This is a genomic window from Streptomyces sp. NPDC050619 (assembly GCF_040654815.1).
GTDB lineage: Bacteria > Actinomycetota > Actinomycetes > Streptomycetales > Streptomycetaceae > Streptomyces.
In genome coordinates, this window is sequence record NZ_JBFAIR010000001.1 from 459,632 (window position 1) to 517,039 (window position 57,408).

Consider the following 57,408-nt stretch of genomic DNA (forward strand, 5'->3'; position numbering starts at 1 on the left):
GCGATCTCCGCGTTGGACAGGCCCCGGCCCAGCAACAGCAGCACCTCGCGTTCGCGGTCGGTCAGGCGGGACAGGCGGTGGACGACATCGGGCGGGGGCGCAGCCGGTGTGGCGCGGGCGAACTCCGCGAGCAGGCGGCGGGTGACCGAGGGGCCGAGCAGGGCCTCGCCCGCGGCGAGCGTGCGGATGCCCTCGAGCAGGGTCTCGGGCGGGCTGCGCTTGAGCAGGAATCCGCCGGCGCCCGCGCGGACCGCCGCGAAGACGTACTCGTCCAGCTCGAAGGTGGTCAGGACCAGGACCTTGGGGCCGCCGTTCACCCGGTCGTCAACGGCGGCCGGGCCGGCGATGGCGCGGGTCGCGGCGACCCCGTCCAGGACCGGCATCCGGATGTCCATGAGGACGACATCGGGTGTGGCCGCTGCCGCTAGCCGCACCGCCTCCCGGCCGTCGGCCGCCTCGCCGACCACGGTGATGTCCGGCTGGGTGTCCAGCATCATCCGCAGCCCGGCACGCATGAGGTCCTCGTCGTCGGCCAGCAACACCCGGATCACGGCAGCTCCTTCAGCTCCTTCAGCTCCTTCAGACCCTTCAGAGGGATCAGTGCGGTCACGCGCCAGCCGCCGTCCTCGGCGACGCCCGCTTCGAACGTGCCGCCCAGGCGCGCGACGCGCTCACGCATCCCGGTCAGGCCGCGACCACCGGGGGATGGGCTGGGGCGGGTGGCCCTGCCATCATCCGTGACCGTCACGCGTACGTCACCGGCGCCGACGTCGACGCGTACGACGGCATGGGCCGGTCGCGCATGCCGTACGACGTTGGTCAGCGACTTCTGGACCACGCGGCGCACCGTCTCCGCGACGGCGGGAGCCAGCTCGCGCAGCCGGGCCGGGTCCGGTGGCAGCCGCAGATCGGCTGTGACGCCGGGCGGCAACCGGTCGACCAGGGCGCGGAGCGTCGCTTCGCAGTCGTCGGGGTCTTGGGGGTGTTCGGATGCGTACGGCTCGGTGAGCAGCCCCAGCACGCGGTCGAGGTCCGTCATCGCGCTGCGGCCCACCTCCTCGATACGGGACAGCGCCTCCCGTACCGGCGACCGTTCCTCGCCCAGAGTGAGGCGGGCCGCGCCCGCGTGCGTCACCATCACGGTCACCGCGTGTCCGACCGCGTCGTGCAACTCCCTTGCCATCCAGGTCCGTTCGGCGGTCACGGCTCGTTCGCGGTCGCGGGCCCGCAGCGCCTGCACGGTCTCCCAGCGCGACCGTCCGGCACGCCCGACCAGCCAGGCCACCGTGTGCACGGCGACGGCCGGGACGAAGGCGTCCGAGTCGCCGGCGAGGACGGCCAGCGCGGCGACGACCGGCAACACCGCGAGTTCCAGGGCGCGTTGGATCGGACGGCCCTGCACGACCAGGGTCAGGGCCAGCGCTGTGGCCAGCGAGACATTGGTGACGGGCGCCCCGGATGCCGACGCCGCCACGGTGGCCGATGCCGCGGCCCACAGCGCGCATCCGGGCGCGTACCGACGGCCCGCTATCGCCGCGAACCACACCACCGCGCAGGCCCGTTCGACCACCGGGCCGCTCAGGACCGACGCGGTGTGGTCGGACGGCCCGACCGCGATGACCGCCGAGAGGTACGCGGTGATCAGGTCGAGCAGCACCCACAACGGGCCGCGGTCGACGTCATGGTCCGGCCGCCATCGCGTACGTATCTCCCCCACGGGGGCCACGCTACGGACCCCGGCGGGCGCGGCCGTCCCCCTCGCGGTGGACATCGCGTCCACCCGGACGGGGACCGGCCCGCCCGGACCGGCTGACGCGCCCTGCCGTGCGCCGAGCCGAGCATCGCCGTATGACGACAACCCAACTTCCGTACCAGGCCGTATCGGTGAAGCCCAGGCGACGACGCCGCGTACTGCTGGCCGCTGTCCTGATCCCGCTCGGCGTAGTGCTGGGACCGCTCGCCGGGGCCGCCGCCTTTCTGGTCACCGCCACGGCGACACCCCGTATCCCGCTCCTCGTCGCCGCGGCGCTGGCAGCGCTGATCCTGGCCTGTGCGCTGCCCGTATACGGGGCCCTGCGCCGACGAGGCGTGACCGCCGCAGTCACCGCGGCCGTGGCACTGATCACCTCGCTCGCCGCGTTCCTGACGGTCTTCCATCCCCTCGACGTGGCCGCGCCGCGCCCCCGGTCCGAGCCGACCGGCTACTGGAACCTGCCGACCGGCTCACGGCTCGCCTACACCCTCCAGCGCGCCCAGGGCACCCCGCGCCCCACTCCGGTGATCGTCCTGCACGGCGGCCCGGGCACCCCCGGCGACGGCCCCGATCCGGTGGAGCGCGCCCTCGCCGCACGCGGCTACGACGTCTACGCCTACGACCAGCTCGGTTCCGGCCGCTCGGACCGGCTGGCCGACCCGACCGGCTATACGGTCGCCCGTCAGGTCGCCGATCTGGAGGCCGTACGGGTGCGGATCGGCGCCGACCGTGTCGTCCTGCTCGGCGCCTCCTGGGGTACGACGCTCGCCGCCGAATACCTGGCCGCGCACCCCGGCCGCGTGTCCCGGATGGTGCTCACCTCCCCGGGCGTCCTGTGGGCACCGGCGTGGCAGGGACGCGACGAGGGCGACATCTGGGACCGGCTCACGCCCGCGCAGGAACGCGGGATCGACGCCCTGGAGGCCAGTTCCCGCCTGGCGGCCTGGTCGCTGCTCATGGCCGCCAGTCCGCGCGCCGCCCACGCGCTGGTCCCCGACGCCGAACTCGACCCCGTCTTCGCCAAGCTGCTCACCATCGCCGCCCCGGCGGCCACCTGCCATCCCGACCGACCGCTCAAGAACCTGCCGGGCTCGCTCCCCGGCTTCTACTCCAACCAGCTCACCACGGAGGACCAGCTCACCGTCCCCGACCCGCGCCCCGCGCTGCGCCGCGTGCGCGTCCCGGTACTGGTCCTGCGCGGCGCCTGCGACTACAAGAACCCCGCCATCGCCCGCGAGTACAGCGAGATCCTCCCGAACGCCACGCTCCGGACCATCCCGGACGCGGGCCACATCATCGACGCCGAACAGCCTCAGGCGTACCGAGGGGCGGTCACTGGATTCCTCACCGGCCGCCCCTGAGGCACCTGATCTGTGCTTGGGGCGCTTGGGGCGCTTGGGACAGGAGCCGCCAGTCGGTGGCGTGGCCGTTGGGGCCACTCGCTTCTTGGCCAGTGTCGTGCTTCCACGACCCGAGTAAAGGGCGCTCCGCGTCGCCTTCGGCGATGACCCTTCGGGTCACCCTTGACTCGGCTCGCTCCAGCACGGGGAAGAAGCGAGCGAGCGGCCCGGAGAGAAACGGGTGTCCTGACCGGGGTCTGCGGTGAGGCCAGCTGCCATCCGACCGGCGTTCACGGACGCGGACCCGCCTCGCCAGCACGCCGGGCCGGTTCAGCGACGAACGGCGAGTGGGGGATGCGGGCGCGCGCCGAGCTGGTGGAGGCACGCCGTGATGGTGTGGCGGCTTGCGGTCCACGGTCGCCTGGGCGCGGCTGCGGCTGCGGCTGGGGGGTTGGGTGGCGGTCGGATCGGGTTCCGGCTCTCGTGATGGGTAATTGGCGGATTTGTTCCAGCCCAGGCGAGTGCCACCAGGTGTTTCGGGTCGGCGGGTTGGAACAAATCCGCCAATTACAGGGCGGGAGCAGGCCGTGAGGGGGATGGTCGGCGGGTTCTCGAGTGGCTGAGGCGCGCCCCGGCCACTCACCGGGCGCCGCCGCCGGGCGGGGTGCCGCTCCTGCGTGCCGCCACCCCGCCGACGCACGCCCTGCCCCCACCGAGCCCGATGCGCCCCGTACCCCCACTCGCCGATGGCCGCCAAACCGACCGGGCGTGCCCCGCCAAGCCTGGCGCGCTCCCGCACCCCCACTCGCCGATGGCCGCCAAACCGACCGGGCGTGCCCCGCCAAGCCTGGCGCGCTCCCGCACCCCCAATCGCCGATCGCCGCTAAACCGGCCCGGCGTGCCCCGCCAAGCCCGGCGCGCACCCCAAACCACCCACTCGCCGATCGCCGCTGAACCCGCCCGGCGTGCTGGCGAGGCGGGTCCGCGTCCGTGAACGCCGGTCGGATGGCAGTCGGCCTCACCGCAGACCCCGGTCAGGACACCCGTTTCTCTCCGGGCCGCTCGCTCGCTTCTTCCCCGTGCTGGAGCGAGCCGAGTCAAGGGTGACCCGAAGGGTCATCGCCGAAGGCGACGCGGAGCGCCCTTTACTCGGGTCGTGGAAGCACGACACTGGCCAAGAAGCGAGTGGCCCCCACAGTGCCGATGAACTCCGTCCAGGCACCCGGCCCGATCAACAGCACCGCCCCACCGGGCACCTTGCTGTCACGGACCGGGATGACGTCGGGGAAGTCGTACGCGACCTCGACACAGTCGCCGCCGTTGCCGTCGCTGTAGGTGCTCTTGCGCCAGTTCGCGTTGCTCAGGTCGTACTCGCGCATCGTCTGAAGTCCTCCGCCGCCGATTCGATCAAGTCCAGGGACACCCCCGGCGACAGCGCGGCGGCCCTGAGTAGATCGTATGCCGACTGTGCCCGCTTCACCACGGCCGGATCGTCCAGCAGAGTCCCCGAATACACGGCTTCTGTATAGGCCGTTGGCGGTGCGTCCTCGAACTCCATGAGCTTCAGTGACCCGGTCATGGCGGCGTACGCCCCAGCCGCGTACGGCACCACCTGCACCAGCACCGTCCGCTCGCGTGCCAGCGCGGCGACGTGCTCCAGTTGCTCCGCCATGACCGCCGGTCCGCCGACCGGGATACGCAGCACGTTCTCATGCAGGATCACCCAATACACGGGCCCTGTAGCGCCGTTGAGGATCCGCGCCCGTTCCATGCGGCCGGACACCTTTTCCTCGATGTACTCGTCCGGCGCGAACGGGTTCATCGCGAGCGTGACCGCTCGCGCATACTCCCCCGTCTGCAACAACCCCGGCACCAGTGCCGGCGCGAACTCGCAGATCTTCGTCGCGAGTGCCTCCAGCTCCGCCGCCTTCGCGAAGTAATCCGCGTACCGCGGGTCGTCAATGAGCTTCTGGCACAGCCGCTCGAAAATACCGTCGGTTTGCAGCACCCCGTCAATCCGCTGCGCCACATCCAATTGCGGTTTCCGAATCGCCTGTTCGAACTGTCCGATGTACCCACCGGACACGAAAACCCGCAACCCCAGCTCCACCTGCGTGATCCCCGCATCCTCCCGCCGTCGCTTCAGCTCCGCCCCGAAGAACTCCCACACCGCCTGCCGTGAACCGTTGGCCATGGCCAACCTCCTTTCACTGCCTCTCACTTGTAAGGCCAAGACCCCTCCCGAGTGTAGGCACAGAGCGGCACCATAGGGATACGAAGAGTGAAACCCGAAAGGAAAGGGGAGCACGGTGGGGTCGATGGAGTCACGGCACTCGGCGGTCTGCGTCGAAGAAGCGGAGGAAACGTTGAAAGAATTGCGCGCGGCACTCCTTATGGCGGGAATTACACTGCCGTCACTCGGGCTCGATCCGGTGAGCCTTGCACGAGAAACACCCTGCCCGCTCGTGGAATTGGGGCGGTGTTCCGTGGAGACCGCGCGGCGACTCGCGGCGGCGCTGCGGTGAAGCCGCCGGTGGGGGCGTACGTCGTGGACACCCGTACCGGGCGGGTGGGGATCGTCATGGGGCACGAGGGGCCCTACGTCCAGCTGAGGCCGCACGGTGGTGGCAAGGAGTGGGACGCCGAGCCGGACGCGGTCCGCAGGGCCACCCCGGCCGAGCGGATCGGCGCGGCGACGGCGTACGCCAACGCTCGCAGCCGCGGTGAGGTGCCTTGAAGCACAGAACGCGGGTGAAGCACCGGGCGCGGCCGCCGTAGGCGAGAATGGCCCCATGAGTCTGTTCCGCGACGACGGCATCGTGCTGCGCACCCAGAAGCTGGGTGAGGCGGACCGGATCATCACGCTGCTCACGCGTGGTCACGGGCGGGTGCGGGCCGTGGCCCGCGGCGTGCGCCGGACCAAGTCCAAGTTCGGGGCCCGCCTCGAACCCTTCTCCCACGTCGACGTGCAGTTCTTCGCGCGGGGGAGCGAGCTGATCGGGCGCGGCCTGCCGCTGTGCACGCAGAGCGAGACCATCGCGCCGTACGGCGGCGGGATCGTCAGCGACTACGGCCGCTACACCGCCGGGACCGCCATGCTGGAGACCGCCGAGCGGTTCACCGACCACGAAGGGGAGCCGGCGGTGCAGCAGTACCTGCTGCTCGTCGGTGCCCTGCGGACGCTCGCCCGGGGCGAGCACGCCCCGCACCTCGTCCTCGACGCCTTTCTGCTGCGCTCCCTCGCCGTGAACGGGTACGCGCCCAGTTTCGGCGACTGCGCCAAGTGCGGCATGGCCGGGCCCAACCGGTTCTTCTCCGTGGCCTCCGGCGGCTCCGTCTGCGTCGACTGCCGGGTCGCCGGCAGTGTCGTACCGTCGCCGCAGTCCCTGGAACTCCTCGGCGCGCTGCTTACGGGAGACTGGGAGACCGCGGACGCGTGCGAGCCGCGGTACGTCCGGGAGGGGAGCGGGCTGGTCTCCGCCTACCTGCACTGGCACCTGGAGCGCGGGCTGCGCTCACTCCGTTTCGTAGAGAAGTAGCGACACCACACGAGCGACCCACACAAGCAACCCACACAAGCAAGCCAGAGGAGACGAGAAGCACATGGCCGTACGCGGGATCATGGGGCGCCAGCGGCGCGAGTACAAGACGCCGGAGCCGCACCCGTCCGGCGCCCGTCCGCCGAAGCTCCCCGGCGAGCTGATCCCCAAGCATGTGGCGATCGTCATGGACGGGAACGGCCGCTGGGCCAAGGAGCGCGGGCTGCCGCGCACCGAGGGGCACAAGGTCGGTGCCGAGCGGGTGCTGGACGTGTTGCAGGGCGGAGTCGAGATGGGCGTCGGCGCGATCTCGCTGTACGCCTTCTCCACCGAGAACTGGAAGCGTTCGCCGGACGAGGTGCGCTTCCTGATGAACTTCAACCGGGACTTCATCCGCAAGACCCGCGACCAGCTCGACGAGCTCGGGATCCGGGTGCGCTGGGTGGGCCGGATGCCCCGGATGTGGAAGTCCGTCGCCAAGGAGCTCCAGGTCGCCCAGGAGCAGACCAAGGACAACGACAAGCTGACGCTGTACTTCTGCATGAACTACGGCGGCCGGGCCGAGCTCGCGGACGCGATGCAGGCCATGGCGGAGGACGTGAAGGCGGGACGGCTCGCTCCGTCGAAGGTCAACGAGAAGACCATCCAGAAGTACCTGTACTACCCGGACATGCCGGATGTGGATCTGTTCCTCCGCCCCAGCGGTGAACAGCGCACCTCCAACTACCTGCTCTGGCAGAGCGCTTACGCCGAGATGGTCTTCCAGAACGTGCTGTGGCCGGACTTCGACCGCCGCGACCTGTGGCGCGCCTGCGTGGAGTTCGCGTCCCGTGACCGGCGCTTCGGCGGGGCGATCCCGAACGAGGAGCTGCTGGCCATGGAGGGCGGCGGGGAAGAGTAGAAGAGCAGGCGGCCGGGTCGGCCGCCGGCCGGGGTGGGCGCGGCTAGGCCGGCTTCGCCGCGCACTCCGCACACGTCCCGAAGATCTCCACCGTGTGCGCCACGTTCACGTACCCGTGTTCCGCCGCGACGGCCTCCGCCCACTTCTCCACGGCCGGGCCCTCGACCTCGACGGCCTTGCCGCAGATGCGGCAGACGAGGTGGTGGTGGTGATCGCCGGTGGAGCAGCGGCGGTAGACGGACTCGCCGTCGGAGGTGCGCAGGACGTCGACCTCGCCGGCGTCGGCCAGGTTCTGGAGCGTGCGGTAGACCGTGGTCAGTCCGACGGCGTCGCCCTTGTGCTTGAGCATGTCGTGCAGTTCCTGCGCGCTGCGGAACTCGGCGACCTCGTCGAGCGCCGCCGCCACAGCGGCACGCTGCCGAGTGGCGCGGCCCTTCACGGGCGGTCCAGCGGTCGTCACCGATTTGCCTCCTTACGTCTGTGCCTGCCGGGCCATTGTGCCAGCCCGGTCTGTCAGCGGTCAGACGCCGATCTTGCCCGCTGCCTCCCGGCCGGCCGGAATCGCGCACTCCGCCGGATCCCCGGCGGGCTGTTCGGCGGCCCGGGCCCGCGCGCGCCGCCGGGCCAGCGGGGTCGCCAGCGCGGTCAGCACGATGAACGTCGCGATGGTCAGCAGCACGATCGTCGCGCCGGGCGGGACGTCCTGGTAGTACGACGTCACGGTGCCGCCGGTGGTCACCGAGACCCCGATCGCCACGGCGATGGCGAACGTCGCGGCGAAGCTGCGGGTCAGCTGCTGTGCCGCCGCCACCGGGACCACCATCAGGGCCGACACCAGCAGCAGGCCCACCACGCGCATCGCGACGGTCACCGTGACCGCCGCCGTGATCGCCGTCAGCAGGTTCAGCGCGCGCACCGGCAGGCCCGTGACCCGGGCGAACTCCTCGTCCTGGCTGACCGCGAACAGCTGGCGGCGCAGGCCCACGGTGACCAGGACCACGAAGGCGGCCAGGACGCAGATCGCCGTGACGTCCGACTCGCTCACCGTCGACAACGAACCGAAGAGGTACGACGTCAGGTTGGCGTTCGAGCCCGTCGGCGCGAGGTTGATGAACATCACGCCGCCGGCCATACCGCCGTAGAAGAGCATCGCGAGGGCGATGTCGCCGCGGGTCTTGCCGTACCAGCGGATCAGCTCCATCATCACGGCGCCGAGGATCGACACGAGGGTCGCCATCCACACCGGCGACCAGGACAGCAGGAAGCCGAGGCCGACGCCGGTCATCGCGACGTGGCCGATTCCGTCGCCCATGAGGGCCTGGCGGCGCTGGACGAGGTAGATGCCGACGGCGGGAGCGGTGATGCCGACCAGGACGGCGGCGAGCAGGGCCCGCTGCATGAAGTCGTAGTTCAGGAAGTCCATCAGCTCAGCAGCCCCGTCCGGATCGGTTCGGCGTCGTGAGCCCCGTGCGGGTGCACGTGGTCGTGGCCGGGCAGCGCGTGCTGGCCGAGCGCCCGCGGCGGCGGGCCGTCGTGCGTCACGCAGCCGTCGCGCAGGACGACCGCCCGGTCGATCAGGGGCTCCAGGGGGCCCAGTTCGTGCAGGACGAGCAGGACCGTCGTACCGGAGGCCACCTGGTCCCTGAGCGTACGCGCCAGGACCTCCTGGCTGGCCAGGTCCACGCCCGCCATCGGCTCGTCCATGATCAGCAGTTCGGGTTCGGCGGCGAGGGAGCGGGCGATCAGGACGCGCTGGTGCTGGCCGCCGGACAGGGCGTTGACGGAGTCCTTCGCGCGGTCGGCCATGCCGACGAGGTCCAGGGCGCGGCGTACGGCCTCGTGGTCGGCCTTGCGCAGCATGCCGAAGCGGGCGCGGGAGAGGCGGCCGGAGGAGACGATCTCGGTGACCGTCGCGGGGACGCCGCCGGCGGCGGTCGTGCGCTGCGGTACGTAGCCCACGCGCGCCCAGTCGCGGAAGCGGCGGCGCGGGGTGCCGAAGAGCTTGATCTCGCCCGCGCTCACCGGTACCTGGCCGATGACGGTGCGGATCGCGGTCGACTTGCCGGAGCCGTTGGCGCCGAGCAGCGCGACGACCTCACCGCGGTCCACGGTGAGGTCGATGCCGCGCAGGACGGGCCGCGAGCCCAGCTCGGCGCGTACGCCGCGCAGGGATATGACGGGCTCGCTCACGAGGTCCTCCGTAACTCTGGTTGCTCGGCGCTTACTTGGCGCCGAGGGCGGTTTGCAGCGCCTTCAGGTTGGACGTCATGACCTGGAAGTAGTCGTCGCCCTTGGACTTGTCGGTGATGCCCTCGAGCGGGTCGAGGACGTCCGTCTTGAGGCCCGCGTCCTGGGCGAGGGTCTTCGCGGTCTTGTCGGACACCAGTGTCTCGTAGAAGACGGTGGTGACGCCGTCGGCCTTGGCCTCGGTCTGGAGTTCCTTGATCCGGGCCGGGCTGGGCTCGCTCTCCGGGTCGAGGCCGGAGATGGCCTCCTGGGTCAGGCCGTAGCGCTCGGCGAGGTAGCTGAAGGCGGCGTGGTTGGTGAAGAAGACCTTGCTGTCGGTGTTCTTCAGGCCGGTCGCGAACGAGGTGTTGAGCTCGCCGAGCTTCTTGACCAGCGCGGCGGCGTTCTTCTTGTAGTCCGCCGCGTTGTCCGGGTCGGCCTTCTCGAAGGACTTGGCGACGCCCTGGGCGACCTCGGAGTACTTCACCGGGTCGAGCCAGATGTGCGGGTCGAGGGCGTGCTCCTCCTCCTCGGAGGGGGCTTCCTCGGACGGCTTCTCCTCGCCTTCGTGGCTGTGCTCGGTGGAGCCGTGGTCCTCCAGCGTGGTCAGGGTGGCCGCGTCGATCTTGTTCTTGACGTCGGCCTGCGCGACCGCTTCGTCGACGGCGGGCTGGAGATCCTTGAGGTAGAGCACCGCGTCGGTCTCCTGGAGCTGCGCGGTCTGCTGGGCGCTGATCTCCAGGTCGTGCGGCTCCTGGCCGGGCTTGGTGAGGCTGGTGACGTTCACATGGTCTCCGCCGATCTGCTCGGCGAGGAAGGCCATCGGGTAGAACGAGGCGACGACGTCGAACTTGTCCGTGTTGGCAGCCGCCTCACTGTCGCTGGAGCAGGCGGAGAGGGTGGCGATGCCGAGGGCGGTGGCCGCCGCGACCGCCATGCCGGATATGTGGTGTCGTCGTACGTTCATGACAGTCATTTTCAACAAATATGGAAACCGTTGTCAACAAACGTGGTGAGAGGCCTGATACAGGTACCGATTTGATTGGAGGGGAGTCCCCGCCGGTAACCTGAAGCATTCGCTCTGAAGCATCTCGCTTCGTCGCCCGTCGTCGTAATGAAGAGAGCACCGTGGCCGCCGACAAGATCGACACCATCGTCAGCCTGAGCAAGCGCCGTGGCTTCGTATTCCCCTGCAGTGAGATCTACGGCGGTCAGCGCGCCGCCTGGGACTACGGGCCGCTGGGTGTCGAGCTCAAGGAGAACCTCAAGCGCCAGTGGTGGCGCTACATGGTGACGTCGCGCGAGGACGTGGTCGGCATCGACTCGTCCGTGATCCTGGCCCCCGAGGTCTGGGTCGCCTCCGGCCATGTCGCCACCTTCACGGACCCGCTCACCGAGTGCACCTCCTGTCACAAGCGCTTCCGCGCGGACCACCTGGAAGAGGCCTACGAGGCCAAGCACAAGCGCCTCCCGGAGAACGGCCTGGCGGACGTGAACTGCCCCAACTGCGGCAACAAGGGCCAGTTCACCGAGCCCAAGCAGTTCTCGGGTCTGCTCTCCACCCACCTCGGCCCCACCCAGGACTCCGGCTCGATCGCGTACCTGCGCCCCGAGACCGCGCAGGGCATCTTCACCAACTTCGCCCAGGTGCAGACCACTTCGCGCCGCAAGCCGCCGTTCGGCATCGCCCAGATGGGCAAGTCCTTCCGCAACGAGATCACGCCCGGCAACTTCATCTTCCGCACCCGCGAGTTCGAGCAGATGGAGATGGAGTTCTTCGTCAAGCCGGGCGAGGATGAGAAGTGGCAGGAGTACTGGATGGAGCAGCGCTGGAACTGGTACACCGGCCTGGGCCTGCGTGAGGAGAACATGCGCTGGTACGACCACCCGGCCGAGAAGCTCTCCCACTACTCCAAGCGCACCGCCGACATCGAGTACCGCTTCCAGTTCGGCGGCAACGAGTGGGGCGAGCTGGAGGGTGTCGCCAACCGCACCGACTACGACCTCGGCGCCCACTCCAAGGCCTCCGGCCAGGACCTCTCCTACTTCGACCAGGAGGCCGGCGAGCGCTGGACGCCGTACGTCATCGAGCCCGCGGCCGGTGTCGGCCGCGCGATGCTGGCCTTCCTGCTGGACGCCTACGTCGAGGACGAGGCGCCCAACGCCAAGGGCAAGCTGGAGAAGCGCACGGTGCTGCGCCTCGACCACCGCCTCGCCCCGGTGAAGGTCGCGGTGCTGCCGCTGTCGAGGAACCCGGAGCTCTCGCCCAAGGCCAAGGGCCTCGCCCAGGCGCTGCGGCAGAACTGGAACATCGACTTCGACGACGCCGGCGCGATCGGCCGCCGCTACCGCCGCCAGGACGAGATCGGTACGCCGTACTGCGTGACGGTCGACTTCGACACGCTGGACGACAACGCGGTGACGGTGCGCGAGCGCGACTCCATGAAGCAGGAGCGGGTGTCGCTGGACCAGATCGAGGGGTACCTGGCGGGGCGTCTGATCGGCTGCTAGGAGCGTAGTTCGCTCATTGGCCCTTGATACGAGTGCCGTTGTGGACCTGTATCAAGGGCCGACGCATGTCCAGGGTGGCCGTATGAGCATCGCGTTTCTCCTGACCACCCTTGTTGTCTGTGTGACCCCCGGTACCGGTGTCGTCTACACCCTCGCCATCGGGCTCTCCCGCGGCCGTCGCGCCGGTGTCGCCGCGGCCGTCGGCTGCACGTTCGCGGTCGCCCCGCATGTGCTGGCCACCGTGACCGGCGTCGCCGCGCTGCTGCACGCGAGCGCGACGGCGTTCCAGATCCTCAAGTACGCCGGTGTCGTCTACCTCCTCTACATGGCGTGGGCCATGGTGCGGGACAAGGGCGCGATCGACGTCGACCAGAGCCCCGCGCCCGCCTCCGCACGGCAGTTGATCGTCCGGGCCGTGCTGATCAACGTCCTCAATCCGAAGGTGACGATCTTCTTCCTGGCCTTCCTGCCCCAGTTCGTGAGCCCCGACGAACCGCACTCGGCGCTGCGGATGCTGGCGCTCGGCAGCGTGTTCATGCTGGTGACGTTCCTCGTCTTCGTCGCGTACGGCGTCCTCGCGGCGTCGGTACGCAGCCATGTCGTGTCACGGCCCCGGGTGATGACGTGGCTGCGGCGGAGTTTCGCGGGGTCGTTCCTGGTACTCGGGGTGAGGTTGGCCTATGGCGGCTGACAGATGAACGGATGACAGCTGACAGATATTGAAATCTGTCAGCTGTCATGTCAGGGTGGAGTGCATGACGACGCAAACCCGAACCCTCGGATCCACCGGCCCCCAGGTCTCCGCCCTCGGCCTCGGCTGCATGGGCATGTCCGCGCTGTACGGCGACGCCGACCGGGCCGAGTCCATCGCCACCATCCACGCCGCCCTGGAGGCGGGCATCACGCTGGTGGACACCGGCGACTTCTACGGGATGGGCCACAACGAACTGCTGATCGGCGAGGCCCTGCGCACCGCGCCCGCCGCCCGGCGCGAACAGGCCCTGGTCAGCGTGAAGTTCGGCGCGCTGCGCGACCCGGACGGCGGCTGGTCCGGCTACGACGGCCGCCCGGCCGCGGTGAAGACCTTCGCCGCGTACTCGCTCCAGCGCCTCGGCGTCGACCACCTCGACGTCTACCGGATCGCCCGGCTCGACCCTGCCGTACCGATCGAGGAGACGGTCGGCGCGATCGCGGAACTGGTCGAGAAGGGGTACGTCCGGCACGTGGGCCTGAGCGAGGTCGGCGCCGAGACCATCCGCCGGGCCGCCGCCACCGCGCCCATCTGCGACCTCCAGATCGAGTACTCGCTCATCTCGCGCGGCATCGAGACCGAGATCCTGCCGACCACCCGTGAGCTGGGCATCTCCGTCACGGCGTACGGCGTCCTGTCGCGCGGTCTGATCTCCGGGCACTTCAGCAGCGACCGGCAGCTCGCCGCGAACGACTTCCGCGCGCACTCGCCCCGCTTCCAGGGGGAGAACCTCCAGCACAACCTGAACCTCGTCGAGGCGCTGCGCAAGATCGCCGAGCAGAAGGGGGTCTCCGTCGCCCAGATCGCCATCGCCTGGGTGCTGTCGCGGGGCGACGACATCGTGCCGCTGGTCGGCGCGCGGACCCGGGAGCGGCTGGCGGAGTCGCTCGGCGCGCTGGACGTGACGCTGGAGGCGGCCGATCTCGCCGCGATCGAGGAGGCCGTACCGGCCGATGCCGCCGCCGGCGGCCGCTACCCGGCGGCGCAGATGGCGCACATCGAGAGCTGACCCGGCCACCAGGTACGTTTCCCTCATGGCACCGACCAGACCGACCGGCGAGGCACTGACCGCCGAGCGCATCCTCGAAGCCACCGAGGACGTGCTGCGCCGCCACGGCCCGGCCAAGGCCACCGTGGTGGACGTGGCCCGCGCGCTCGGCGTCAGCCACGGCAGCGTCTACCGGCACTTCCGGACGAAGGTGGCGCTGCGCGAGGCGGTGACGAAGCGGTGGCTGGACCGCACCTCCATGGCGCTCTCCGGGATCACCGCCGACGAGGAGCGTGACCCCGGGCAGCGGCTGCGCGACTGGCTCGCGACCCTCTTCGAGGCCAAGCGCCGCAAGGCGGCCGACGATCCCGAGCTGTTCGCCACGTACAGCGTGCTGACCGGCGAGTACGGCTCGGTGGTCGGCGAGCACATCGCCGACCTGACCGCCCAGCTGACCCGGATCGTCCAGGCGGGCGTCGACACCGGCACCTTCACGGTCCCCGACCCGGCCACCGCCGCCCGCGCCCTCTTCCAGGCCACCGACCTCTTCCACCACCCCTGCCATGCGGCGAAGTGGGAACAGCCGGGCGTGGAGGAGGACTTCGAGGCGGTCGTGGATCTGGTGATGCGGGGGCTGGAGGCCACCTAGTGCCGGGGTACTAGGCCGTGCACTGCCAGAAATCCCGCATCACCTTCGGCGGCGTCGGGCTCTGCATCGCCACCTGGGTCAGGAGGATGGTGACCGTGTTCGTGGTCGGGACGACATACGCCGTCGTGCCGGTGCCGCCGACCCAGCCATAGCGGCCGGGGACGTTCCAGGGATCGATCGGGGTGACGTCGACCTGGCCGCCGTAGCCCCAGCCCTGGCCTTCCAGGAAGAGGAAGTTCAGCTCGCGCTGGCAGGCGGTGAGGTGGTTGCTGGTCATGCGGCTCACGGAGGTCGGGGTCAGCAGGCGGTGGCCGTTCGCCGTGCCGCCCGCCAGCAGCATGCGGGCGAAGGACAGCCAGTCGTCGGCCGTGGAGACCAGGCCGCCCCCGCCCGAGGGAAAGGCCGGGAGGCCGGCCCATTCGCCGTTCGGAGGGTCCGCCAGTTCCAGGGCGCCCAGGTCGGCCACGCGGTAGTGGCTCGTGAAGCGGTCGCGTTTGGCCGGCGGGACCTCGAACGCCGTGTCCGTCATGCCCAGCGGCTCGAAGATCCGCTCCGCCAGGAACTGGGGGAACGTCCGGCCCGAGGCCCGGGCGACCAGGATGCCCTGGAGGTCGGAGCACGTCTGGTACAGCCAGGCCTCGCCCGGCTGGTTCAGCAGCGGGATCCGGGCGAGGGCGGCCAGCCAGGTGTCCGGATCCGGGTACGCCTGCGGGGCGCGGCCGTCCTTCTGGACCTCGAACAGCGCCCGCACCGCGGGGAGCGAGAAGTCCGACGGGAAGCCCCAGCCGGCCCGGGAGCTGAGCAGGTCCTCGACCGTGATCGGGCGGTTCGCCGGGACCATGTCGTCCACGGGAGCGGCCGGGGTGCGCACCACCATCGGCTTCGACAGCTCCGGCAGCCACTCGTCCACCGGGTCGTCCAGCCCTATCCGCCCGTCCTCCACCAGCATCAGCACCGCCGCCGCCGTGATCGGCTTGGTGATCGAGGCGATCCGGAAGATCGAGTCCCGGGCCATCGGGGTGGTGCCGTCGGCGTCCTGGAAGCCGGCCGTCACCACCTCGACGTCGTCACCGCGGGCCACGAGTCCGACGGCCCCCGGGACCGTCCCGTCGTCGATGTGCCGTCGCAGGGTGTCGTGCAGTGCGCTCATGGGCGGGCCTTCCGATGCGTCGCGGTCCAGGAGTCGTGGTCGTGGTCGTAGCGGTTCGTACGACTCCTGCCGTGGCGGAAAGTCATCGGTCCTGAAGTCACCGGACCGACGGGCCGCCGAGTCACCGGACCGACGGGCCGCTCACGACGCCGTCGGATCCACTGTCGCCTGGTGTTCCTCCGCCAGGTGTTCCTCCGCCTTCAGCCAGGGCAGGAACTGCGCCGCCTTGCGCCAGCCGCAGGTGTCGCAGCTGATCGTGCGCTGCGCTCCCGAGCGCTGCACACGGACGACGTGTTCGCGTCCGTGCTGGTCCCAGCGGCTCACCTTGCTCGTGTTGATCTCCAGCATGCTGCTGCCTCCAGAGGCCGCGCCCTGTCGGTCGGTTGACGCAGCAAGGAGTGTGCAGCAAGACCAACATCAACAGGGGATCTTTCACAGGGTCAGTCGATCGTCCTCGGCAGCCGCAGACTCGCCACCACGGTCAGCGCGACGCCCGCCGGCTGGACCAGGGGGGCGTGACCAGGGCGTTTCGCTGTCTCGCGGATGACTCTGGGAAGTGCGGGAACTCGGGCGACCGGAAGGTGTGGACACCACCCGAGGGGAGTCGAGGAGCCATGGCCGAACAGAAGGCCGAGCAGAAGTCGACACAGGATCTCCCGCAACCGCTGCGGGCGGCCGCCTCGGCGATCAGCAAGGTGCCCGGCGCCACGATGGTGGGCCGGGCGGCCGAAGGCGCACTGGACAAGGTCGGAGCGGTGTCGCCGCGCGGTCGGCGGATCGCCGTGTACACCGGCGCCGGAGTGCTCGGCGTCGCGGGACTCGTGGAGTGGCCCGTCGCCGTCACCGGAGCGGCGGTGGCGTGGCTGACCCAGCCGCGGGGGCAGGAGGAGACGGAGGAGAACGCCGAGACCGCCAAGGCCATCGGCAGTACCGGACAGAGCGGCGCGGCACGGGGCGCCGGCAGCTCCCGGACGTCCTCCGGGAGCAAGACGTCAGGCAACGCGAGCAAGGCGTCCGGCAACGCGAGCAAGGCGTCCGGCAAGACGCCCACACCGAAGGCCGTGGCGGCGGCCACCAAGTCGCCCGCCCGGGCGTCGCGCGCCACGCCCTCCGACAAGTTGCCCGCGCACGACCCCGAACACGACACGGCATCGCCGGCCACGCCCCGCGGCGGGCCGGGCGGCTCGACGACGACCCGACACGCCCCTACCAGCAGCTGAGGGAGAGTGATGAGCACAGGAAGTCTCCTCCGGCCGACGGCAACCGCCGCCGGCCTCGTCCTGGCCGGCCCCCGTCTGCTGGCCCGGGGTGCGGCGCCGGCGGTGGGTGTGGCTGCGGGGGCGGTGGCGGGTTCGGCGCGGGCGGGTGTGCGGGGGGTGGATGTCATCCGGGCGCCCGGGGCGGCTGCGGGGCTCGTGCTGGGCGGTCCCCGGTTGCTGGCCCGGGGTGCGGCGCCGGCGGTGGGGGTGGCCGTGGGAGCGGTGGCGGGTACGGCGCGGGCCGGCGTCCGGGGGGCGGACTTCGCACTCCGGATGACGCATGCCGCCCGCGCGGCCCGGCCGGCTCCCACCCGCCACTGGCGCTCCGGTACGAGGACCCACCTGGCCCTGCGGCCGGCGGATGCGGATATCGCCGAGCGGCTTGACCGGCCGCGGCACACCGAGCACCTGGCCCGGCGCGTGGCCGTCGCCCTCGCCGAGCATCCCGACGTGGCGTTCGCCTACTGGGACCGGGGGCTCGCGCGGCTCGTCGTGGTGGCGAGCGAAGAGGCCGCCGGTGACCGGGTGGTCGAGCGGGCGGTCGAACTCGCCGAGCGGCACGGGCTCGTGCCGCTCGGCGCCACCGTGGACGCGGCGGACGCGGTGGAGGAAATCGCGCACCCCGGCGACCCGCGCACCGTGCGGACCGCCGCCCTCGCGCTGGGCGCCGACGCGCTGGGCGTGGTGACCGCCGTGGCCGGCTCCGCGCTGCGGCTGCCGGCCTCGCCGCGCCTGGTGACGGCCGTGGTCACGCTGCTGCGGGAGAACCCCCGGTTCCGCTCCTGGCTGCGGGCACGGCTCGGCGGCCCCCGCATGGACGTGGTGCTGGCCGCCGCCAACGCCGCCGCCCACGGCGCCGGTCACACCCCGACCTCGCCGCTGCTCGACGGCGCGCTGCGCACCTGCCAGCTCACCGAGGCGCTGGCGCGGACGGCCGGCTTCGAGGCCCTCCACGACCAGCTGTGCGCGCCGGGGCGGGACAGCGTCCCCGGCGATCCCGCACTGCGTCCGCCGCTGCGGACCTCCCCCGCCCAGGCGTACGCCACCCATGCCTCCGCCGGCAGTGTCGTGGGCGCGGCGGCCACCCTGCTGGTCAAGCACAACGTCGCCGAGGCGGCGGAGGCGGTGCTCGCCGGCTCGCCCAAGGCCGCCCGGTACGGCCCCGCCGCCTTCCACGCTGTACTGAGCGGCGCCCTGTCCCGGGCCGGTGTGCTGGTGCGCGATCCCGACCGGCTGCGGCAGCTGGAGATGGCCGGCACCGTCGTCCTGCACCCCAGCGCGCTGCGGACGCCCGGCGCGGGCGCCGACGCGTGGGCCGAACCCGTGCTGGACGCGGCACGGCGCGCCGGGCTGCGGGTCGTGGTCGTGGACGATCCCGCGCTCGCCGACTTCACCGGCCTCGCCGATCAAGTCGTCGGCGCGGAGCGGCCGTTGAGTGAGGTGGTGGACGAACTGCGTGACGACGGCGGGGTCGTCACCGTCGCCCGGCCCCGCCCCGGCGAGGACGCGGACGTGACCCGCGGCCTTCTCCACGGTGACGTGGCCGTCGCCCTCACCGACCAGGACGGCCAGGTGGTGTGGGGCGCGGACCTCCTCGCGCCGCACGGCCTGCCCGACGTATGGCGGCTGCTGACCGCCGTACCGGTGGCCCGCAAGGTCGGCCACCGGTCCCAGACCCTCGCCCGGTCCGGCGCCGCGCTGTCCGGACTGCTCGTGGCCGTCGGAGAGTCGCGGCGCGGCACTCCTACGCCGCTGCCCGGGCTGCGGCACGCACCCGTCGACCTGAGCGCGGCGGCGGCCCTGTTCACCGGGGTGCGCGCGGCGCTCGGCGTGGCGGCGGCACGCGCCCCGCACCCCCGGCCCCGGGTGGCCTGGCACGAACTGGACCCGGAGGACGTCCAGGACCGGCTGGAGCACGAGACGCCCCCGCAGCCGCCCGTCGTCGAACAGACGACCTCCCGCGTGCGCAAGGCCGCCGCCACCGTCGTACGACAGCCCGCGCTGGCCCCCGCGCGCTGGTCACTGCAACTGGGCCGGGCCGTACGCGGCGAACTGGACGACCCCCTCACCCCGGTCCTCGCGGTCGGCTCGGCCGCGTCGGCGATCCTCGGCTCGGCCATGGACGCCCTGCTCGTCCTCGGCGCCCTCGACCTGAACGCACTGGTCGGCGGCATCCAGCGGCTGCGCGCCGAGCGGGCGCTGGCCGGGCTGTTCGCGCAGCAGAAACAGAAGGCGCGGATCGCCGACAGCGCCGACGACGAAGCCGCGGCCCACCTCGTCGACGCCGCCAGACTCAGCCCCGGCGACGTCCTCGACCTCAAGGCCGACGACGTCGTACCCGCCGATGCCCGCCTGCTGTGGGAGGACGGCCTGGAGGTCGACGAGTCCGCGCTGACCGGCGAGTCCCTGCCGGCGGACAAGGGGACGGAACCGACTCCGCACGTCCCCGTCGCCGAACGCGACTGCATGGTCTTCGAAGGCACGACCGTGGTGGCCGGACGCGCCCGCGCCGTCGTCGTGGACACCGGCGACCGTACCGAGGCCGCCCGGGCCGTCGCCCTCGCCGCCCGCGTCCCGCCCGCCGCCGGAGTCCAGGCCAGACTCCAGGAACTCACCCGCAAGGCCATGCCGTTGACCATGGCCGGCGGGGCCGCGGTGACCGGCCTGTCGCTGCTGCGCGGCACACCGATCCGGCAGGCGGTGAGCGGCGGAGTCGCGGTCGCGGTGGCCGCCGTACCCGAAGGGCTGCCGCTGGTCGCCACGGTGGCGCAACTGGCCGCCGCCCGCCGGCTCAGCGGCCGGGGCGTCCTGGTCCGCGCCCCGCGCACGCTGGAGGCGCTGGGCCGCATGGACACCATCTGCTTCGACAAGACCGGCACCCTCACCGAGAACCGGCTGCGCCTGGTCCGGGTCGCCGACGCCGACGGCACGGTCCACACCCTCGACGAGCCCGAGGCGGCCGGCCCGCTGCGGGTCGCGGCCCGCGCCTGCCCCACCCTGAACGGCGACGGCGACTCCGCCCGCCCGGCCCACGCCACCGACGAGGCCGTCCTGGACGCCGCCGGCCCCGACCCCGAGTGGACCCAGATCGAGGGCCTGCCCTTCGAGGCCGCCCGCGGCTACGCCGCCGCCGTCGGCCGCACCGGGGACGGCACACCCGTGCTGGTGGTCAAGGGCGCCCCCGAGACCGTCCTGCCCGCCTGCCCCGACCCGCCTGCCCACACCTTTGACGCCTCCCAGACGCTGGCCCGGGACGGACTGCGCGTCCTCGCGGTCGCCGAACGCCCGCTGGAGGAAGGGGAGACGGGGACGGACGTACTCGAAGAGCCGTTGCGGGACCTTGAGTTCACCGGACTCCTCGCCCTCGCCGACGTACCGCGCGAGACGTCCACCGCGCTGGTCCGCGGGCTGCGCGAGGCAGGCGTACGGCCGGTCGTGCTGACCGGCGACCATCCGCAGACCGCCCGTGCCATCGCCGCCGACCTGGGCTGGCCGGACGACGCGAGCGTGGTCACCGGCGACGAACTGGCCGCCGCCGACCGCTCCGTCCGCGCCCGGATGCTGCGGGACACCGACGTCGTCGCCCGGGTCGCCCCCGAGCAGAAACTCCAGGTCGTCGAGGCCCTCCGGGACGCCGGCCGGGTGGTCGGCATGGTCGGCGACGGCGCCAACGACGCCGCCGCCATCCGCGCCGCCGACATCGGCGTCGGCATCAGCGCCCGCGGTTCGGCCGCCGCCCGCAACGCCGCCGACCTCGTCGTCACCCGCGACGACCTGACGGTGCTCATCGAGGCGGTCCACGAAGGCCGCGCCCTGTGGCACAGCGTCGCCGACGCCATCGCCATCCTGATCGGCGGCAACGCGGGCGAGGTCGGCTTCGGCATCGTCGGCACCCTCCTGTCGGGCTCCGCGCCCCTGTCCACCCGCCAGATGCTGCTGGTGAACCTGTTCACGGACCTGTTCCCGGCGATGGCGGTGGCGGTGACACCGACGGAGCGGACAGAGGAGGGGACGGCAGCGGAAGGCGCGACAGAGGGGGCGACGGCAGCGGAAGGCGCGACAGAGGAAGGGGCGCCGGGGCCGGAATCCGACGGCCCCCTCGCCACCACCGTCCTCGGCACCCCGCTCCTCCGCCAGATCCGCCATCGCGCCCTCACCACCTGCCTGGGCGCCACCGCCGCCTGGCTCTTCGGCCGCTTCACCCCCGGCACGCCCCGCCGCTCGACGACGATGGCCCTGTGCGCGGTGGTCGGCACCCAGCTGGCCCAGACCCTGGCGGACCGCCGCGACAGCCCGCTGGTCCGCGTCACGTCGCTGGGGTCCGCCGTCGTCCTGGTGGCGCTGGTGGAGACCCCTGGCGTCAGCCAGCTGTTCGGCTGCACACCCCTGGGGCCGGTGGCCTGGGCAGGAGTGGCGGCGGCGATCGCGCTGGCGCTGGTGGGGCAGCGGGCGGTGCCGTATGTGGAGGAGGCCGTCATGAAGCGGTGGCCGGCCGGCGGCCCGACCGCCCGCGGCAGCGTATGACCAGATGCTGACGGGAGGCCAGACCACACTGGCACGGCAGTTGTGAGCCCGGACAGAGCGTCAGGCGCTCAGGTCCGCCGCCTGCCGCAACTCGGGCGACTCCAGCCGCTCGGCCGTCCGCACCGCGGTCCCCCGCGCCCAGGCCCCACTCGTCAGTGCACCGAGCACCAGCACCAGGAGGCCGCACCCCGCGATGACCCACCAACCGGGGCTCGCGGCGGAGACGAACACCGCCCGGTACGACGACTCGCCCACGCCCGCCGCCAGCACCGCCCCGATGACCGCGACGCCCAGGGTCATCCCCAGCTGCCGGCTCGTGGAGGCGACCGCAGCGGCCACCCCGGCCTGACTGCGCGGCATGCCGGACACCGCCGTGTTGGTGATCGGCGCGTTGACGAAGCCGAAGCCGATGCCGAACAGGACGTATCCGAGCAACAGCGTGTTGTTCGAGGTCTCGGCCTCGAACGCGGCGAACAGAACGGCGCTCGTGGTCATCGCGACCCCCGCGATCAGCAGCGGCACCCGCGGACCGAAGCTGCCCACCAGCCGGCCGGACACCGGCGCGAGCAGAAACATCGGCACGGCCATCGGCAGCATCCACAGCCCCGCGTGCAGGGCGTCCAGCCCCCGCACGTTCTGGAGGTACAGCGTCGACAGGAACAGGAACCCGCCCAGCGAAGCGAACGCGCTCATCGCGATCACCGTGGCCCCGCTGAACGGCACCGACCCGAAGAACCGCAGGTCGATGAGGGGTTCGTCACGCCGGGGCTCGTACCAGAGCAGCCCGGCCAGTGCGGCCAGCGCGACCCCGGCGAACGGCAGCACCGCGGCGAACCCCGCGTTCGGCGCCTCGATGATCGCGTACGTCAGGGAGCCGAACAGCGCGATCACCAGGACCTGGCCGACCGGGTCGGGGCGGCGGGCCTTGGGAGCGCGGGACTCGGGGATGTAGCGCAGGGTGAGCAGGAGGGCGGCCAGGCCCACCGGCAGGTTGACCCAGAAGATCGAGCGCCAGCCGACCGAGTCCACGAGCAGCCCGCCGACCAGCGGTCCGGCGGCCATGGAGAGGCCGACCACGGCACCCCACACGCCGATGGCCCGGGCCCGTTCGCGCGGGTCCGTGAAGGTGTTGGTGATGATCGACATGGCGACCGGGTTGAGCATCGACCCGCCCACCGCCTGCACCATGCGGAAGGCGACCAGCGCCTCCAGGTTCGGGGCGACGGAGCACAGGGCGGAACCGACGGTGAAGACGATCAGGCCCGCGATGAAGACCCGCTTGCGGCCGATCCGGTCGCCGGTGGAACCGGCCAGCATCAGCAGTGAGGCGAGGACCAGTGTGTAGGCGTCGATCGTCCACTGAAGGCCGGACGTGCTCGTGTGCAACTGCCGCTGCATGGAAGGCAGGGCGACGTTCAGGGCGGTGGTGTCCAAGCTCACGATCAGCAGGCTCATACAGCAGATCGCGAGCACCAGCATGCGTCGACGGTGACTTGGCTCTGGCATGCGCTCCATCGTACGCGAAATTCGATAGTGCGGCTAACTAATGACCGTTGCACGATCTTTGCCCGGCGTGAGGGACAATGGGCTCTCGCCCCTCTGCCGTACGTCCGTCCCGGAGCTCCTGATGACCCACCCGCTCTCCATCGGCCCGCACACCGTCGCGCCCCCCGTGGTGCTGGCGCCGATGGCCGGGATCACCAACGCGCCCTTCCGCACCCTGTGCAGAGAGTTCAGCGGCGGCAAGGGCCTGTTCGTCAGCGAGATGATCACGACCCGGGCGCTGGTCGAGCGCAACGAGAAGACCATGCAGCTGATCCGCTTCGACGCGACCGAGAAGCCGCGCTCGATCCAGCTCTACGGCGTCGACCCGGCCACCGTCGGCAAGGCCGTCCGCATGATCGCGGAAGAGGACCTCGCCGACCACATCGACCTGAACTTCGGCTGCCCGGTCCCGAAGGTCACCCGCAAGGGCGGCGGTTCCGCCCTGCCGTACAAGCGGAACCTGCTGCGGGCGATCCTGCGCGAGGCGGTCAGCGGGGCCGGGGACCTCCCCGTGACCATGAAGATGCGCAAGGGCATCGACGACGACCACATCACCTACCTCGACGCCGGCCGGATCGCCGTCGAGGAGGGCGTCACCTCCATCGCGCTGCACGGCCGTACCGCCGCCCAGCACTACGGCGGCACCGCCGACTGGGATGCCATCGCCCGCCTGAAGGAGCACGTCCCCGAGATCCCGGTGCTCGGCAACGGCGACATCTGGTCGGCCCAGGACGCGCTGCGGATGGTGCGGGAGACCGGGTGCGACGGAGTGGTCGTGGGGCGCGGATGCCTGGGCCGGCCGTGGCTGTTCGCGGACCTGGTGGCCGCCTTCGAGGGCCGCGACGACTTCCGTACGCCCGCCCTCCGCGAGGTCGCCGACGTCATGGTCCGCCACGCCACCCTGCTCGGCGAGTGGATCGGCGACGAGGCGCGCGGGGTCATCGACTTCCGCAAGCACGTCGCCTGGTACCTGAAGGGCTTCGCGGTCGGCTCGGAGATGCGCAAGCGACTCGCGATCACCTCCTCGCTGGAGGAACTGCGGTCCGGGCTCGACGAGTTGGACCTCGACCAGCCCTGGCCGACCGGCGCCGACGGGCCCCGCGGCCGTACGTCCGGCAACAACCGGGTGGTGCTGCCGGACGGCTGGCTGAAGGACCCGTACGACTGCGCGGGGATCGGCGAAGAGGCGGAGCTGGACACCTCCGGCGGCTGAGAGCCTGTGTCATATCCCCGGCCGGATCAGCGCGGGGCGTCTGGTGCGTGCGATCGCAAGGCGCCGGAGGGCCCTCGTAGCGGAGCTACTAGGGCGTTTCGGCAACGCGGCGAGCGTGCGTGCCAGGCGTCCCGCGCCCGGCCGGGGATATGACACAGGCTCTGACCCCCGGCGAGTGGCTCAGTCCTTGGACGGCTGCGGCGTCGACCCGTACGCCGTCAGGAACCGGTCGCGGAACGAACTCATCTTCCACACCGGGGCGTTCTGCGCGGGCTTCAGCCCCTCCGTCCAGTTCCAGCTCGCGATCTTGTCGAGGACCTTCGGGTCCTTGGCGACGACCGAGATCGGCACGTCACGGCCGGCGTTGTTGCCGCTGACCCGGGCGATCGGCTGGTGGTCGCCGAGGAAGACGAGAACGGTGTCGTCGGTGCCGTAGCGCTCCAGCCACTGGGTCAGGCTGGTGACCGAGTACTGGATCGACTTGCCGTACTCCTGCTTGGAGCGGGTGGTGTCGTTGCGGACGTCCGACGCGTTGGTGCCCGCCTCCTTGATCGGACCGAAGAGCGAACCGTTGCCCAACTCGTCCCAGCCGACCAGCTTCGGGATCGGCGACCAGGGCTGGTGGCTGGAGGTCAGGATGATCTCCGACATCAGCGGCTTGTCGCGCTTCTTGCCGTGCTCCAGACGCTGGAAGGCCTCCAGCGCGTACTGGTCCGGCATCGTCGACCAGCTGAACTTCGGGCCCTTGTAGCCCATCTGGAAGGCGTTGTAGACCTTGTCCAGGCCGTAGAACTCCTGCTCCGGCCAGCCCTTCTGGATACCGGGCATCACCCCGACCGTGTCCCAGGCGCCCGTCTTCTTGAACGCCTTCGTCAGGCTGAGATGGTCGCCGGCCATGACCGTGCTGTAGCGCTGCTGGTTGTCGATCCACAGGCCGGACATGGTGGTGGAGTGGCCGAGCCAGCTGCTGCCGCCGTACGTCGCCGAGGTCAGCCAGCCGCTCTTCGCGCGGAAACCGGCCTTCTCCAGCGCCTTGGTGCTCGTGTCGAGGGTCTTGTCCACACCGGGCGCGATGACCGGGTCCTCGAGCGCGCTGCGGCCGTAGCTCTCGATGAACGTGAAGATCATGTCCTTGCCGCGCAGGTCGGGCAGCAGCTGACTGCCGGGCGTGTTGCCGAACTTGTCGGCCTTGGCCTCCTTCGCGAACGCAGCCTCGTCCCGCAGCGTGCTCTTCACCCGCCGCGCCTGGACCTCCAGCGCGTTGGCGGCCCGGTCCGAGGCGACCGGCACCCCGGCGACCTGGAAGCCGAGGGTGGAGCAGGTGATCCACACGGTGCCCGCGATCAGCGTGGCCCGGGTCGAGGTCTGGGTGTCGCGCGCCAGCAGGTTGCTGAGCCGCACCGTCGCCAGGGCCATGACGACGAGCAGGACAGCGACCAGGACGACCGCGCCGACCGCGGCGCCGATCGCCGTCGCCCGGCCCATCGTGTCCTCGACGTACGACTGGGCGTCGTCCAGCAGACCCCAGTCGAGGACCAGGTTGAAGCCCCGGCCGAGATACTCGGTGAATCCCATGTCGAGGAAGTTCACGATGGTCAGCGCACCGAGGACGACCCCACAGAACGCCGCCACGATCGTCCGCGCCCGGCGCGGCAGCGCGAGCAGCACGACCGCCCCGATGATCGCCTCCGACGGCAGCCGCGTGAACCGGTTGTACTGCAACGCGGCGATGGTGTTCGGCATGAGCAGAGCGCCGAGCACGAGGACGGCGGCGAGGGCGGTGGTCGTCCAGTAGAGGACGCGGGCGGCGGTGGGGTAGCGGGTGCGCCAGGCCCGCCAGTGGGCGAGGCGGGCTCTGAGGCCGGCCGCTGCCGGGGTGCCGGCCGGTATCTCTGGCTTGTCCTGCGCCGCTGTCTCCGGCTTGTCCTGCGCCGCTATCTCTGGCTTGTCCTCCGCCGGTATCTCCGGCTCGCTCTTCGCCTCGGGTGCCGCGTCGCTCTTCACCTCTGTCGCCTCCTCGTTCAACGGCTCGACAGAGGCAGTGTCGTCGATCGTGACCGGCGGTCGCGTGCCCGGCGGTTGGCGAAAACGCGTGAAGACAGGCACCCGAAGGTCCTTCCGTACGAAGCCCGGTGGAGCGGCGGACCCGATGTGAGGGATCGGGTCCGCCGCATTCCCGTACGGTTCGCCTCCGTCCGGTGTTCAGCCCTTTTGCCCAGTGCTCGGCAAACACCGGGCAAACGCCTCGCCAACCGGTCGGCCAGGCACGGTTTCAGGCACCCCCGACCGCCGTCAGCAGCGCCAACGGAGCCGCCGCCGACCGCGACTCCCGCACACACGCGTGCGGATACGGCACCGGCTCCGCATGCGTGTCCCGGCCGTACCCCGCGAGGACCTCCGGCAGCCGGTGCCCGGTCGCCGTCGCCGCGTCGACCAACGCGTGGGCGACGCCCCGGGCCTCGTCGTGCAGGCCGTAGCGGGCCAGCCCCAGCGTGATCAGCGCGTTGTCGTGCGGCCACACCGAACCGCGGTGGTACGACAGCGGGTGGTACGCCGACTGCCCGGCCGCCAGCGTGCGCACGCCCCAGCCGGAGAAGAAGTCCGGTTCGAGCAGGCGCCGGCCGACGACCTCCCCGTACTCCTTGTCCAGCAGCCCCGACCACAGCAGATGCCCGGCGTCCGAGGCCAGCGCGTCCACCTGGCGGCCCTCGCCGTCCAGCGCGAGGGCGGGGAAGGAGCGCTCCGGCATCCAGAAGTCGCGCTGGAAACGGTCGCGCAGGTCACCGGCCGCCTGTTCCAGCAGGGCCGCGTAGGTCTGGTCGTCCCACACCGTGCGGGCGAGCTGCGCGGTCCGGCGCAGCGCGTCGTACGCGTATCCCTGCGCGCCCGCCGCCATCACCGGCCCGCTTGGACGGGTGCCGTCGGCCGAGCAGATGGAGCCGGGGGAGTCCTTCCAGTTCTGGTTGGCGAGGCCGCCCTGGTCGGCGCGGTAGACCAGGTAGCCGCGCGAGGTGAGCCCGCCGTGGTCCAGCATCCAGCCGATCGCCGCGCGGGCGTTCGGCTCCAGGCGCCGGGCCAGTTCCGCGTCCCCGGTCTGCTCGACGTACGCCCCGAGCAGCACGAGGAACAGCGGGGTGGCGTCCACGGAGCCGTAGTAACGCCCGTACGGCACCTGACCGAAGTGCGCCAGCTCGCCGTGCCGCACCTCGTGCACGATCTTGCCGGGCTGGGCGACCGACTCCGGGCCGGTCTCGGTGGCCTGGGTCGCGGCGAGCGCGGGCAGGGTGGCGGCGGCCAGCCGGGGCCGGTAGGGGAGCGCGAACAGTGAGGTGAGCAGGGCGTCCCGGCCCAGCAGGGTCAGGAACCACGGCGCCCCCGCCGCCGGCACCCGCAGGTCCTCGCCGTCCGGCCCGGTCGCCGGGACCTGGAGCGAGGCGAGGTCCGCGAGACCGCGGGCACAGGCGGCGGCCAGCTCCGGCCAGCCCGTCGGGAAGGCCACGCCCTCCACGAACTGCCCTTCCATCGCGAGGAGTTGCCGATTGACGGCGGCCGGGGAACGTGGCACCCGCAAGGCCCGCTTGTCGCCGTGCGGCCGGGCCATGACCCGCAGCGTCAACTCCGCCATGCCGTGCGGTTCCAGATCCAGCGTCCACACCAGGCGCCTGGCTCCGGTGCCGGTCTCCTCCACGCCGTCCGGGGCGGGCTCGGCCGTGACGGTCGTACAGGAACGCCACTCGCCACGCTGGTAGCTGAACTCCACACCGTCGTCCAGGATCTGGCGGGCGCGGGTGGCGCCGATCTTGGTGTAGGTGCGGTGGTCGGAGCGCAGCTCGAACTGGTCGGTGAAGTCGGCGTCCGCGGTGACCGCGAGGCGGACCGTCGTCGGCACCGGACGGTTGCTCGTCACGCGCAGAGATTCGACGAACGAGCCGTCCGCGACGGCCTGTTCACGAAAGAGCGTGTACGCCGGCGGCTCCTGGCGCCCGCCGCGCGGCACGAGCACACAGCGCGCCGTGTCCCCGTCGGCCACCGGGGACAGCGCCTCCGGCACGGCACCGTCGACCGTGAGCTGCCACCGGCTCAGATGCCGGGCGTCCCGTACGAATAAACCGTCCGGGGAACTGCCGCCCCGGACACCGCTGATGTCCCCACCGTCGCCCACGGCCGCGAACGTCCCGCCGTGCACGAGCAGATGATGCCGGTCCGTCATCCCCGGTCGCCTCCCTTGACTGCCTTGACTGCCTGGACTGCCTTGGCTTGCTGGACTTCCGTGACTGCCTGCACCTCCTGGCCGCTCATGTCGATGCGCGTGTGCAGCAGGTCGAGCGTGAGCGCGGCGGTCCAGCTGAAGCCGGTCGCCCCGCAGGCCTCGCCGGTGTACGGGTCGACGTACTCCGCGAAGTCGGACGCGTCCGCCACCTCCAGGACCGCCCGCCGCAGCGAGTCGGCCCGGCCCTGCTCGCCGTGCAGCCTCAGCCCCCGCTCCATCAGCCAGCTCGTGTTGAACCAGGCCGGCCCGCGCCAGTAGCGGTGCGGGTCGAAGGCCTCGCCGAGCAGGTCGTAACTCGGGACCAGGCGGGTGCTGCCGCCGAGCCCGAAGTGCTTCGAGGCTGTCGTCCGGACGAGGGTGGCGGCGATGTCGCGGGGCAGCGTGGGCAGCAGCAGCGGGATCAGCCCCGAGACACTGCGCTCGGGGATGAGCTCCCCGCCCCGCACGTCACGGCAGAAGAACATCCCCTCCGCCGGGTCCCACAGCCGGTCGATCAGCGCCGCCGTCAGCCGCTCCGCGCGCGCGTGCCGGGCCGTGCCGGTCGCGCCCAGCTCCTGCGCGATCTCGGCCAGCGCGTGCTCGGAGGCGATGAGGAGAGCGTTGAAGGAGGGATCCTCCACGGCGAACTCACTCGCGCCATCCGCGTACTCACCGTCGCGGTAGTCGGTCGCCAGCCGCACATACCGCCCGTAGTCCAGATCCGTCGGCCGGTCCTCGGGCGAACCGTGGGCCAGGTCCGCGCGGCGGAAGGAGCGGGCCGGGGCAGGCGTGATCCGGCTCAACGGGGCGTCCCAGCAAGGGCTGTTGTCCATACCCTGTTCCCAGGGGTGCACGACCGACGCGAGGGAGCCTCCGCCCAGGTCCCGCCGGTGCAGCAGATACCGGTGCCAGGCCGCCAGCCGGGGATACACATGGGCGAGGAAGCCACGCGCCCGCGACAGACCCGGATCGGCGCGGTGCACCAGCAGGGCCGCCAGCGCGTGCACCGGTGGCTGCACGATGCCGGACGTCTGTACGGTGCGCGGGGCACCCGCGGCGCGCCCCGCGGTCGAGGAGCGCCAGAAGTCGGGGCTCGGGAAGTACGCGTCGAGCGGTACGGAGGGATTGAACACGATGTGCGGGATCCGCCCGTCGCCCCACTGGGCATCGAGCAGCGTCTCCAGCTCCGTCTGCGCGCTTAACGGCGACAGGTGGCGCAGGCCGATCGCGATGAAGGCCGAGTCCCAGGACCACTGGTGCGGATACAGGCCGTGCGAGGGGACCGTGGAGACGCCCGTCCAGTTGCCCTCCAGCACCCGTGCGGCCCTGGCGTGCAGCGATTGTGTCGGCTGCGTTACGGAATGTGTCGTCGCGGCCGGATCGTATGCAACGCCCCTGGTGCCCGAGACCTCACCATGGCCGGAAAAGGGGGGTGAGGAGAAGGTGCGTACGGGATCCAAGTTTCCCGTGTTGCGGACGGTGACCTGCGTTGCGCGATCCACTAAGTACTCCCCGAAGACGTAGGGCCAACCGGTTCGGCAGTGGCTACCGTAGGGTTACGTCTATTTAACACGCAAAACTCAATATGTAATGCAAGCTTGAGAAACACAAGGGGGTGCGCATGACTGGACGAGGTCAGGCGAGCGCCGGCGATCTGCTCGAACTGGTACGCAGCGGTCGTGCCACCACACGCGGCGCGCTCCAGACGGCCACCGGACTCTCCCGGGCCACCGTGGGCCAACGCCTCGACCGCCTCTTCCGCGCGGGCTGGCTGCGCGAGGGCGGCGGTGGCCCGGTCGACTCGCCCCTCGGTGGCCGCCCCTCCATCACGCTCGAGTTCGACGACGCCCACGCGGTCGTCCTCACCGCCGACCTCGACACCCGGCACGCGCGCGCGGCCCTCCTCTCGCTGACCGGCGAGATCCTCGCCGAGCAGGCGGGCACGCTGGTCATCGAGGACGGCCCCGACGCCGTACTCGGCGAACTCGGCCACTGGTTCGCCGAGCTGCTGCAGAAGGCGGGCCACCGCCCGGACGAGGTCTGCGGCATCGGCCTCGCGGTGCCGGGCCCGGTCGACAGCGAGACCGGCCGGGTGGTCCAGCCGCCGATCATGCCCGGCTGGGACGGCTACGACATACGTGGCCGCCTGGCCCGCTCCTTCACCGAGCACACCGGGGCCGGCGCGGTACCGGTCCTCGTCGACAACGACGCCAACCTCATGGCGTACGGCGAACAGCGCACCAGCCACCCGGACTGCTCGGCGCTCGTCCTGGTCAAGGTCTCGACGGGCATCGGCGCCGGGGTGGTGGTCGGCGGATCGATCTACCGGGGCATCGACGGCGGCGCGGGCGACATCGGCCACATCCGGGTGGGCGCCGAGGCGCTGTGCCGATGCGGTTCCTACGGCTGTCTGGCCGCCGTCGCGAGCGGCGGCGCCGTGGCCCGGCGGCTGGCGGAGGCCGGAGTGCCGGCGGCGTCCGGCTCGGACGTACGGGACCTGCTGGCGGCCGGGCACCCCGAGGCGGCCGCGTACGCCCGGGAGGCCGGCCGGCAGGTCGGCGACGTCCTGGCGACCGTGGTGACGCTGCTGAACCCCGGGGTCCTGATGATCGCGGGGGATCTGGCCGGAACGGCCTTCCTCACGGGCGTACGGGAGCTGCTGTACCAGCGGGCGCTGCCGCGCTCCACCGCTCATCTGGAGGTCGTCACCTCGCGGCTCGGCGACCGGGCGGGGCTGGTGGGGGCCGGGGCGATGGTCGTGGAGCACCTGTACGCGCCGGAGCGGGTGGAGGAGCGGCTGCGGGTGCTGGGTGTGTGATCAGGACTGTGTGATCAGGGGTGTGTGATCAGGGCTTATGTGACGGACGCGTTTCCGTCCCGCTACTCGTCCGCATGGTGAAATCCCGGCGTCTGTGGCAGCGTGATTCTCGCCACCCTTGATAAGGCTTGCGCTCAGATGAGCGGATCTTGACCGACTGCACTTCTCCAAGGGGTGGCACTCAGTGCCACCCCTTGATCGTTCATCGATCGAACTCATGCGTGCTGAGAGCCGCTCAGGTGAGCGAAATCCCAGGTCTACGGGTGTTGATTCCTTCAAGAAGTGAAAACATCCGCCTGCCACCGCTTGCCAAGCTTTGACTTTCAATCCGCTGGCGGACGAGTGGTTACAGGCGCATGACGCACAAGTGGACGTACCCAGATGCCTTTGATCTGGGTATGTTCCTCGCCGTCAGGGCAGCCACCGTGGCCTCAAGGAGTCGAGTCCCGTGTCGGAAAACAAAGATCCCCAGGTAGCTGAGCACGGCAAGAGCGTTGAGGACGTGAAGTTCGTTTACGACTTCACCGAGGGCAACAAGGACCTCAAGGACCTCCTCGGCGGCAAGGGCGCGAACCTCGCCGAGATGACCAACCTGGGCCTTCCGGTCCCGCCGGGCTTCACGATCACCACAGAGGCCTGCAAGGTCTACCTCGACAGCGGCGACGAGCCCGCGGCACTGCGTGACGAGGTCAGTGCCCACCTCGACGCGCTGGAGCAGCGCATGGGCAAGAAACTCGGCCAGGCCGACGACCCGCTGCTCGTCTCGGTCCGCTCCGGCGCCAAGTTCTCCATGCCGGGCATGATGGACACGGTCCTGAACATCGGCCTGTCCGACAAGTCGGTCCAGGGCCTGGCCAAACAGGCCGGCGACGAGCGCTTCGCCTGGGACTCCTACCGCCGCCTCATCCAGATGTTCGGCAAGACCGTCCTCGGCGTCGACGGCGACCTCTTCGAGGACGCCCTGGAGAAGGCCAAGGACGCCAAGAAGGTCACGGTCGACACCGAACTCGAGGCCGCCGACCTCAAGAAACTGGTCACCCGCTTCAAGAAGATCGTCAAGACCGAGGCCGGCCGCGACTTCCCGCAGGACCCGCGCGAGCAGATGGACCTCGCCATCCACGCGGTCTTCGACTCCTGGAACACCGACCGCGCCAAGCTCTACCGCCGCCAGGAACGCATCCCCGGCGACCTGGGCACCGCGGTCAACGTCTGCTCCATGGTCTTCGGCAACCTGGGCCCGGACTCGGGCACGGGCGTGGCCTTCACCCGTGACCCCGCCTCCGGCCACCAGGGCGTATACGGCGACTACCTCCAGAACGCCCAGGGCGAGGACGTCGTGGCGGGCATCCGCAACACCGTCCCCCTCGCCGAACTGGAGACGATCGACAAGAAGTCGTACGACCAGCTCATGCAGATCATGGAGACTCTGGAGAACCACTACAAGGACCTCTGCGACATCGAGTTCACCATCGAGCGCGGCCAGCTGTGGATGCTCCAGACACGCGTCGGCAAGCGAACGGCGGGAGCCGCCTTCCGTATCGCGACACAGCTCGTGGACCAGGGGCTCATTGACGAGGCCGAGGCCCTCCAGCGAGTAACCGGCGCCCAGCTCGCGCAGCTGATGTTCCCGCGCTTCGACGAGGACACCAAGGTCGAGACAGTCGGCCGGGGCATCGCCGCATCGCCGGGCGCGGCGGTCGGCAAGGCGGTCTTCGACTCGTACACGGCCGTGAAGTGGTCGCGCTCGGGCGAGAAGGTGATCCTGGTCCGCCGCGAGACGAACCCCGACGACCTCGACGGCATGATCGCGGCGGAGGGCATCCTGACGAGTCGGGGTGGCAAGACCTCCCACGCGGCCGTGGTCGCCCGAGGCATGGGCAAGACCTGCGTATGCGGCGCGGAGGAGCTCGAGGTCGACACGAAGCGCCGCCGGATGACCGTACCGGGCGGGCATGTGGTGGAGGAGGGCGACCTCATCTCCATCGACGGGTCCTCCGGGAAGGTCTACCTGGGCGAGGTCCCGGTCGTCCCGTCCCCGGTCGTCGAGTACTTCGAGGGCCGGATGCACGCCGGCGCGGACGACGCCGACGAGCTGGTGGAAGCCGTCCACCGCATCATGGCCTTCGCGGACCGCAAGCGGCGCCTGCGGGTGCGCGCGAACGCCGACAACGCCGAAGACGCACTGCGGGCACGGCGCTTCGGCGCCCAGGGCATCGGCCTGTGCCGCACGGAACACATGTTCCTCGGCGACCGCCGCGAGTTGGTGGAACGCCTCATCCTGGCCGACACGGAGGCGGAGCGTGAGGAGTCCCTGAAGGGCCTGCTCCCGCTACAGAAGAAGGACTTCGTCGAGCTGTTCGAGGCGATGGACGGACTCCCCGTGACGGTACGGCTGTTGGACCCGCCGCTGCACGAATTCCTCCCGGACATCACGGAGTTGTCGGTCCGTGTCGCACTGGCAGAGTCACGCCAGGAACCGCACGAGAACGAGCTGCGGCTGCTCCAGGCGGTCCACCGGCTGCACGAACAGAACCCGATGTTGGGCCTGCGTGGCGTGCGCCTGGGCCTGGTCATCCCCGGCCTGTTCACCATGCAGGTACGGGCCATCGCCGAGGCGGCGGCCGAGCGCAAGGCGGCCAAGGGCGACCCGCGCGCCGAGATCATGATCCCGCTGGTGGGCACGGTCCAGGAACTGGAGATCGTCCGCGACGAGGCGGACCAAGTGGTCGCCGAGGTGGAGGCGGCGACGGGCACTCAGCTGAAGCTGGCGATCGGCACGATGATCGAGCTGCCGCGCGCCGCTCTGACCGCGGGCCAGATCGCGGAGGCCGCGGAGTTCTTCTCCTTCGGCACGAACGACCTGACCCAGACGGTCTGGGGCTTCAGCCGGGACGACGTGGAGGCCTCGTTCTTCACGGCATACCTGGAGAAGGGCATCTTCGGCGTCTCCCCCTTCGAGACGATCGACAAGGACGGCGTGGGCTCGCTGGTGAAGCTCGCCGCGGAGGCGGGCCGGGCAACACGCCCCGACCTGAAGCTCGGCGTCTGCGGCGAACACGGCGGCGACCCGGAGTCGGTCCACTTCTTCCACGAGGTGGGACTGGACTACGTCTCCTGCTCGCCGTTCCGGATCCCGGTGGCGCGGCTGGAGGCGGGGCGGGCGGCTTCGTCGTCGGCGGGGAGTGATCACCGGTAGGCCGAACGGGCCGTACGGGGCCCACTGACGCCGGATCCGCCGCCCGTCCCCGACCCTCAATCGACGTGCGGCGGATCCGGACCACGAGAAGAGAGCGGCACCCTGTGCGGGGGTGCCGCTCTCTTGCGCCGGGGTCACCATGACCACGTGGACGGACAGGACGAAGGCCGTACCGGAATCAGGGGCTGACGAGACCGACGTCCGTGCGTGCGGACCCGGCGCTCGCATCGGCCGCATACCGCATGGTGTACGGCCGGAGGTTCCAGGCGCCGACCGTGTAGCCGAGGCTGCCCTCGTCTCCGGCCCGGGCCTCGATCCGCCAGGGCGTGCCGCCGGTGGGGTAGAACCGCAGGGTCAGCGTCCGGCCCGACGGCAGGTAGAGCTCGGCGACGGACCGGTCTACGACCAGACGCAGTTCGACCGGGGCACCGGACGCCGTCCTCGCCTCCGGGCAGGGAAGGCGATACGTTCCGCCGTGCGCGCGCGGGTCGAGGGAGGCGTGGTCACGGTCCACGACGAGCTCACCGGCACCAGGGTCGATCCTGATGTCGAGGTACTCGGCGCCGTCGGCGGAGGTCACCAGCCGTAGCCCTCCTGCCAACCCGGCGGCGCGGGGCTCCAGACGGGCCGTCAGATCGAAGCTCGGGCCGACCGTCCCCAGGACGGCCGTTCCCGTGGTCTCGCCGGCCGCGGTCACCGCGCGCTCGTCTCGCAGCGCCAGAAGTTCCGCCGCCGGTCGCTGTCGTACGGAGCCGTCCTCGGCGAGTGTCACCTCGCGCGGCAGCGTCAGCAGCCCGGCCCAGCCGGCTTCACGTACCCACCCCGGATCGCGGGCCTCCCACGACCACCCCCACAGCAGCCACCGGCCGTCGGGGGCGTGCAGCAGCGCCGGGGCGTAGAAGTCGGGGCCGTGGTCGAGCAGGGCGGGGGCCTCGGCCAGGAAGCGGCCGTCCTGCTCGCGCCCGGGGTAGACCACGGTCCGGCGCGGTCCGAGCCGGGGATCCCAGGCGCCCAGGAGCAGCGCGCCGCGTCCGTCCGCGTGCAGGTACTGGGGACACTCCCAGCCCAGCTCCGTGTCGGCGCCCGGCGCCACCGGCTGCGGGGCCCGGTCCAGGAACGGGCCCTGGTACTCCCAATGCTCCAGGTCCCCGGACTCGTACAGCAGTGCCGCCGCCCGGCCGTCCGCCTGGGCGGAGCCGACCAGCATCCGCCAGCGGCCGGTCTCGCGCCATACGTACGGGTCGCGGTACATGGTCGCGCCCCCCGGCAGCTCGGGTATCAGCAGGCTCCCGCGCGGTGTCCAGGTGACACCGTTGTCCCGGGACTCGGCGGTGGTGACCGGCTGGGCCCAGCGGTCGGTGCGGAAGGCGGAGTAGAAGGCCACCATGCGGTCGCCGTCCGAGACGGCGTTGCCGGAGAAGCAGCCGTCGGCGTCCTCTCCGCCCGGCGTGGGGGTCAGCATGAGGGGAAGTTCCTGCCAGGTCAGCAGGTCGGGGCTGCGGAAGTGGCCCCAGTGCATGTTCGCGTGCTCGGGACCGTACGGGTTGTACTGGAAGCACACGTGGTAGTGGCCGTCGTGGAAGACCAGCCCGTTGGGGTCGTTGATCCAGTTGCGGGGCGGGCGCAGGTGTGCGACGGGCAGGTGGGGGTCTGCGGGCATGACGGACACGCAGGGGTCCTTTCGGGGTGGGGGGTCGAGGAGCGTGGTCAGCCCTTGACGCCGGTGGAGGCGATGCTGTTGACGAACGACCGTTGGAAGGCCACGAACAGGGCCAGGATCGGCACGGTGATCATGGAGGAGTACGCCATGATCTGGCCCCAGCCCACGTTCAGCTGGAAGAAGTAGGAGATGCCCACCATCACCGGCCGCAGATCCTCGCTCTGCACGACCATCAGCGGCCACAGGTAGGAGTTCCAGGCGGGCAGGAACGTGAGGATGGCGACCGTGGCGACGGCCGGTCCGGACAGCGGCATGACGATGCGCCGGTAGATGGTGAACCAGCCCGCGCCGTCCACGATCGCCGCCTCGTCCAGTTCCTTGGGGATGCTCTGGAAGTACTGGTGGAAGAAGAAGACCGAGAAGGCGTTGGCGACGAACGGCACGATCTGGACCTGGTAGGTGTCCATCCAGCCGGTGGTCCACTCCAGGTGGAAGCCGTTGACGCGGAGCAGCGGCAGCTGGTTGACCCACCACACCAGCGGCAGCGCGAAGGTCTCGAACGGCACGATGAGCGTGGCGATGACAGCCGTCAGGACGGCCTTCCTGCCGGGCCAGCGCATCCGTGACAGGGCGAAGGCGGCCATGCTGTTGACGACGATGCCGAGCACCACGGTGATCGACGAGATCAGCACGGAGTTCAGCAGGAACCGGGCCGCCGGGACACGCTCGAACACACCGGTGTAGTTGTCCAGCGACAGGGCGCCCACCGGCAGGAAAGCGCGCAGGGACCCCAGGTCGCCGAAGATCTGGTCGTCCGGCTTGAACGACGAGACCAGCATGAAGACGAGCGGAAGCGCGAAGACCAGGGCCAGGACGACACGGCCGGCGTGACCGCCGAGGTGCTTCAGCAAGGAGGTCATGTCAGTCCTTCTCCCGGGTCAGGAAACGCTGGACGCCGGACACGGTCAGCACGAGGACGAAGAAGACCAGCGAGATCGCCGCCGCGTACGCGGTCTGCTGCTGGTCGTAGCCGGTGTGCACCGCCTGGTAGACGACGGTGGTGGTGGAGTCGAGCGGGCCGCCCTGCGTCATCACCCTGATCTGGGTAAAGAGGCTGAACGCCGCGATGGTGATGGTGACCAGCACGAACGTGCGGGTGGCGCGCAGTCCGGGCCAGGTGACATGGCGGAAGCGGTGCCAGCGGCCGGCCCCGTCCAGGTCGGCGGCCTCGTACAGCTCGGCGGGGATGGTCTGCAGGCCGGCCAGCCAGATGATCATGTGGAAGCCGACGCCCTGCCACACCGACATCAGGATGATGGCGGGCATGGCGGTGGCCGGGTCGCCCAGCCAGTCCGGGCCGTGGACGTGTCCGAGGGTGAGCCCTGAGATCACCCGGTTGACCAGGCCGTCCTGCCGGTAGAGGAAGGTCCACAGCAGGGACACGACCACCATCGACGTGACGACCGGCAGGAAGTAGACGGTGCGGAAGAAGTTGACGCCGCGCACCTTCGCGTTGACCAGCAGCGCCAGCACCAGGGCGAGCCCGGCCTGGAGCGGGACGACGACGGCCGCGAAGTACGCCGTGTTGCGCAGGGACTTGTAGAAGACCGGGTCCTGGAAGAGCAGGGTGAAGTTCCGAAGGCCCACGAAGCGGGCCGGAGTGGGCGAGATGAGCCTCGCGTCGGTGAACGCCAGGGCGAAGGCGAGGGCGACCGGTACGACGAGGAAGACGACCAGCAGCACGACGGCCGGGGTGGCCATGCCGAGGGCGGTGAGGCTCTCACGGCGACGAGCGTGCGTCGTTCGGGTTCGCCGGACCGGACGCAGCCGGCCGAGGGCTGCGATCATGGTGGTCACGGTAGCTCCAGGGGGAGCCGGCCCGGTTCGGGCGGCGCGGGGAGGCGCGGTCGGGTGCCCGAACCGGACCGGGGCGGGTCAGCCGGCGTCGTAGTTGTTGGTCTTCACGTTGTTGTCGATGTCCTTCGCGGCCTGGCCCAGAGCACTCTTGGGGTCGGCCCCGGCCAGGATGTCCTGGGCCGCCTTCTGGAACTCGGTGGAGATGTAGGGGTAGGCCGGAGTGACCGGGCGCACCTCCGCGTACTTGCGCGCGAACTGGACGAGCACGTTGAACTTCCCGCCCGGCTGGTAGTCCGCGACCTGCTCGGCGGCGGCGTCCGTGGCCGGGATGGTGCTGGTGGCCTTGGCGTAGTCGAAGAAGTACTTGGTCTGACGGGAGAACTTCAGCCACGCCTGCGCGCCGGCCTTGTTGGAGCAGGTGGAGCTCATGGCCCACTGCCAGGAGGCGCCGCCGATCTTGGGCCCGTGACCGAAGTCGACCGGCGGGATGATCGCCAGGTCCTCGCCGAGCTTCTCGGCGTTCTTGGCCGCGTTCCAGCTGCCGTCCCACTGGATGGCGCTCTTGCCGCCCAGGAAGTCCTTGTTCGGGTCGGCTCCGGACTTCTTCGACAGATAGCCCTTGGTCACCAGCGAGCGGAACCAGGTGGCCCACTCCACGGAGCTCTTGCCGTCGAGAGTGCCCGAGGCGGTCTTGTAGCCGGCACGGTCGATCAGATCGCCGCCGAAGCTCTGCAACTGCGGGGAGTAGGCATACGGCCACCACTCGCCGCTGCCGCCGGTACCCATCTCCAACGGGTACTCGAACTTCCCGCCCTTCTTCAGCTTGGCCAGCGCGGAGTCGAACTCGGCCTTCGTCCACGGCTTGGCCATGGTCGGGACGCGGACGCCGTACTGGTTCAGCACCGACTTGCGGGCGAAGAAGGCGAGGGAGACGTCGTAGAAACCGAACGCGTAGACCTTGTCCTTGTAGCGGCCGACGGTGCTGGCCAACTGGTCGGACAGCGGCACCTCACTGCCGGAGACGTCGATCGGGGACAGATAGCCGCCCCACGCCCAGTTCGGCACGTTGGGGCCGTCCACATCGAGCAGACAGGGCAGCTTGCGGGCCGAAGCGGCAGCCACGACGGAGTTGTTGTAGTCGCTCTGCGGGAACGCCTGGAGCTTGACCTTGTACGTGCTCTGAGAGCCGTTGAACTCCTTGATGATCTCCTTGACGACGTCGAGCTCGGCCGAGTTGCCGGCATTGTGCGTCCACAGCGTCAGCGTGTCGCCGCTGGCTCCCGACGTGCTGCCACCGCTCCCGGACGCACATCCGGCGACCAGCGCGGTAGCCGCCGCGACGGCTACACTCGCACTTGCGAGGCGCCTGGTTCTCCACACCACGAGGTTCCTCCATCTCACTGAGACGGGTCTTGCAGGACCCGCCTTGCGACCGGTTGCGACGGTCGCTGTTCTTGGTGGTCGTCCCGCCGCCCGGGGATCTTCGCTCCGGGCGGCGGGACAGCCGTTTTTCGGGAGCCCGGTGTCAGCCCGTGGCGGGGGCGCCGATGGAGGCACGTTCCCGCAGCGGCATGGGCACACGGTGTACGACTGCTTCGAGCGGCCCCTCGCCGAGAATCAACTCCACGGCAAGACGGCCGAGTTGGTAGTGCGGCAGCTTCAGCGTGGTGAGCGCCGGACGCAGTGCGGACGCGATGTCCTGATCGTCGAAGGAGACCACCGACACGTCGCCGGGCACCGACAGACCCGCCTCGCCGAGCGCCTGATAGACACCGAAGGAGAGCCGGTCGGTCAGGCACACCAGCGCCCGGGGACGACGGCCCGCCGCGAGCAGCGCGGCAACCTCCCGGTAGCCGTCCCGCGTATCCCAGTCGCACTCGACGACACCGTCCAGGCGCGCCCCGCCCGCCCGCAGTACCTCCTCCAGGCCGCGCATGCGCTCGTTGCCGGCGATGATCCCCTCGGGCGTGGCCGGCACGGCCTGGTGGCCGCCGATCGACCAGATGCCCTCTGTGTGGCCGGCCGCGAGCAGGGCACGGGCCGCGTCCCGGCCGGCCTCGAGCTCGTCCGGGACGACGGACGGAGCGTCGAACCCGGGGGCCAGGCAGTTCAGCAGGACCACCCGGTGCCCGTACAGCTCCTTGGGCGGAGTGACGTACCGGGTGAACATCGACGCGTAGATCACCGCATCGACCTGACGGTCCAGCAGCGCGTGGACCAGCGACGACTCGGCGGCACGGTCGCCGCCGGCCTCCGTGATGAACAACAGGTGGTCCCGTTCCCGGGCGGCCTCCAGCGCGCCGCGGATCACATCGCCCGCGAACGGTGTCGTCGTGATCCGGTCCGACACGAACCCGATGGTCTGGGTCGACTTCGTCCGCAGGCTGCGGGCGGTGACGTTGGGGCGGTAGCCCAGCTCCCGGGCGGCCTCCAGCACGCGCTCGCGGGAGGCGTCGGAGATGCGCATGTCGGTGCGGCCGGAGAGAGCGAACGACGCCGTCGTCGGCGAGACGCCCGCCCTGCGGGCAACGTCGGCCATGGTCACGCGGCGTTCGGACATCAGCTGCTCAGCTCCGTTGTTAAATCGGATTAGCAAGATGCGATGAGAGTGAAGCGCTCCCCGGCCGGTGTCAACATCCCCGACATCTCAAATGGGAAACAGTGACTCTATGGGGCGTTTTGTCCACCGCCTGGGTAACGCCTGGGTAAATCGGTTTGCGTTAGCCCTTGCTTTAGCTGACAGGGCGCGCGAACGATACCGAGCCACCAGTTAAACCGATTTGGCACGGCGTCAGCCTGCCGCGCACCACCCAGGAGCCGGCCATCAGAAGAAGAACAGCCCTCAGCGTCGTGTCCGCCGCAGTCGGCGGCGCCATCGTCCCACTCTCGTTCGCTCCCGCTCCTGCCGCCGCCCAGGAGCGGCGTCTGCCTGGAAACCCCTCCGCCCGCTGGGACTTCGACGAGCGCGCCGGCACGGTCACCCGCGAAGCGGTCTCGGGCACCTCCGACCCCGTCGACTACGTCTTCAACGACGCCCGCTACAAGCCCGACAGCGATCCCGTACGGCGCCGCGGAGTGCGCGGCCGGGCCCTCTACTTCGACGGCTACTCCACCGTCGTCACCGCCCAGGGCCCCGCCGAACTCGACCCCGCCCACGGCATCACCCTCGACGCGTGGATCGCCCCCTACGCATACGAGCACGGCATCGACGGCAAGCCCCAGGCCCTGGTCAACCAGCACGACCCCGACGCGAAGACCGGATTCCTCCTCGGCCTGCGCCGCTTCGGGCAGATCGTCTTCCAACTCGGCTTCGGGACCGACCTGATCGAGGTCAAGGGAGCCCCCGACCAGCCGGCCACCAAGGGCAGCTGGACGCACGTCGCCGCCACCTACGATCCGGCCGCCCGGCAACTGCGCCTCTACCGCGACGGCCGGCCGATCGGCACCGCCACCACCCCGGACAAAGCCCCCGAACCGGCCTCGGACGAGCCCCTGCTCATCGGACGGCACAACCGATCCACGCTGCTGAACGGCGAGTTCCACGCCAACATGTACATGGGCCTGATGGACAGCCTCGTGATCCGCCCGGGCACCCTGGACGATCCGACGGCGCAGCAGGAGCACACCGAAACAGTCGCGGCGCTTCCCGGCCGTCGCGTACCCCGGCCGGACCTGCTCCAACAACGGACCCGCTTCGACGGCGACCGGCACCGCCCCCAGTTCCACCTGCTGCCGCCCTGGCACTGGATGAACGAGCCGCACGCACCCGTGTACTTCAAGGGCAAATACCACATCTTCTACCAGCACGACCCGCTCGGCCCCTACTGGGGCCAGATCCACTGGGGCCACGCCGTCAGCACCGACATGGTGCACTGGCGCGACCTCCCCATCGCCCTCGCACCCGCCGCGGACTCGGTCGGCCCCGACGGCTGCTGGTCGGGCTCGGCATACGTCGACGGCGACCGGGGCCCGGTGCTCTTCTTCACCGGCGGCGACGACCGGCTGCCCTACCGCCAGCGCACCGGCCTCGCTGTCTCCGCCTACCCGGCCGACGGCGACACGGACCTGCCCACCTGGACGACGAAGTCCGAGCCGGTCACCGAAGCCCCCGCCGGCCTCCCGGCAGGACCCGGCACCGCGTGGGCGGAGAACTTCCGCGATCCCTTCGTATGGGAGGAAGACGGCGTCTGGTACCAGCTCGTCGGCAGCGGCATCGTCGACTACGACGGCACGCAGGTCACCCGGAAGCACGGCGGAACCGCACTCGTCCACACCGCACGCAGGCCCGAGGGACCGTGGAAGTACCGAGGCCCCCTGCACTGGAACGACCTCACCACCCAGCCCGAGCCCGGCGAGGTGTGGGAACTGCCGGTCCTCCTCCCGCTCCCCGGCCCCTCAGGCGCCCGCACCGGCAAGCACATCCTGCTCGTGAGCCCCTGGTGGGAGGCGTTCAACCCGGACGCCGTCAAGCACACGTACTACTGGATCGGCACCTTCGACAAGCGCGACTGCCGCTTCCGGCCCGACCACGAGGGCCCCGCGAGTTCGACTTCGGCGAGCACTTCACCGGCCCCTCCGGCTTCGTCACCTCCGACGGCCGGTCCGTACTCTTCAGCATCACCCAGGACCGCCGCAGCGAACAGCAGCACGCCCAGTCCGGCTGGGCGCACAACGCCGGAATGCCCGTCAGCGTCTCGCTGCGCAAGGACAACACCCTCGGCGTCGAACTCATAGCCGAGGCAGCCGGCCTCCGCGGCAAGAGCCTCGCCCGGATCCGCCAGACCTCCGTCGAGGAAGCGAACCGGAGCCTGGCCGAGATCTCCGGCGACCTGCTGGACATCAGCGCCGTCATCGAGCCGCACGGCGCGAAGACGATCACCCTGGCGATCCGGGCCTGCGCCGACGGCGCCGAGGAAACACAGCTCTCCTACGACACCGCCGAGCGCCGCTTCTGGATCGACCGCAGCCGCTCCAGCCTCGACCCGGACGTACGCAAGGGTGTGCACGGCGGAACCGTCGAGCTGGACGGCGGGCGACTGCGACTGCGGGTCCTGCTCGACCGCTCGATGCTGGAGGCGTACGTCAACGGGACCAACAGCCTCACCAGCCGCGTCTATCCCACCAGGCAAGACGCCACCGGCCTGCGGCTGACCGCCGAGGGAGGCGCCGCCCGGGTCCTGGAACTGGACGTCTGGCGGATGAACGGCGCCTACGACACACCCCTCACCCCCGCCGCATACGATCCGCCCCGCCCGGCAGACGTCGACGCCCTCCCCAACCACGACTTCGCCACCGGCGACCTCACCGGATGGACCGTGGTCTCGGGCGCGACCTTCAGCGACGCCAATGTGACCACCCGCACCGACTGGGGCTGGGGCGGCCCCTTCTACCAAGCCGAGACCGAGAACGACCCCTCCGGCCACCACCTGTGGGGCTTCAACCCCGACGTCGGCGGCGACGACGCCACCGGTGTACTCCGTTCCGCCACCGTCCCCCTCGGCGGAGACGGCGTAGTCGATCTGCTCGTGTCCGGCGGCAACGACCCCGACCGCCTCTACGCGGCCGTCGTCCGCGCCGACGACGGCAAGGTACTCGCCAAGGCAACCGGCCGCGGCGCCGAGCAGTACCGCCGGGTCGTCTTCGACCTGTCCGCCCACCTCGGTGAGCGGATCTACGTCGAGGTCGTCGACCGGGCAGGGGGCGGGTGGGGTCATATCAATGTGGATGATGTCAATGTGCCGGTTCGCAGGGAGTGACGTCAGCGTGCTCGACAGCCGGGCCGCCCGCCTGCGCACAGGCTCGCATGCCGGACGGCTACCCGGCTTCGACGAAGAGTGGTCCAAGAGCGGACCGTCAAGCGCAAGCGGCAGCTTTACGAGGCCGGCGGCGTCGAAGCGGTGGTGGACCACCGGCGCGCACGATGAGAACGGCTTCCCCCAGCCTGCTGATCAAGCGGCCGCGATCTCCTGAGCAGCGTCGAGGAGCAGATGCCAGGGGTACTCCTTCGGCCTGGCCTGGCCCGGCTGGTTCGGGGTGAAGCCACCCTCGCCGTACAGGACCCGCACGCCCATGTCTCGTAGCTCGATGACGCTCCGCTCGAACTGCCGATGCTGTACGTAGGCGGCATTCACGCAAGGCATCGTCACAGTCGGGATCCGCTTCCCGATGCCCTCCGCGACGACGCCCACGATGAATTCCCTGGTAAGGCCGAGAGCCCAGGCGTTGATCGTGTTGAAGGTTGTCGGCGCGACCGCGATCACGTCCGCCTTCGGCCATACGTCCGGCTCGCCGGGCATCTTGTACTCGCTACGCACGGGGCGCCCAGTCAGTTGCTCCAGCTCACTCAGCTGAGGCGCGAGCCAGCGCGCGGCGGTCTGGCTGAGGCCGAGGCACACGTCCCAGCCGCGGGCCTGCGCATCCTGGATCACCGTCCCAACATCGAAAACGGGCGGGGCCGCGGAGCCGAACAGGTAGAGCACATGGGGAGCTGTCGTCATGCGACCTATCCGATCACACGCAACAACCCCCGCTCAGGGAGGAGTCGGGGCGGAAGGCTGCACCCGCTCGACCGGGCGCGGGTACCGTTCCAAGAGGCTGCTTAGAACGGAGATCGGTATGCCCACACTGGACGAGAATCATACGGGTGCCCGTATCAAGGAACAGCGCAAGCTGGCCAGGCTCACCCAGCGCCAGCTCGCCGATCGGCTGCCCTACTCCTACAGCCTGCTCAACCAGGTTGAATGCGGCGCCCGCCCGGCCACGGCCGACTTCGTCGCCGCGTGCGCGAAGGTACTCAACGTTGATGTCACCGTTCTGACGGGGCAGCCGTACGTGACCGAATTGCAGCGCGACCGGCTCGCCGAACTCGTGCGGCCGATCCGTGAATCCCTCGACTTGTACGACCTCGGGCCCAACCAGGACCTCACAGTGAGGCCGGCGAAGCAGCTCATTGCGGATGCGGACCGAATGTGCGCCGAGGTCCGGGCGACGCACCTGCGCAACGCCGCCCGCGACTTGCCTGGCCTCATCGCCGAACTCACCCACACGGCGTGGTCGGCGCCCTCCACCGAGCTGTGGCAGGCCCTCGCCTCCACCTACCGCACCGCGCACGACATCAGCGTGAAGCTCGGCTACTACGACTTGTCCTCGGTCGCCCTGGACCGTATGGCCTGGGCCGCAGACCGTGCCTCGGACCCGTGCCTGGGCGCCGTACGCCAGTACATGCGGGCGCTGGTCTATTTCCGGGAAGGGGAGTATCGGATCGGGCAGCGGCTGCTTGCCTCCGGTCACACGGTGATCGGGCAGGCCGAAGAAAGCCGGGAAGCCCTCGCCGTTTCCGGACAGCTCCATCTCGGGGGCTCTGTTATCTCCGCGCGTGCCGAAGACAAGGCCGGCCTCAAGAGTCACATCTCCGAGGCCACCAGGATCGCGAAGAGGATCGGTGACGCCTCCGAAGTGCACTGGCTGAGCTTCGGACCCACGAACGTGGCCCTGCACAAGATGTCCGCTGCCGTCGAGATGCGCCAGTACGACGACGCGCTCAAGCAAGCTCGGAAGATGAGGCTGCCGTCACAGCTGGCGACATCTCGCCGCGCACACTTCCTCATCGACCAGGCGCACACCGAGATGGAGACAGGGCACACAGAGGCAGCGCTGAAGTCTATGGTCGAGGCACGTCGTCTGGCTCCGGAACAGACTCGGTACCACCCGGCGGCACGCGAGACGATCACCGGTCTCGTGCACCTCTCCCGGCGCACCCCCGACACACTCAGCCACATGGCTGCCTGGGTCGGCCTGTAGGGCGCTTACAACGCTCACGAATCTGTGAGCGTTCCGCTCCTTTCACAGCGTCACGCTGTTCTCACACCTCGTCAACGGCGATGCGAAAACAGCAAGATGACGGATCAGTCGGATCGTTCCGAGCAGGCACAGGCCTGCTCGACTCCGTCAGTCACCGCGTCGTTGCCGAGGGTGCCCCGGTGACCGGGCGAACGGCCCCGGGGCAAGCCAACGCTGTGAAGGAGCGTCGACATGACGAACGGTACAACCCCGACCCGACAGCGCCCGCTCGGCGCCAAGATGACCATCGAGGTCTACACGATCTCCCGTACGGGAGCGGTTTCGGCGCCGCGCGCAACGGTGAGCGTGCCCTACGAGTACGAGCCCGCACCGGAGTCGGTCAAGACGCAACTGCCGCCCTGTGCTTGCCCTTATCGTGCAGGAAGTACGCGAGTGAACGCCACCCATGACGAGACGGAAACGTCTTCATCGACGACCGCCTTGATGTGCGCCGAGGCGACGTGGTTCCTGGACCAGGCCTCGCTGCCGCGCCACCAGACTGTGAAGCTTTTCAGCCAGGACTTCCAACGCTACCTGGAGCAGCTGATCCCGCAGATCGAGCAGCTCACCGAACGCCTTCCCGAGGACGACGCGCCCGCAAAGGTGGCGTCGGCGGCTGTCAGTGAGGCTTGCCGACGGGTGGGCGAGCCGGAGTCCGCAGGCCTGTATGGGGAAGTCGAACGCGTGAAGCGGCTCGCCCGTTCCGTCCTGGCCCTGTGCGACCACTACGACACGCTCACCGGCATCACGATGTGCCTGGCCTGCGACATGCCGATCGGGGATGACAAGGAGCGGCTGCCGTACGACCAGGTCAGTCCCTCCGGCGGCGCTGCCCGGTCCGGGTCCGGCCACGTTCACGCTTGTTGCGCCAACAGGGTGTGCCGTACCCGCTGCTGAGCGGCCGCCTCGCCCCGGCTGAAGGGTCCCATGGCGACCGAAGGGTCAGGGTCGCACCTCAGCCCCATCTTTCCGGTGCTCCGCGAGATCCAGTTAGGCGGGGCCGCCCGGCTCGCCGCAAGGCTCCGCAAGACCTGCGGCGAGTCGGGTCACGCCGTCGCGTACCTCCTCCCTGGTCCCTGGTTGGGGTGCGGGGCGGCGCCTCCAGCGACCGAGCAAATATAAGAGAGAGGGCACCCGTGGACATCCCGCTCACCCTCACCACCACACCCCAAGGCGCCACCGACTGGACCGCCCTGCGCAACTACGCAGCGCTTCGCGGCCAGTTGCGCGTCTCCTTCGGCCCCCGCTGCAACATCGCCTGCTGGTTCTGCCACAACGAAGGCGACGTCCCACCCCCACTGACCCGCCTCGACCGATCCCAGCAGCCACGCACCCGCACCCTGTGCCCCGACCACTACGTCACGATCATCACCGCACTGATGGACGCCGGGCTCAAACGCGTCTACTTCACCGGCGGCGAACCCCTCACCTCCCCGCTGACCCGGCCCGTCCTGGAACAGCTCCCCGCCTCCGGCGCCGACGGCTCGTACACCCTGATCACCAACGGCACCCGCATCCACACCCACCGGACCTGGCTGGCCAGGACACCCCTGGACAAGGTGAAGGTCTCCCTCCACTACTTCTCCGACCAGTCCCTGCGCGCCATCGCCAACACCGACGTCGGGATCACCACCGTCCTGGAAGGAATCGAGACGGCCCGGGAGATCTTCGAGCGGGTCGAACTCAACTGCCTGCTGCTCAAGGACAACGCCCACGAGATCCGGCCCATCCTGGACTTCGCACTCGAACGGCGGCTGCCGGTGCAGTTCATCGAACTGGTCGGCACCGACTTCAACGAGACCCGAGCCTCCTCCGCCGTATCCGCCGACGACACCGTGGCCCACCTGCGCACCCTCACCCACGACGAGCACACCGAGATCGCCGGAGTCGGCCAGGGCCGCCGCGTCTTCCGTATCGACGGCATCGAGGTCGACGTCATCCACCGCAACCTGGGCCGCCATCACGTGGGCCAGTGCGGCACCTGCCCCCTGCGCTCGCAATGCGTCGAGGGCTTCTGGGCGCTACGCGTGGACCACGACGGCGGACTTCAACCCTGCCTGCTGCGCGAAGACCTCCGCCTGGATCTCAAGCCCCTGCTCGACCACCCGGCCCGGCTCGCCGAGGTGGTCGCCGGACACGTCACCGCGTTCACGGAAGGGACCTTATGAGCCTGCCAACCGCCTACCAGCCCACCCCGCCCACCAACCGCCACAGCCTCTTCCTCGTCTTCGAGGGCGTCTCCGGCATCGGCAAATCCACCCTCACCAAGGCCGTCGCCGACCGGCTCGACGCCCCCAGCCTGCACACTCTCCCCGCCCCACACTCCGACTGGTCGGCAGCGGTGAACAGCCGCCTACGCCCCCTGCCGCAGTTTGCCTTCTACCTCTCCGGACTCCTCCACGCCGCCGACCGCGTACGCCGCCACCGCACAACCGGTCCCGTCATAGCCGACCGTTACGCGTCCTCCGTCATCGCCTGCCACAGCGCCGTGCACGGCATCGACATGACCGAGACGGCCCGCCTGCTGGACCCGTTCCGCCCCTACCTGGAACTCCCGGACCACACCTTCTACCTGCACTGCTCGGAGCCGGTGCTGCGCCGCCGCCTGGCCGCCAAGGAGCGCACCGGCAAGCTCAGGCCGGACGACGCCGAACTGTTCGCCGTGCCCGGACGCCTGACCCGCCTGCTCGCCAACTTCGAGGCCGCAGCCCACGCCGACCCCACCGCCATCAAGGTCGACACCGACGACAAGACCGCCGACGAACTCGCCGACTGGGTCCTCAACCACCTGGAGACGACCCCACGTGCTTAACCCCATCGACACCGACACAGTGATCCGCGACGGCGGGGCTACCGGACACTTCCCCGGACAGATCCACGAGGGCGTCGCCTGGTGGATCGGCGCATGCCTCGTCGTCGCCACGAAGAGCACCCGCATCGCCGTAGCCCACGACGGACAGCCCACCAGCGCCACCTTCCACCAGCGGCTGTGCCAGGGAGCGATCAACGCACAGCACTACGCCTGCCGCGTGACCGACCTCCACACAGCCGACGAAACCGAACTGCTCGCCGCCATGGCCGACCTCGGCCACGCACCCGGCGCCCTCATCACCACCACAACCACACCGGACGGCGAGACGGTACGCATCATCCTGTACGGCGCCGAAGGCCGGCCACTCACCGAAGACACAGGCCTGGCCCAGATCCGACGCCTCATCGCCGACGACCAGGTCCCCATCCCCGTCAACCACGCCTCCAAGGGACACGTAGAACCCCACACCGCGAGGGAGTCGCAGACGTGATCGATGCCGCCGAGATCATCCGCAGCGGAACCGGAATCCTCTTCGTCACCCTCGACTCCCTGCGCCACGACGTGGCACGCACCGCGTACGACAACGGCCGGACACCGCACCTCGCACGGCTGCTGCCGGACGGCGGCTGGGAGCAGCGCCAGACCCCCGGAAGCTTCACGCTCCCCGCGCACTTGGCGTTCTTCTCCGGCTTCCTGCCCAAGCTCCCCCAACCCGAGCAGCCGCCCCGCCTCTGGGAGTGCCGCCCGCCGGCCTTCAAGACGGTGCCACCCGAGACCTTCCTCTTCGACGCCCCCAACCTCCTCGTCGGCCTGTCCCACCACGGCTACCGCACCGTATGCGTGGGAGGCGTCACCTACTTCTCCCGAGAAACCCCGCTCGGCTCCGTCCTGCCCGCGATGTTCGACGAAGATCACTGGCGCCCCGAGTTCTGCTCCCCGGATCCCGACTCCACACGCCACCAGATCGACCACGCCCTTGAACTCTCCGACCGGCACGCGGAACGGCCCCTGTTCCTGTTCGTCAACATCTCCGCCACCCACGTACCCCACGGTCACTACCTCGGCGAGAGCACGGACACCGCCGCCTCCCAACAGGCCGCGCTCTCCTACGCGGACGAACACATAGCCCGCCTCATCACCACACTGACAGCCACCCATCGCTGGCTGATCATCATGTGCGCCGATCACGGCGACGCCTATGGAGATGACGGCTTCCACGGACGCGGCATCGCCCACCCCGTCGTGATGAATGTGCCGTACGCGGCCATGGTGCGCTGAAGCCCCCGGGGCCGCAGCTACGCTCGCGCCATGAGTGACGTTCCCAGCGGCGGCCCGACCCGTGACGCCTCCGTAGTAGTGGCCCGCGACGACCAAGGACAGGTAGCCCTGCTGAGCGCCGAATTCCCCCGCCACGGCGGCCAGTACCTCTTCCTTCCCGGCGGACGGCGAGAGGAGGGGGAGAGCCCGGAGGAATGCGCCCGGCGCGAGTTGAGGGAGGAAGCGGGCATCGTCGCCGAGCAGTGGCGGGCGCTGGGCACGTATGCCATGACCTTGGAATCGACGGCCCGGGTTCACCTCTACGAGGCTCGTGAACTCACTCTGGGACCACAACAACTCACGCCCACCGAAGAGGACTTCAAGCTGTCCTGGTGGCCTATGGACAAAGCCCTCGACGCGGCCGCTCAAGGTAGCTTCTTGCTGGCGGTTGGTCCGCTTGCCTTGCTCTTGGTTGATCGGGCGAGATGAATTACCGTCGCGCGCTCTGTGGCGCGTGATGCCGCTCTTGTTCGCTGCTGCGCCCGCGCGTGCGGGAGCAGCAGCCCGTCAATTTCGACCTGGCAGGATGGGCGGGGCCAATCCCCGCATGCGCGGGGAGCAGGCGTCGTCGGTGTAGCGCTGAGCGCCGTCCCAGGGGCCATCCCCGCATGCGCGGGGAGCAATAACTTGCTGCGCCCTCCACAGGGCCATCCCCAGTGCTGGGGAACAAAACACAAGTGGGCGAGGCAACTTGAAGGTAGCTCAGCCTATCCAGCTCGCGGTCCAGAAAGTCAGCGACCTTCGACGCTGCACGAGGAAGACACACCGATTGCCTTCTGGCAATGCGGATGAAGAACACGGCGGGAGAAGAGTTGACCAAGCCGCCGCCCTCCACTGGCATGGCCCAGTAAAACACCGATTCCGCCACACCCTCCCAGAAGGGAAAAGACGGAATGCATTGACGTCCCCCCGTCGTGCAAGACCCCTCCCGTAACTAACGCCGTGATGATTACCGCGTTAGATCCATACGTGGTACATGGAATGCGGGAAGCGTAAATGCGGTCCATTGCGGCATTTGACTGTGCTGTCATGCGTCCTCTATCGAAAGTCCGGTCAAGGGCATCTGAACGCCAACTGGCCCCATTTTCGTGCCAGTCAGGCAAGACAGAAGGTTACTGACTACGCGGCGCCTTCCACGTTGCTCTACCGGAACTGGCGACCATTCGGCCGAAGTAGCCGTTCCTCTGCCCAATCTTGAGCAGGTGCGGGCTGAATTGCTCCGCTGTCGGTTTCCAGAAAGAAGGGGTCCGATCACAGGCGTGCTACCTGCTGAGGGGCCCGTCAGTACGGGGGAGGGTCACTTGAGCACTGACGGCACGTTGGGGCCAACCCCCGCGTGCACGGGGAGCGGTGGCGGTGTCGGCGCCGGTTGTCGGCGTCCGTAGACGCGAACAGCTTCTGTGTGGCGAGCCGCTCGGGACCATCCCCGCGTGTGCGGGGAGCAGCCGTACCGACTCACTTCCGCGGCATCCTCGACGGGGCCATCCCCGCGCGTGCGGGGAGCAGACGCCCGACCAGTCCAGCGCCATCACCACGGACCATCCCCGCGCGTGCGGGGAGCAGACTCGCTGACCTGCTCTTTTAGCTTGGGCATCGTCTGTTTTTGAGTAGTTTCATCGAATCACGCAAAACGCCTTTGTTCGACATATCTATTGATCAAGTCCTGCCGAATCGCCGCCGCTTGGAGGCCTTGCTCCAGCCAGCTCTAGGGGTGCTAGTTGGGGAAGACGTGCCGATGCTTGGGCGGCGGATCAGAGTGAGGCCCTCGTGGTCGATGGGGTGCCAGGCGTGGTCGTAGGTGCGGAATGTGTATCCCTGCTCATTGTTCGTCGTGTGGGCGAGCAGGGCCCGGCCTTGGTCGGCGTACTGCTGTACTTCGTCCCACAGGACATCGCGAACTTTCGCCGACGGGTTGCCGATGAAGACGCCTGCGGAGATCTCCAGAAGCCATCGGGTCAGGAAGCCTCGTAGGCCTGACGGACAGTTGGTGAGAACGATGACCGTCACCAGCTCACCGACTCTTCGTCGTAGTTGTGGCCGGACGGCACGGTGCGGCCACCGTCGCTCTGCAGGGCGACCACGTCTGATGCGTTGCCTGCTTCGTCAGGTCTGCCTGCCTTTGGCTGAAGGAGCCGCTGGATGTCGGCGACGCAGCGGTCCAGCAAGGAGAGTTCGTTGATGCGATCGCGCAGGGCGCGTCGGGTTCGTGAGCCGACGTCTTCTTCTCCTTCTCCTGCGATGTCGAAGGCCAACGGGATGCCGATCTCGGTCTTGTAGAGGTCGGCGATGTCCAGGACGAAGGACAGTTCATGGCCTGAGTGGATGAAGCCGAGCGCGGGGCTGCAACCGAGAGATGTGACTACGGCGTGGGCGACGCCGTACATGCACTGGGCGGCAGCCGTGACCGCCTGGTTGACGGGATCACCGCTGGTGAAGTCGCCCGGGGTGAATTTGCGGCCGTGCCAGGGGATGCCGGTGCGCGCCGCCTGGGCGCGGTAGCAGTCTTTGACTCGTCGTCCTTCTCGGCCGAGGAGTTCGTGGCGGGTGAGGCCGGCAGGGTCCTCGTCGGGGAAGCGCAGCCGGTACATGGCGCGTGCGACGGCAAGGCGGGTGCGGACGTTGGCCCATTGGCCGGCTTGGGCTTCTGCTAGGGCGGACGAGCGGGTCAGGGCCCGCCCGGCCGCGTAGTAGCGCACGCTGTGCTCGCCCACCCAGGCCACGGCTGCACCGGTCTCGCCCAGGACGCTCATGGCCTGGTGGGTGATGCGGGTGCCGGGGCCGAGGAGGAGGGTGCCGATGGTGGCGGATGGGATGTGCGTGGTGCCATCGGCGTCTTCGGCTGTGATGGCGTTGGCGTCCCGGTGGATCGTGCAACGCTCCAGGTAGATGAAGGAAACCCGGTCGCTGGTGCGGGTGAGGTGGCGTGGTGTGAGCGCGGGGCGCTTGCCGACAGTCGTCACCCGCTCATCTCCTCGCGTCGTGGGCTGCCGGGGCCAGGGTCATCAACCCGCAGCCGTACGCCTTGGCTTTGCCGAGCCCCTGGGTGAGCGTGCGGCGCAGGGCTTCGGGGTCGGTGACTTGGAGACGCCCGTCGTACGTGACGGTCACCAGGCTGACCGAGTGGCGCTGGGCCTGCGACGACGGGCCGCCGGACTTGGCGAAAGTCAGGGGACGCTGGTCTCGGACTGTCAGTTCGTGACGATCGCCGTGGTGTTCATGTCCCTTGAGGGTCGTACCGCTTGGCAGCAGGCGCTTGTCGTGGGGCTTTTCGATGATGCAGAATCCGGCGCGTTCTTGGCGTTCAATGAGCCAGTTCTTCTGGTGGACGGGGGTGATGTGGGCGGTTCGCTTGGTGGGCTCCCCGTCCTTTCGGCGGATCTGGTGTACCGGGTTGGCGGTGAGCCGGAATGCCCAGGTGTCGCCCTCGGCGAGGCGGTCCAGGAACTGCGTATAGGGCCTGGTCTGCCAGCCCGGTGTCTGTGGGTTGGTGGCTGCTGCGGGCCATCCGGCCTGTTCGACGAGATGGGTGAGGTCGGGTTGGGACGGGCTGACGACGTAGAGGAAGACTTCTGCCCGCGCATTGTGGTCGAGGCGCCACAGCACTCTGGGGGCGTCGGTATCGCCTTGGGCCGTGGGGAGCAGGTCGGGGAAGGATGACATGACGGCTGCGTGGAGTGCCTGCGGTGAGGAGAGCAGGCGGCGCGCGCCGGGGCGTGCGGTGTTCACGCGGAATCGGGTGAGATGCATCAGGCGCTCTCCTCCTGTAGAGCAGCGAACGGGTCGTGCGACGGCGCACTCCTCGTCGGGGTGGCGGCTTGGGGATTGGGCACGTCGACAGTGGTTCGCACCACACTGCGCAGCGCGTGACGTCGGTGCTCTGCCGCGAAACTCAGCGGCTGGTCACGCAGGACTTCCGCATGCTCTTCGTCAGGGCGGGCTTCTCGCAGGACAACCAGAGGGACGCTGGCTTGCCTGTACTGCTTGCGGTACCAGCGGGCGGCTTGCCAGGGCTCGTCGCTGAGGGCCTGGTGGAGTTCGCCGTCGTCATGGAGGGCGAGTTCCACGGGGTGGGATGGCGGGCAGGACCGTCGGCCGAGGTAGGGCAGGTAGACAGGAGCGCGCAGCGCGCCGTGGAGTTCGTCCAGCAGCGTGCCGTCTCCTTCGAGGGCGGTGACGAACACGGCGTCGGCGAGGTAGAAGCGTTCCGAGAGCGGCATCGACTTGTCGGTGTCCGCGTGATGGGCGGTCTGGAAGTCACGTAGACGGGTGCCGGGTTGGTCGATGCGGACGCCGAAGCGCAGGGCGCTCAACCGGGCCAGGGCTGCGTCGTCGCCCCGCTGGATGCCCTGGGCGGCGGCGAGCATGCCGATGACCCCGCTTTTCGTCGGTGCCGACTCGGTGGTGCGGCGGGTGAAGCGGGCGGAGGCCCCCCAGGCTTGCAGTGGGCCGGCGAGTCGGAGGGTGAGCACGCTCATGCGGGCTTCTCCATGCGCTCGGCGACAGCACCGCTCACCGAGGAGACCAGTGCGGTCAGGTTGGCCGCCTCTTCGCCGAGTCCGGTGAGCTTTTCGGTGCTTGGGCCGACGCGCAATACCCAGGTGCGCGTGGACTCATCGTCCCCGTAGGCCCGCTCGATGTCGGGGATGTACTCGGCCAGCCGCCCGGCGGCTTCCCTCACGTGTCCGCCGCCCAACTCACTCACCACGGGCTCTTCGAACGCCGCGACAAAACTGATGGGGCGTGTGGTGCGCAGCTTGACGATGACCGCGTCGGGGAGGGTGTGATGCCCGAATGTGTTGATCTTGCCTGTGGGCAGGGAGGCCACGAAGCCGTGGAGGAATGCCTCCACGGCGCGGCGAACAGGCTCGGTGATCGGCTCGTCGTCGCGCAGGCCCTGGCCTAGGTTCTCGCCGAGTTGGTGGACGGCGATAGCGGCATACCGGTAGAGGGTGGCGGAATTGAAATCGACGACGCCGATCATTCCGGCTCCGGGTTCGGCGTCCGTGTTCTGGTCATCGACGGCCGTGTAGTAGTCGGATTCGTTCTCCACGCGGTGAACGCTGATGGCATGGGCGACTTGGACCGCGGCATCCACGTTGATGTCGGCGGAGTCCGCGACCATGCGGCCGAACAGAGCGATGTCGACGGAGTGGCGGGTGTCGGCGATCGCTTTGGCCCGCGCCTTGTTGTCCTTGGTCTTCAGGTAAGCCTTGATGCCACCTGCGCCGTCGACGGCGAGTTCGGCGAGGCCGTCGAGTTGCCGGGCGCTGAGGAACATCAGGTACTTGGATTGCGGTGCCGGATCGTCCTCGCCGTCCTTGGCTGCTCCCGCCTTTCGCTTGGGCACCTCGATCTTGGAACCCGTCGCGGCCTCGATCACCTCGGCAGCAAGCGCCAGGGCAGTGCCTTCGAGGGAGGAGTCCAGGCTGACGATGCGCTCGGCGAGTACTTCAGCGACCTTCTTCGTACGCACGCCGAGTTCGCTCGGGTCCAGGAGGTGCTCGTCCCCGAAGTAGGTGCGGGTGGCGCGCTTCCACGCCTGGCTGGAGACGCGGGCCCGGGGCACCCCTCCGTAGACGGCGGACTTCGGTGCTCCCGTGTCGTCGCGGTTGAGGTTGCTGGGGGGCACGGTCTGCAGGGCGTGCACGTCGAGAAAGATCCGGTTCACGAGGCGTCCTTGAGGGTGTCGATGGTCGCGGCATCAGGCGGGGTCTGTCCGTTTGCGTCGGCTTCGTTCGGGGCTCGATAGGCGTGGAAGGACCGTCCCCATGCCCGGCGGACTGCATCCCGGCCGCCGGGCTCCTGCCAGTGACAGAGCTGCTCGGCCAGGAGTGCGTAGTCGAGATCGATGTCCTCGCCGCGCAGGAGCAGAACGATGTCCCGCAATCGCTGCGAGAGCGTCGTCAGGTCTGGGGCGTTGCCCGCGCGAATGAGTCGTTTGAGTACGGGTTCGGTGATGTCGCCCGGCGGCATCAGCCGGCGTACGGCGGTGCCGAGCCCTCGAGGTTTCTCGCGATGATTGGGTTGGTGCATGCCTTTGGGCCGGGACTGCTGGTGGAGTGCCCAGAGAGTGATCGCAACGTGTACCGCGTTCTCGGCCCGAGTCAGTTCCTGGTCGTTCAATGGCCGACCACCGTCCTCTGCGGTGCGGTGCAGCGGTCCGGTATCAATGAGCCCCCAAAGATCGGGGACTTGGGCGAATTCCTTGCCCGCTCCGCGTCGCAACCTGGCCAGCGCGGCCACGGCCTGGGGCCGGTCGTTGAGGTAGTCCGTCTGCAGCCGCGTGATCAGAGTGCCGGTGACCGCTGCGGCTTGTGCCCTGGCTGTGGGGACGGTGGAGGTGGTCATGCGGGCACCCTCGGTGAGGACTCGGACGCTTTTTCGGCGCCTGGCGGTTGGTCAGGGGCAAATGGATGGCTCAGCGCCTTGCTGAGACGGGAGCGGAACCACTTTTCGGCGAGCGCGGAGTTGAGCCAGAGGGAGCCCGTCTTCGTGGGGACCGTCCGGCCTTGCCACGCGGTGTCCCCGGCAACGGCCAGCAGCTGCTCGCCGTGCTTGACGAGGCATCGGTACACGTCACGCTGCCAGTTGGCGCGCTGCGTGTAGGGATCCTGCGCCTTGGCCAGGCTCGTCAGCCAGGTGCGGTAGGGGCCGTCGAGGGCTGCGAAGCCGATCTCGCGGGCCGTGGCGCGTGGGCCTTCGGAGTCGCGGCCGGCCGCGCGGGCAAGGTCGGTGGCGAGGTCGCCAAGAGCGGTGACCGCAGTTTCTGCTTCGGCGACCGCATCGATGGCCTGTTGCGCATGTTCCCGGTCCCGCTGGTGCAGGAGCACGACGGCCATGGCCACGTGGTCATCGACGATCTCGTCGATCACGGATTGCTGAGTGCCGTAGACCGGGCCGACCACGCGGGCCCGGATGAGGAAGCCGCGGGGCAGCTCTCCTTCTGTCACCAGGCGGGCGATCCACTCAAGGATGCCCGGCCGCAGGAACGGGGCAGCTTCCGCACCTTGACCGGCCTGGGCACGGTCGGCAATCAGCGAGGCCAGGCCTCGCCATGCCGCTCGCGTCGGGTCATGCTCACGGGGCAGGTAAATCAGCGGCTTGCCCTGCTTCTTCTCCTGCGCCGGGCTGCGCCGCCAGGCCGTCATCGGCTCATCGGTGTGCATGTTGTGCGCGGCGAGTGGATCGCCGTAACCGAGAACGACCCCGTGGACGCCTTCGGCGTCGAAGTGCAGCCGCACGCGGCGTGTCTGCCACGTATACAGATCCCGCACGCCTGACGGACGCCGTCCTTTGGCCTGCACGCCGGAC

Annotated in this window: 49 protein-coding genes and 1 pseudogene (2 of these 50 only partly in view); 23 read left to right on the forward strand and 27 right to left on the reverse strand. The window is 69.9% G+C overall.

Features of this window, described 5'->3' with window-relative positions:
* Both AB0I77_RS02030 and AB0I77_RS02035 read right to left on the reverse strand, forming a co-directional pair.
* Positions 1-551, reverse strand: partial view of a response regulator transcription factor gene (locus AB0I77_RS02030; RefSeq protein ID WP_363280321.1) — the 5' portion only. 145 nt of this gene lie to the left of the window's left edge; the window shows 551 of its 696 coding nt (coding positions 1-551); it begins with the start codon at positions 549-551; its stop codon lies beyond the left edge, outside the window.
* Positions 548-1,717, reverse strand: a complete 1,170-nt coding sequence (locus AB0I77_RS02035) for a histidine kinase (RefSeq protein ID WP_363280322.1) — start codon at positions 1,715-1,717, stop codon at positions 548-550. The genes AB0I77_RS02030 and AB0I77_RS02035 overlap by 4 nt, the downstream gene beginning before the upstream one ends.
* Before the next feature lie 131 nt (positions 1,718-1,848).
* Here AB0I77_RS02035 and AB0I77_RS02040 point away from each other — a divergent pair, with 131 nt between their 5' ends.
* Positions 1,849-3,114, forward strand: a complete 1,266-nt coding sequence (locus AB0I77_RS02040; RefSeq protein WP_363280323.1) for an alpha/beta hydrolase — start codon at positions 1,849-1,851, stop codon at positions 3,112-3,114.
* A 1,124-nt stretch (positions 3,115-4,238) separates the two neighbouring features.
* Here the strand turns inward: AB0I77_RS02040 and AB0I77_RS02045 are convergent.
* Positions 4,239-4,472 (reverse strand): DUF397 domain-containing protein, encoded by a 234-nt coding sequence (locus tag AB0I77_RS02045; protein WP_363280324.1) that lies wholly within the window; start codon positions 4,470-4,472, stop codon positions 4,239-4,241.
* On the reverse strand, positions 4,454-5,287 hold the full coding sequence (locus AB0I77_RS02050) for a helix-turn-helix transcriptional regulator (RefSeq protein ID WP_363280325.1): 834 nt from the start codon (positions 5,285-5,287) through the stop codon (positions 4,454-4,456). Before AB0I77_RS02050 ends, AB0I77_RS02045 begins: the two co-directional genes overlap by 19 nt.
* A 124-nt stretch (positions 5,288-5,411) precedes the next feature.
* On the opposite strand from AB0I77_RS02050, the gene AB0I77_RS02055 reads away from it, so the two are divergent.
* The 4 genes from AB0I77_RS02055 (at position 5,412) to AB0I77_RS02070 (ending at position 7,533) form a co-directional block, all read left to right on the forward strand.
* Positions 5,412-5,618, forward strand: a complete 207-nt coding sequence (locus tag AB0I77_RS02055; protein ID WP_363280326.1) for a hypothetical protein — start codon at positions 5,412-5,414, stop codon at positions 5,616-5,618.
* A complete protein-coding gene (locus tag AB0I77_RS02060) occupies positions 5,615-5,830 on the forward strand; it encodes a hypothetical protein (protein ID WP_363280327.1) in 216 nt (71 codons plus the stop codon). Before AB0I77_RS02055 ends, AB0I77_RS02060 begins: the two co-directional genes overlap by 4 nt.
* A gap of 55 nt (positions 5,831-5,885) precedes the next feature.
* Positions 5,886-6,632: a DNA repair protein RecO gene (gene recO, locus AB0I77_RS02065; RefSeq protein WP_363280328.1), complete on the forward strand. Its 747-nt coding sequence runs from the start codon at positions 5,886-5,888 to the stop codon at positions 6,630-6,632.
* Positions 6,633-6,696: 64 nt separating this feature from the next.
* Positions 6,697-7,533: an isoprenyl transferase gene (locus AB0I77_RS02070; RefSeq protein ID WP_363280329.1), complete on the forward strand. Its 837-nt coding sequence runs from the start codon at positions 6,697-6,699 to the stop codon at positions 7,531-7,533.
* A gap of 43 nt (positions 7,534-7,576) precedes the next feature.
* Here the strand turns inward: AB0I77_RS02070 and AB0I77_RS02075 are convergent, their stop codons facing one another.
* Genes AB0I77_RS02075 through AB0I77_RS02090 form a run of 4 tightly spaced genes read right to left on the reverse strand, consistent with a single transcriptional unit; the run spans position 7,577 to position 10,726 of the window.
* Positions 7,577-7,993, reverse strand: coding sequence for a transcriptional repressor (locus AB0I77_RS02075; RefSeq protein WP_363280330.1), 417 nt, complete (start codon positions 7,991-7,993; stop codon positions 7,577-7,579).
* Positions 7,994-8,053: 60 nt separating this feature from the next.
* Complete coding sequence (locus AB0I77_RS02080; protein ID WP_363280331.1) at positions 8,054-8,956, reverse strand: metal ABC transporter permease; 903 nt, start codon at positions 8,954-8,956, stop codon at positions 8,054-8,056.
* A complete protein-coding gene (locus tag AB0I77_RS02085; protein ID WP_363280332.1) occupies positions 8,956-9,723 on the reverse strand; it encodes a metal ABC transporter ATP-binding protein in 768 nt (255 codons plus the stop codon). The genes AB0I77_RS02080 and AB0I77_RS02085 overlap by 1 nt, the downstream gene beginning before the upstream one ends.
* Positions 9,724-9,754: 31 nt before the next feature.
* On the reverse strand, positions 9,755-10,726 hold the full coding sequence (locus AB0I77_RS02090; RefSeq protein ID WP_363280333.1) for a zinc ABC transporter substrate-binding protein: 972 nt from the start codon (positions 10,724-10,726) through the stop codon (positions 9,755-9,757).
* 161 nt (positions 10,727-10,887) lie between these two features.
* Between AB0I77_RS02090 and AB0I77_RS02095 the strand changes: the two genes are divergently transcribed.
* From AB0I77_RS02095 to AB0I77_RS02110, 4 genes are all read left to right on the forward strand, one after another.
* Positions 10,888-12,270, forward strand: a complete 1,383-nt coding sequence (locus AB0I77_RS02095; RefSeq protein WP_363280335.1) for a glycine--tRNA ligase — start codon at positions 10,888-10,890, stop codon at positions 12,268-12,270.
* 82 nt (positions 12,271-12,352) lie between these two features.
* Positions 12,353-12,961, forward strand: coding sequence for a LysE family translocator (locus AB0I77_RS02100; protein WP_363280336.1), 609 nt, complete (start codon positions 12,353-12,355; stop codon positions 12,959-12,961).
* Between the two features lie 64 nt (positions 12,962-13,025).
* Positions 13,026-14,030, forward strand: a complete 1,005-nt coding sequence (locus AB0I77_RS02105; protein WP_363280337.1) for an aldo/keto reductase — start codon at positions 13,026-13,028, stop codon at positions 14,028-14,030.
* A gap of 25 nt (positions 14,031-14,055) precedes the next feature.
* Entirely contained in the window at positions 14,056-14,658 is a 603-nt protein-coding gene (locus AB0I77_RS02110; RefSeq protein WP_363280338.1) for a TetR family transcriptional regulator, read from the forward strand.
* 10 nt (positions 14,659-14,668) lie between these two features.
* On the opposite strand, the gene AB0I77_RS02115 is transcribed toward AB0I77_RS02110, so the two are convergent.
* Together AB0I77_RS02115 and AB0I77_RS02120 are read right to left on the reverse strand one after the other, a co-directional pair.
* Entirely contained in the window at positions 14,669-15,808 is a 1,140-nt protein-coding gene (locus AB0I77_RS02115) for a serine hydrolase domain-containing protein (RefSeq protein ID WP_363280339.1), read from the reverse strand.
* A gap of 141 nt (positions 15,809-15,949) precedes the next feature.
* Positions 15,950-16,156 carry a hypothetical protein gene (locus AB0I77_RS02120; RefSeq protein ID WP_363280340.1) on the reverse strand — a complete coding sequence of 69 codons (207 nt, stop codon included), beginning with the start codon at positions 16,154-16,156 and terminating at the stop codon, positions 15,950-15,952.
* A 266-nt stretch (positions 16,157-16,422) separates the two neighbouring features.
* On the opposite strand from AB0I77_RS02120, the gene AB0I77_RS02125 reads away from it, so the two are divergent.
* Positions 16,423-17,028 carry a hypothetical protein gene (locus AB0I77_RS02125; protein ID WP_363280341.1) on the forward strand — a complete coding sequence of 202 codons (606 nt, stop codon included), beginning with the start codon at positions 16,423-16,425 and terminating at the stop codon, positions 17,026-17,028.
* Between the two features lie 9 nt (positions 17,029-17,037).
* Entirely contained in the window at positions 17,038-21,591 is a 4,554-nt protein-coding gene (locus tag AB0I77_RS02130; RefSeq protein WP_363280342.1) for a cation-translocating P-type ATPase, read from the forward strand.
* A gap of 60 nt (positions 21,592-21,651) precedes the next feature.
* Here AB0I77_RS02130 and AB0I77_RS02135 read toward each other — a convergent pair whose 3' ends face one another.
* Positions 21,652-23,097 (reverse strand): MFS transporter, encoded by a 1,446-nt coding sequence (locus AB0I77_RS02135; protein ID WP_363280343.1) that lies wholly within the window; start codon positions 23,095-23,097, stop codon positions 21,652-21,654.
* Positions 23,098-23,218: 121 nt separating this feature from the next.
* On the opposite strand from AB0I77_RS02135, the gene dusB reads away from it, so the two are divergent.
* Positions 23,219-24,349, forward strand: a complete 1,131-nt coding sequence (gene dusB / locus AB0I77_RS02140; RefSeq protein WP_363280344.1) for a tRNA dihydrouridine synthase DusB — start codon at positions 23,219-23,221, stop codon at positions 24,347-24,349.
* 180 nt (positions 24,350-24,529) lie between these two features.
* Here the strand turns inward: dusB and AB0I77_RS02145 are convergent, their stop codons facing one another.
* The 3 genes and pseudogenes from AB0I77_RS02145 to AB0I77_RS02155 form a co-directional block, all read right to left on the reverse strand.
* Positions 24,530-26,239 carry a CDP-alcohol phosphatidyltransferase gene (locus AB0I77_RS02145; protein ID WP_363280559.1) on the reverse strand — a complete coding sequence of 570 codons (1,710 nt, stop codon included), beginning with the start codon at positions 26,237-26,239 and terminating at the stop codon, positions 24,530-24,532.
* 382 nt (positions 26,240-26,621) lie between these two features.
* Positions 26,622-28,559: a glycogen debranching N-terminal domain-containing protein gene (locus AB0I77_RS02150; protein WP_363280345.1), complete on the reverse strand. Its 1,938-nt coding sequence runs from the start codon at positions 28,557-28,559 to the stop codon at positions 26,622-26,624.
* Positions 28,556-29,938, reverse strand: a pseudogene (locus tag AB0I77_RS02155) (trehalase family glycosidase); the annotation flags it as partial. The gene AB0I77_RS02150 and the pseudogene AB0I77_RS02155, both read right to left, overlap by 4 nt.
* A 281-nt stretch (positions 29,939-30,219) precedes the next feature.
* On the opposite strand from AB0I77_RS02155, the gene AB0I77_RS02160 reads away from it, so the two are divergent.
* Complete coding sequence (locus AB0I77_RS02160; protein WP_363280346.1) at positions 30,220-31,416, forward strand: ROK family protein; 1,197 nt, start codon at positions 30,220-30,222, stop codon at positions 31,414-31,416.
* A 448-nt stretch (positions 31,417-31,864) separates the two neighbouring features.
* Entirely contained in the window at positions 31,865-34,612 is a 2,748-nt protein-coding gene (gene ppdK, locus AB0I77_RS02165) for a pyruvate, phosphate dikinase (protein WP_363280347.1), read from the forward strand.
* 178 nt (positions 34,613-34,790) lie between these two features.
* Here the strand turns inward: ppdK and AB0I77_RS02170 are convergent, their stop codons facing one another.
* The 5 genes from AB0I77_RS02170 to AB0I77_RS02190 all read right to left on the reverse strand — a co-directional run bounded on the left by AB0I77_RS02170 (position 34,791) and on the right by AB0I77_RS02190 (position 40,689).
* Positions 34,791-36,272 carry a glycoside hydrolase family 32 protein gene (locus AB0I77_RS02170; RefSeq protein WP_363280560.1) on the reverse strand — a complete coding sequence of 494 codons (1,482 nt, stop codon included), beginning with the start codon at positions 36,270-36,272 and terminating at the stop codon, positions 34,791-34,793.
* A 47-nt stretch (positions 36,273-36,319) separates the two neighbouring features.
* Entirely contained in the window at positions 36,320-37,192 is an 873-nt protein-coding gene (locus AB0I77_RS02175) for a carbohydrate ABC transporter permease (protein WP_363280348.1), read from the reverse strand.
* A 1-nt stretch (position 37,193) separates the two neighbouring features.
* Complete coding sequence (locus AB0I77_RS02180; RefSeq protein ID WP_363280349.1) at positions 37,194-38,120, reverse strand: sugar ABC transporter permease; 927 nt, start codon at positions 38,118-38,120, stop codon at positions 37,194-37,196.
* A gap of 87 nt (positions 38,121-38,207) precedes the next feature.
* Entirely contained in the window at positions 38,208-39,512 is a 1,305-nt protein-coding gene (locus AB0I77_RS02185; protein ID WP_363280350.1) for a sugar ABC transporter substrate-binding protein, read from the reverse strand.
* 142 nt (positions 39,513-39,654) lie between these two features.
* Positions 39,655-40,689 (reverse strand): LacI family DNA-binding transcriptional regulator, encoded by a 1,035-nt coding sequence (locus AB0I77_RS02190; RefSeq protein ID WP_363280351.1) that lies wholly within the window; start codon positions 40,687-40,689, stop codon positions 39,655-39,657.
* Between the two features lie 290 nt (positions 40,690-40,979).
* Here AB0I77_RS02190 and AB0I77_RS02195 point away from each other — a divergent pair, with 290 nt between their 5' ends.
* Positions 40,980-42,863 carry a LamG-like jellyroll fold domain-containing protein gene (locus AB0I77_RS02195; RefSeq protein ID WP_363280352.1) on the forward strand — a complete coding sequence of 628 codons (1,884 nt, stop codon included), beginning with the start codon at positions 40,980-40,982 and terminating at the stop codon, positions 42,861-42,863.
* A complete protein-coding gene (locus AB0I77_RS02200; RefSeq protein WP_363280353.1) occupies positions 42,809-43,885 on the forward strand; it encodes a GH32 C-terminal domain-containing protein in 1,077 nt (358 codons plus the stop codon). The genes AB0I77_RS02195 and AB0I77_RS02200 overlap by 55 nt, the downstream gene beginning before the upstream one ends.
* A 192-nt stretch (positions 43,886-44,077) precedes the next feature.
* On the opposite strand, the gene AB0I77_RS02205 is transcribed toward AB0I77_RS02200, so the two are convergent.
* Entirely contained in the window at positions 44,078-44,626 is a 549-nt protein-coding gene (locus AB0I77_RS02205; RefSeq protein ID WP_363280354.1) for a flavoprotein, read from the reverse strand.
* A gap of 118 nt (positions 44,627-44,744) precedes the next feature.
* Between AB0I77_RS02205 and AB0I77_RS02210 the strand changes: the two genes are divergently transcribed.
* From AB0I77_RS02210 to AB0I77_RS02240, 7 genes are all read left to right on the forward strand, one after another.
* Positions 44,745-45,929: a helix-turn-helix transcriptional regulator gene (locus tag AB0I77_RS02210; protein WP_363280355.1), complete on the forward strand. Its 1,185-nt coding sequence runs from the start codon at positions 44,745-44,747 to the stop codon at positions 45,927-45,929.
* A 279-nt stretch (positions 45,930-46,208) separates the two neighbouring features.
* Positions 46,209-46,865 (forward strand): DUF6415 family natural product biosynthesis protein, encoded by a 657-nt coding sequence (locus AB0I77_RS02215; RefSeq protein ID WP_363280356.1) that lies wholly within the window; start codon positions 46,209-46,211, stop codon positions 46,863-46,865.
* A 239-nt stretch (positions 46,866-47,104) separates the two neighbouring features.
* The gene (locus AB0I77_RS02220; protein WP_363280357.1) at positions 47,105-48,136 is read left to right on the forward strand and encodes a radical SAM protein; all 1,032 of its coding nucleotides are present in this window, start codon (positions 47,105-47,107) and stop codon (positions 48,134-48,136) included.
* Positions 48,133-48,780: a thymidylate kinase gene (locus AB0I77_RS02225; protein ID WP_363280358.1), complete on the forward strand. Its 648-nt coding sequence runs from the start codon at positions 48,133-48,135 to the stop codon at positions 48,778-48,780. The genes AB0I77_RS02220 and AB0I77_RS02225 overlap by 4 nt, the downstream gene beginning before the upstream one ends.
* On the forward strand, positions 48,773-49,270 hold the full coding sequence (locus AB0I77_RS02230) for a hypothetical protein (protein WP_363280359.1): 498 nt from the start codon (positions 48,773-48,775) through the stop codon (positions 49,268-49,270). Before AB0I77_RS02225 ends, AB0I77_RS02230 begins: the two co-directional genes overlap by 8 nt.
* The gene (locus AB0I77_RS02235) at positions 49,267-50,058 is read left to right on the forward strand and encodes an STM4013/SEN3800 family hydrolase (RefSeq protein WP_363280360.1); all 792 of its coding nucleotides are present in this window, start codon (positions 49,267-49,269) and stop codon (positions 50,056-50,058) included. Before AB0I77_RS02230 ends, AB0I77_RS02235 begins: the two co-directional genes overlap by 4 nt.
* A 30-nt stretch (positions 50,059-50,088) precedes the next feature.
* Positions 50,089-50,526, forward strand: a complete 438-nt coding sequence (locus AB0I77_RS02240) for an NUDIX hydrolase (protein WP_363280361.1) — start codon at positions 50,089-50,091, stop codon at positions 50,524-50,526.
* Between the two features lie 1,227 nt (positions 50,527-51,753).
* Here AB0I77_RS02240 and cas2e read toward each other — a convergent pair.
* The 7 genes in view from cas2e to casA are tightly spaced (at most 4 nt apart) and all read right to left on the reverse strand, a layout consistent with a single transcriptional unit that may run on beyond the window.
* Positions 51,754-52,104, reverse strand: a complete 351-nt coding sequence (gene cas2e / locus AB0I77_RS02245; protein WP_363280362.1) for a type I-E CRISPR-associated endoribonuclease Cas2e — start codon at positions 52,102-52,104, stop codon at positions 51,754-51,756.
* The gene (gene cas1e, locus AB0I77_RS02250) at positions 52,101-53,057 is read right to left on the reverse strand and encodes a type I-E CRISPR-associated endonuclease Cas1e (RefSeq protein ID WP_363280363.1); all 957 of its coding nucleotides are present in this window, start codon (positions 53,055-53,057) and stop codon (positions 52,101-52,103) included. Before cas1e ends, cas2e begins: the two co-directional genes overlap by 4 nt.
* Before the next feature lie 4 nt (positions 53,058-53,061).
* Entirely contained in the window at positions 53,062-53,844 is a 783-nt protein-coding gene (gene cas6e, locus AB0I77_RS02255; RefSeq protein ID WP_363280364.1) for a type I-E CRISPR-associated protein Cas6/Cse3/CasE, read from the reverse strand.
* Positions 53,844-54,572 (reverse strand): type I-E CRISPR-associated protein Cas5/CasD, encoded by a 729-nt coding sequence (gene cas5e, locus AB0I77_RS02260; protein ID WP_363280365.1) that lies wholly within the window; start codon positions 54,570-54,572, stop codon positions 53,844-53,846. Before cas5e ends, cas6e begins: the two co-directional genes overlap by 1 nt.
* The gene (gene cas7e, locus AB0I77_RS02265) at positions 54,569-55,765 is read right to left on the reverse strand and encodes a type I-E CRISPR-associated protein Cas7/Cse4/CasC (protein WP_363280366.1); all 1,197 of its coding nucleotides are present in this window, start codon (positions 55,763-55,765) and stop codon (positions 54,569-54,571) included. Before cas7e ends, cas5e begins: the two co-directional genes overlap by 4 nt.
* The gene (casB, locus tag AB0I77_RS02270) at positions 55,762-56,445 is read right to left on the reverse strand and encodes a type I-E CRISPR-associated protein Cse2/CasB (RefSeq protein ID WP_363280367.1); all 684 of its coding nucleotides are present in this window, start codon (positions 56,443-56,445) and stop codon (positions 55,762-55,764) included. The genes cas7e and casB overlap by 4 nt, the downstream gene beginning before the upstream one ends.
* Positions 56,442-57,408, reverse strand: the 3' portion of a protein-coding gene (gene casA, locus AB0I77_RS02275; protein WP_363280368.1) for a type I-E CRISPR-associated protein Cse1/CasA. The gene runs 722 nt beyond the window's last position; only the last 967 of its 1,689 coding nucleotides appear in the window; its start codon lies off the right edge, out of view; its stop codon occupies positions 56,442-56,444. Before casA ends, casB begins: the two co-directional genes overlap by 4 nt.

Bases quoted from the DNA above. Each gene is read 5' to 3' on its own strand.
- AB0I77_RS02040 (WP_363280323.1), top strand. From the start codon at position 1,849: ATGACGACAACCCAACTTCCGTACCAGGCCGTATCGGTGAAGCCCAGG.
- AB0I77_RS02045 (WP_363280324.1), bottom strand. From the start codon at position 4,472: ATGCGCGAGTACGACCTGAGCAACGCGAACTGGCGCAAGAGCACCTAC.
- AB0I77_RS02050 (WP_363280325.1), bottom strand. From the start codon at position 5,287: ATGGCCAACGGTTCACGGCAGGCGGTGTGGGAGTTCTTCGGGGCGGAG.
- AB0I77_RS02055 (WP_363280326.1), top strand. From the start codon at position 5,412: ATGGAGTCACGGCACTCGGCGGTCTGCGTCGAAGAAGCGGAGGAAACG.
- recO (WP_363280328.1), top strand. From the start codon at position 5,886: ATGAGTCTGTTCCGCGACGACGGCATCGTGCTGCGCACCCAGAAGCTG.
- AB0I77_RS02070 (WP_363280329.1), top strand. From the start codon at position 6,697: ATGGCCGTACGCGGGATCATGGGGCGCCAGCGGCGCGAGTACAAGACG.
- AB0I77_RS02080 (WP_363280331.1), bottom strand. From the start codon at position 8,956: ATGGACTTCCTGAACTACGACTTCATGCAGCGGGCCCTGCTCGCCGCC.
- AB0I77_RS02090 (WP_363280333.1), bottom strand. From the start codon at position 10,726: ATGAACGTACGACGACACCACATATCCGGCATGGCGGTCGCGGCGGCC.
- AB0I77_RS02100 (WP_363280336.1), top strand. From the start codon at position 12,353: ATGAGCATCGCGTTTCTCCTGACCACCCTTGTTGTCTGTGTGACCCCC.
- AB0I77_RS02105 (WP_363280337.1), top strand. From the start codon at position 13,026: ATGACGACGCAAACCCGAACCCTCGGATCCACCGGCCCCCAGGTCTCC.
- AB0I77_RS02110 (WP_363280338.1), top strand. From the start codon at position 14,056: ATGGCACCGACCAGACCGACCGGCGAGGCACTGACCGCCGAGCGCATC.
- AB0I77_RS02115 (WP_363280339.1), bottom strand. From the start codon at position 15,808: ATGAGCGCACTGCACGACACCCTGCGACGGCACATCGACGACGGGACG.
- AB0I77_RS02120 (WP_363280340.1), bottom strand. From the start codon at position 16,156: ATGCTGGAGATCAACACGAGCAAGGTGAGCCGCTGGGACCAGCACGGA.
- AB0I77_RS02125 (WP_363280341.1), top strand. From the start codon at position 16,423: ATGGCCGAACAGAAGGCCGAGCAGAAGTCGACACAGGATCTCCCGCAA.
- AB0I77_RS02130 (WP_363280342.1), top strand. From the start codon at position 17,038: ATGAGCACAGGAAGTCTCCTCCGGCCGACGGCAACCGCCGCCGGCCTC.
- AB0I77_RS02135 (WP_363280343.1), bottom strand. From the start codon at position 23,097: ATGCCAGAGCCAAGTCACCGTCGACGCATGCTGGTGCTCGCGATCTGC.
- dusB (WP_363280344.1), top strand. From the start codon at position 23,219: ATGACCCACCCGCTCTCCATCGGCCCGCACACCGTCGCGCCCCCCGTG.
- AB0I77_RS02150 (WP_363280345.1), bottom strand. From the start codon at position 28,559: ATGACGGACCGGCATCATCTGCTCGTGCACGGCGGGACGTTCGCGGCC.
- AB0I77_RS02160 (WP_363280346.1), top strand. From the start codon at position 30,220: ATGACTGGACGAGGTCAGGCGAGCGCCGGCGATCTGCTCGAACTGGTA.
- AB0I77_RS02170 (WP_363280560.1), bottom strand. From the start codon at position 36,272: ATGCCCGCAGACCCCCACCTGCCCGTCGCACACCTGCGCCCGCCCCGC.
- AB0I77_RS02175 (WP_363280348.1), bottom strand. From the start codon at position 37,192: ATGACCTCCTTGCTGAAGCACCTCGGCGGTCACGCCGGCCGTGTCGTC.
- AB0I77_RS02180 (WP_363280349.1), bottom strand. From the start codon at position 38,120: ATGATCGCAGCCCTCGGCCGGCTGCGTCCGGTCCGGCGAACCCGAACG.
- AB0I77_RS02190 (WP_363280351.1), bottom strand. From the start codon at position 40,689: ATGTCCGAACGCCGCGTGACCATGGCCGACGTTGCCCGCAGGGCGGGC.
- AB0I77_RS02200 (WP_363280353.1), top strand. From the start codon at position 42,809: ATGCCCGTCAGCGTCTCGCTGCGCAAGGACAACACCCTCGGCGTCGAA.
- AB0I77_RS02205 (WP_363280354.1), bottom strand. From the start codon at position 44,626: ATGACGACAGCTCCCCATGTGCTCTACCTGTTCGGCTCCGCGGCCCCG.
- AB0I77_RS02210 (WP_363280355.1), top strand. From the start codon at position 44,745: ATGCCCACACTGGACGAGAATCATACGGGTGCCCGTATCAAGGAACAG.
- AB0I77_RS02215 (WP_363280356.1), top strand. From the start codon at position 46,209: ATGACCATCGAGGTCTACACGATCTCCCGTACGGGAGCGGTTTCGGCG.
- AB0I77_RS02225 (WP_363280358.1), top strand. From the start codon at position 48,133: ATGAGCCTGCCAACCGCCTACCAGCCCACCCCGCCCACCAACCGCCAC.
- AB0I77_RS02240 (WP_363280361.1), top strand. From the start codon at position 50,089: ATGAGTGACGTTCCCAGCGGCGGCCCGACCCGTGACGCCTCCGTAGTA.
- cas6e (WP_363280364.1), bottom strand. From the start codon at position 53,844: ATGCATCTCACCCGATTCCGCGTGAACACCGCACGCCCCGGCGCGCGC.
- cas5e (WP_363280365.1), bottom strand. From the start codon at position 54,572: ATGAGCGTGCTCACCCTCCGACTCGCCGGCCCACTGCAAGCCTGGGGG.
- casB (WP_363280367.1), bottom strand. From the start codon at position 56,445: ATGACCACCTCCACCGTCCCCACAGCCAGGGCACAAGCCGCAGCGGTC.